The organism is Vibrio sp. V12_P9A6T4 (genome assembly GCF_963874835.1).
In the GTDB taxonomy this organism is placed as follows: Bacteria; Pseudomonadota; Gammaproteobacteria; order Enterobacterales; family Vibrionaceae; genus Vibrio; species Vibrio anguillarum.
Genome location: NZ_CAWNJO010000046.1, coordinates 1 through 48,399 on the forward strand (window position 1 = coordinate 1; position 48,399 = coordinate 48,399).

40 protein-coding genes and 1 other annotated feature are annotated in these 48,399 nt (G+C 44.1%); of the genes, 15 read left to right on the top strand and 25 right to left on the bottom strand.

Going from position 1 to position 48,399, the window contains the following annotated elements:
• The first annotated feature begins 73 nt into the window (after positions 1–73).
• Positions 74–192 (top strand) — a sequence feature (Phe leader region).
• Between the two features lie 12 nt (positions 193–204).
• From pheA to yjjX, 4 genes are all read left to right on the top strand, one after another.
• A complete protein-coding gene (gene pheA, locus AACQ42_RS06635) occupies positions 205–1,383 on the top strand; it encodes a prephenate dehydratase (RefSeq protein WP_094164846.1) in 1,179 nt (392 codons plus the stop codon).
• Between the two features lie 215 nt (positions 1,384–1,598).
• A complete protein-coding gene (locus AACQ42_RS06640; RefSeq protein ID WP_094164848.1) occupies positions 1,599–2,645 on the top strand; it encodes a polyamine ABC transporter substrate-binding protein in 1,047 nt (348 codons plus the stop codon).
• Positions 2,629–4,983 (top strand): putative bifunctional diguanylate cyclase/phosphodiesterase, encoded by a 2,355-nt coding sequence (locus AACQ42_RS06645; protein ID WP_094164850.1) that lies wholly within the window; start codon positions 2,629–2,631, stop codon positions 4,981–4,983. The genes AACQ42_RS06640 and AACQ42_RS06645 overlap by 17 nt, the downstream gene beginning before the upstream one ends.
• Entirely contained in the window at positions 4,955–5,482 is a 528-nt protein-coding gene (gene yjjX, locus AACQ42_RS06650) for an inosine/xanthosine triphosphatase (protein WP_094164852.1), read from the top strand. The genes AACQ42_RS06645 and yjjX overlap by 29 nt, the downstream gene beginning before the upstream one ends.
• Positions 5,483–5,506: 24 nt before the next feature.
• Here the strand turns inward: yjjX and trpR are convergent, their stop codons facing one another.
• Positions 5,507–5,806: a trp operon repressor gene (gene trpR, locus AACQ42_RS06655; protein WP_013857539.1), complete on the bottom strand. Its 300-nt coding sequence runs from the start codon at positions 5,804–5,806 to the stop codon at positions 5,507–5,509.
• Between the two features lie 58 nt (positions 5,807–5,864).
• Positions 5,865–7,814 (bottom strand): transglycosylase SLT domain-containing protein, encoded by a 1,950-nt coding sequence (locus tag AACQ42_RS06660; protein WP_141195642.1) that lies wholly within the window; start codon positions 7,812–7,814, stop codon positions 5,865–5,867.
• 259 nt (positions 7,815–8,073) lie between these two features.
• Here AACQ42_RS06660 and ettA point away from each other — a divergent pair, with 259 nt between their 5' ends.
• Together ettA and AACQ42_RS06670 are read left to right on the top strand one after the other, a co-directional pair.
• The gene (gene ettA / locus AACQ42_RS06665) at positions 8,074–9,741 is read left to right on the top strand and encodes an energy-dependent translational throttle protein EttA (RefSeq protein WP_010319161.1); all 1,668 of its coding nucleotides are present in this window, start codon (positions 8,074–8,076) and stop codon (positions 9,739–9,741) included.
• 190 nt (positions 9,742–9,931) lie between these two features.
• Positions 9,932–10,309, top strand: coding sequence for a PilZ domain-containing protein (locus AACQ42_RS06670; protein ID WP_013857542.1), 378 nt, complete (start codon positions 9,932–9,934; stop codon positions 10,307–10,309).
• A gap of 45 nt (positions 10,310–10,354) precedes the next feature.
• Here AACQ42_RS06670 and tyrA read toward each other — a convergent pair whose 3' ends face one another.
• Both tyrA and AACQ42_RS06680 read right to left on the bottom strand, forming a co-directional pair.
• Positions 10,355–11,482, bottom strand: coding sequence for a bifunctional chorismate mutase/prephenate dehydrogenase (tyrA, locus tag AACQ42_RS06675; RefSeq protein WP_094164856.1), 1,128 nt, complete (start codon positions 11,480–11,482; stop codon positions 10,355–10,357).
• Positions 11,483–11,493: 11 nt separating this feature from the next.
• Positions 11,494–12,573 (bottom strand): 3-deoxy-7-phosphoheptulonate synthase, encoded by a 1,080-nt coding sequence (locus tag AACQ42_RS06680; RefSeq protein WP_017047889.1) that lies wholly within the window; start codon positions 12,571–12,573, stop codon positions 11,494–11,496.
• Positions 12,574–12,948: 375 nt separating this feature from the next.
• Here AACQ42_RS06680 and AACQ42_RS06685 point away from each other — a divergent pair, with 375 nt between their 5' ends.
• Positions 12,949–14,628: a sensor histidine kinase gene (locus tag AACQ42_RS06685; RefSeq protein ID WP_094164858.1), complete on the top strand. Its 1,680-nt coding sequence runs from the start codon at positions 12,949–12,951 to the stop codon at positions 14,626–14,628.
• Positions 14,629–14,637: 9 nt separating this feature from the next.
• Complete coding sequence (btsR, locus tag AACQ42_RS06690; protein WP_088728649.1) at positions 14,638–15,354, top strand: two-component system response regulator BtsR; 717 nt, start codon at positions 14,638–14,640, stop codon at positions 15,352–15,354.
• Between the two features lie 54 nt (positions 15,355–15,408).
• Here the strand turns inward: btsR and nagZ are convergent, their stop codons facing one another.
• Positions 15,409–16,395 carry a beta-N-acetylhexosaminidase gene (gene nagZ, locus AACQ42_RS06695; protein WP_088720930.1) on the bottom strand — a complete coding sequence of 329 codons (987 nt, stop codon included), beginning with the start codon at positions 16,393–16,395 and terminating at the stop codon, positions 15,409–15,411.
• A 98-nt stretch (positions 16,396–16,493) separates the two neighbouring features.
• Here nagZ and AACQ42_RS06700 point away from each other — a divergent pair, with 98 nt between their 5' ends.
• Both AACQ42_RS06700 and murQ read left to right on the top strand, forming a co-directional pair.
• Positions 16,494–17,606 carry an anhydro-N-acetylmuramic acid kinase gene (locus AACQ42_RS06700; protein ID WP_176429632.1) on the top strand — a complete coding sequence of 371 codons (1,113 nt, stop codon included), beginning with the start codon at positions 16,494–16,496 and terminating at the stop codon, positions 17,604–17,606.
• A 15-nt stretch (positions 17,607–17,621) separates the two neighbouring features.
• Complete coding sequence (gene murQ, locus AACQ42_RS06705) at positions 17,622–18,551, top strand: N-acetylmuramic acid 6-phosphate etherase (RefSeq protein WP_013857549.1); 930 nt, start codon at positions 17,622–17,624, stop codon at positions 18,549–18,551.
• On the opposite strand, the gene AACQ42_RS06710 is transcribed toward murQ, so the two are convergent.
• Entirely contained in the window at positions 18,548–20,344 is a 1,797-nt protein-coding gene (locus AACQ42_RS06710) for a cation:proton antiporter (RefSeq protein ID WP_094149661.1), read from the bottom strand. The two genes, murQ and AACQ42_RS06710, sit on opposite strands and share 4 nt — an antisense overlap.
• 51 nt (positions 20,345–20,395) lie before the next feature.
• Positions 20,396–20,737 carry a DUF2799 domain-containing protein gene (locus AACQ42_RS06715; RefSeq protein ID WP_094164862.1) on the bottom strand — a complete coding sequence of 114 codons (342 nt, stop codon included), beginning with the start codon at positions 20,735–20,737 and terminating at the stop codon, positions 20,396–20,398.
• Between the two features lie 243 nt (positions 20,738–20,980).
• Between AACQ42_RS06715 and AACQ42_RS06720 the strand changes: the two genes are divergently transcribed.
• Positions 20,981–22,465, top strand: coding sequence for a carbon starvation CstA family protein (locus AACQ42_RS06720; RefSeq protein ID WP_094164864.1), 1,485 nt, complete (start codon positions 20,981–20,983; stop codon positions 22,463–22,465).
• A gap of 95 nt (positions 22,466–22,560) precedes the next feature.
• On the opposite strand, the gene ispH is transcribed toward AACQ42_RS06720, so the two are convergent.
• The 6 genes from ispH to murJ form a co-directional block, all read right to left on the bottom strand.
• On the bottom strand, positions 22,561–23,523 hold the full coding sequence (gene ispH, locus AACQ42_RS06725; RefSeq protein WP_013857553.1) for a 4-hydroxy-3-methylbut-2-enyl diphosphate reductase: 963 nt from the start codon (positions 23,521–23,523) through the stop codon (positions 22,561–22,563).
• 26 nt (positions 23,524–23,549) lie between these two features.
• Entirely contained in the window at positions 23,550–23,981 is a 432-nt protein-coding gene (gene fkpB, locus AACQ42_RS06730) for an FKBP-type peptidyl-prolyl cis-trans isomerase (protein WP_013857554.1), read from the bottom strand.
• 169 nt (positions 23,982–24,150) lie between these two features.
• Positions 24,151–24,660: a signal peptidase II gene (lspA, locus tag AACQ42_RS06735; protein ID WP_026028078.1), complete on the bottom strand. Its 510-nt coding sequence runs from the start codon at positions 24,658–24,660 to the stop codon at positions 24,151–24,153.
• A 17-nt stretch (positions 24,661–24,677) separates the two neighbouring features.
• The gene (ileS, locus tag AACQ42_RS06740) at positions 24,678–27,536 is read right to left on the bottom strand and encodes an isoleucine--tRNA ligase (RefSeq protein WP_094128693.1); all 2,859 of its coding nucleotides are present in this window, start codon (positions 27,534–27,536) and stop codon (positions 24,678–24,680) included.
• Between the two features lie 63 nt (positions 27,537–27,599).
• The gene (gene ribF / locus AACQ42_RS06745) at positions 27,600–28,535 is read right to left on the bottom strand and encodes a bifunctional riboflavin kinase/FAD synthetase (protein ID WP_026028079.1); all 936 of its coding nucleotides are present in this window, start codon (positions 28,533–28,535) and stop codon (positions 27,600–27,602) included.
• Positions 28,536–28,606: 71 nt separating this feature from the next.
• On the bottom strand, positions 28,607–30,169 hold the full coding sequence (murJ, locus tag AACQ42_RS06750; protein ID WP_094164866.1) for a murein biosynthesis integral membrane protein MurJ: 1,563 nt from the start codon (positions 30,167–30,169) through the stop codon (positions 28,607–28,609).
• Positions 30,170–30,426: 257 nt separating this feature from the next.
• Here murJ and rpsT point away from each other — a divergent pair, with 257 nt between their 5' ends.
• On the top strand, positions 30,427–30,687 hold the full coding sequence (gene rpsT, locus AACQ42_RS06755) for a 30S ribosomal protein S20 (RefSeq protein WP_026027444.1): 261 nt from the start codon (positions 30,427–30,429) through the stop codon (positions 30,685–30,687).
• Positions 30,688–30,839: 152 nt separating this feature from the next.
• Here the strand turns inward: rpsT and AACQ42_RS06760 are convergent, their stop codons facing one another.
• Both AACQ42_RS06760 and nhaR read right to left on the bottom strand, forming a co-directional pair.
• Positions 30,840–31,133 (bottom strand): ArsR/SmtB family transcription factor, encoded by a 294-nt coding sequence (locus tag AACQ42_RS06760; protein WP_026028082.1) that lies wholly within the window; start codon positions 31,131–31,133, stop codon positions 30,840–30,842.
• Positions 31,134–31,407: 274 nt separating this feature from the next.
• Positions 31,408–32,298, bottom strand: coding sequence for a transcriptional activator NhaR (gene nhaR, locus AACQ42_RS06765; protein ID WP_026027442.1), 891 nt, complete (start codon positions 32,296–32,298; stop codon positions 31,408–31,410).
• A gap of 371 nt (positions 32,299–32,669) precedes the next feature.
• Here nhaR and AACQ42_RS06770 point away from each other — a divergent pair, with 371 nt between their 5' ends.
• Entirely contained in the window at positions 32,670–33,815 is a 1,146-nt protein-coding gene (locus tag AACQ42_RS06770) for a Na/Pi symporter (protein WP_017047902.1), read from the top strand.
• Between the two features lie 103 nt (positions 33,816–33,918).
• Here the strand turns inward: AACQ42_RS06770 and AACQ42_RS06775 are convergent, their stop codons facing one another.
• From AACQ42_RS06775 to rppH, 5 genes are read right to left on the bottom strand one after another with little or no spacing between them, the layout of a single operon-like run.
• Positions 33,919–34,770 carry a thymidylate synthase gene (locus tag AACQ42_RS06775; protein ID WP_094164868.1) on the bottom strand — a complete coding sequence of 284 codons (852 nt, stop codon included), beginning with the start codon at positions 34,768–34,770 and terminating at the stop codon, positions 33,919–33,921.
• 15 nt (positions 34,771–34,785) lie between these two features.
• Entirely contained in the window at positions 34,786–35,589 is an 804-nt protein-coding gene (gene lgt, locus AACQ42_RS06780; protein ID WP_013857591.1) for a prolipoprotein diacylglyceryl transferase, read from the bottom strand.
• Between the two features lie 43 nt (positions 35,590–35,632).
• Positions 35,633–36,424: a sulfite exporter TauE/SafE family protein gene (locus AACQ42_RS06785; RefSeq protein ID WP_094164870.1), complete on the bottom strand. Its 792-nt coding sequence runs from the start codon at positions 36,422–36,424 to the stop codon at positions 35,633–35,635.
• Between the two features lie 8 nt (positions 36,425–36,432).
• On the bottom strand, positions 36,433–38,679 hold the full coding sequence (gene ptsP / locus AACQ42_RS06790) for a phosphoenolpyruvate--protein phosphotransferase (protein WP_088720923.1): 2,247 nt from the start codon (positions 38,677–38,679) through the stop codon (positions 36,433–36,435).
• Between the two features lie 2 nt (positions 38,680–38,681).
• On the bottom strand, positions 38,682–39,200 hold the full coding sequence (gene rppH, locus AACQ42_RS06795; RefSeq protein WP_010319133.1) for an RNA pyrophosphohydrolase: 519 nt from the start codon (positions 39,198–39,200) through the stop codon (positions 38,682–38,684).
• Between the two features lie 605 nt (positions 39,201–39,805).
• Between rppH and mutH the strand changes: the two genes are divergently transcribed.
• Positions 39,806–40,471 (top strand): DNA mismatch repair endonuclease MutH, encoded by a 666-nt coding sequence (mutH, locus tag AACQ42_RS06800; protein ID WP_026028083.1) that lies wholly within the window; start codon positions 39,806–39,808, stop codon positions 40,469–40,471.
• A gap of 134 nt (positions 40,472–40,605) precedes the next feature.
• Positions 40,606–41,640, top strand: a complete 1,035-nt coding sequence (locus AACQ42_RS06805; RefSeq protein WP_013857595.1) for an NADP(H)-dependent aldo-keto reductase — start codon at positions 40,606–40,608, stop codon at positions 41,638–41,640.
• Positions 41,641–41,677: 37 nt separating this feature from the next.
• On the opposite strand, the gene AACQ42_RS06810 is transcribed toward AACQ42_RS06805, so the two are convergent.
• The 5 genes from AACQ42_RS06810 to brnQ all read right to left on the bottom strand — a co-directional run bounded on the left by AACQ42_RS06810 (position 41,678) and on the right by brnQ (position 48,174).
• Entirely contained in the window at positions 41,678–41,929 is a 252-nt protein-coding gene (locus tag AACQ42_RS06810; RefSeq protein ID WP_010319130.1) for a hypothetical protein, read from the bottom strand.
• Positions 41,930–42,428: 499 nt separating this feature from the next.
• Positions 42,429–43,763: a cyclic-di-GMP-binding transcriptional regulator VpsR gene (gene vpsR / locus AACQ42_RS06815; RefSeq protein WP_064624479.1), complete on the bottom strand. Its 1,335-nt coding sequence runs from the start codon at positions 43,761–43,763 to the stop codon at positions 42,429–42,431.
• Between the two features lie 262 nt (positions 43,764–44,025).
• Complete coding sequence (gene lysS / locus AACQ42_RS06820) at positions 44,026–45,558, bottom strand: lysine--tRNA ligase (protein ID WP_094144774.1); 1,533 nt, start codon at positions 45,556–45,558, stop codon at positions 44,026–44,028.
• Between the two features lie 33 nt (positions 45,559–45,591).
• Positions 45,592–46,690 (bottom strand): peptide chain release factor 2 gene (gene prfB / locus AACQ42_RS06825; RefSeq protein WP_096000859.1). Its coding sequence is split into 2 segments (ribosomal slippage): positions 45,592–46,614 and positions 46,616–46,690, totalling 1,098 coding nucleotides; the frame shifts between segments, so codons are not numbered across the junction.
• Positions 46,691–46,860: 170 nt separating this feature from the next.
• Positions 46,861–48,174, bottom strand: a complete 1,314-nt coding sequence (brnQ, locus tag AACQ42_RS06830) for a branched-chain amino acid transport system II carrier protein (RefSeq protein ID WP_013857601.1) — start codon at positions 48,172–48,174, stop codon at positions 46,861–46,863.
• Positions 48,175–48,399 lie beyond the last annotated feature (225 nt).

The window sequence follows — 48,399 nt, forward strand, 5'->3', positions numbered from 1 at the left end:
ATTTTTTTGCTTGACGCTCTACGGTTGCTTGCTTATTGTGTCTTTACATTCAAAGAGAAATCACCTTCTTATGCACTTAACCTCACAGTTCTTTTTTGACTTCTTTTTTCTCCAATAACCTTGGAGACATGGTCGTTGACAGAAGATAAGTCAAAAACGAACAGGAAGCCTCCCACTGGGAGGCTTTTTTACAAGGACATTTTTATGACTGAAAAGCACTATTCACTTGAAGAGATCCGCTTGCGACTGAACGAGCTTGATGATCAACTGCTAAACCTACTGGCAGAACGTCGAAAGTTCAGCATTGAAGTCGCTAAAAGCAAAGTGGAAACCGCAAAACCAGTGAGAGATGCAATACGTGAACAGCAACTTTTAGTCAAATTGATTAATACTGGTAAAGAAAAATACAATTTAGATGCTCAGTACATTACTAAACTATTTCATACCATCATTGAAGACTCCGTCTTGCTACAGCAAGCATACTTGCAGAATCTAGCCAATCCGCAACTGAGCCGTAAACCGCTGGCAAGGGTTGCTTTTTTAGGTGCTAAAGGTTCTTACTCCCATCTTGCAACCCGTGAGTACTTCAGTCGTAAAAATACAGAGTTGATCGAACTCAATTGCGATCAGTTTAAAGAAGTCACTAAAACAGTTGAATCGGGTCATGCCGACTATGGGGTATTGCCGATTGAAAATACCAGTTCAGGTTCAATTAACGAAGTGTATGATTTGCTGCAACATACTACCTTGTACATTGTCGGTGAGCTCACTTTACCGATTGAGCACTGCTTGGTCGCCACCTCTGAATTACGTTTGGAAGAGCTTAAAATCCTTTATTCACACCCACAGCCCCACCAGCAGTGCAGCGAATTTTTAAGCCGCCTAAAAGGCGTTACACTTGAAACCTGTGCGAGCACCGCTGATGCGATGCAAAAAGTACAGCAGCTTAATCGCAACGATGTTGCCGCAATTGGCAATGCCTCCAGCGGTAAACTGTACGGCTTACAATCGATCAAATCTGATATCGCCAATCAAACAGAAAACCAGACTCGCTTTATTGTTGTTGCGCGAAAACCCGTGGAAGTCTCTACTCAAATTCCAGCGAAGACGACATTAATCATGTCGACATCGCAACAAGCTGGTTCACTTGTTGAAAGCTTGTTAGTGCTGCAACGCTACGGGATCAATATGACCAAATTGGAATCGAGACCTATTATGGGTAATCCTTGGGAAGAAATGTTCTATGTTGATCTTGAATCTCATCTTGATTCCATTGAAATGCAGCAAGCATTGAATGAGCTAACAAAAATCACTAAGCATTTAAAAGTATTAGGCTGCTACCCAAGCGAAAATGTTAAACCGACCCAAGTAAAACTTCAATAATCACATTTAAGTCAAATATTTGACATAAGTCAGCTGACAGACATCAACATAGTTCATATAATGCCCAATCATTTCACACATAATTAATCACTATGTTTTGGGCTGTCAGCTTACTTTGAATTCACGGAATATATTCCGCACGTCATAAGATATCTGTGACACTTTCATTGTGAACGATGCCCTTTTCCAATAAATAAGGTTCATCTACTTATATCATGATGAAAATCCATCCTTTGGCTTTAATGCTATTTCTGCTAGGCATTTCAGCGCACATTCGAAGCTCAGAGCTCAATATTTATTTGTGGGAAGACACTATGTCACCGCAAATCGTTGATCAATGGCGGCAAAGCAGCGGCATCGATATTAATCTATATCATTTTGATAATGACGATGAACGCAGTCTATTGATGGTCAAAAGTGTCCAACTGCCTTTTGATATTGTAGTGTTAGATAACGTATCAGCTCTTATCTACTCTCGGCTCAACACCTTTGAAGATCTGAGTACTCTACCGAATAGAAAGCATAATGATACAAAATGGAATCAAGCGTGCGGTAGCCACGCCATTCCCTACTTTTGGGGAACCGTAGGCATCGTCTACAAAAAAAGTAAATTTCCAGCCAAACCCAAAAACTGGGCTGATCTCATCGACATGCCACCAGCACTTCAAGGCCATGTGGGGATGCTTCACGATACCGTTGAAACCCTGTTGCCAGCATTATATACCCAACAACAATCGCCAATTACAAATAACGATAATGCACTGAAACAGGCTTATCAAAAGATGCTATCCGTGAATCACAACATCTTAACCTATGAATATATATTGAGTTACGTCCGAAGCCATCCTGACAGTGATAGCTTAGATATGGCACTCGCATACAGCGGTGACCAATTTTCATTGAATAAGTATTTTGGCAGCAATGATTGGGATTTTGTCACCCCGCAAGGCCGACCCTATATTTGGGTGGATTGTTTAGCCATCAACAGCAATTCAAAAAATAAAGAGCATGCAAAAGAGTTTATAAACCACTTATTGAGCCCAGAAGTTGCCGCAATAAATGCAAAAGATATTAAAGCTGCGACACCAAACTTAAGTGCCCTAAATTTAATGACAGATAATTACCGAAATGATGCATCATTATTTCCAAACCCAGCTTTGTTAGAACAAGGCATTATTGATAGCGAATTGCTCCCTGCCGATATTAGTTTGAGAGCAAAAATCATTAACAGTATTTTGGAACAACATGAAGCTCAACAATAGAATTCTGTTGCTGATAACACCGGTTATTCTTCTCAGTGCAGTGGCATCTAGTTACATTATCTACTCCAATCAAAAAGATGCTTTGCTGAAAAGAGAAGAAAGCTATCTTCAACTGAGTATGGAAAAACTCGCGGGTCACTTTCGTCAAACCCAATACCTGGTGAATAGCTACGCTTACACCCTAACGAAAAGCGATATCATTCGTCATTACGTTGCACATGAGCGCAACCCTTATCGAGAGTTAGAACTGGTTGATAACTTTCAGCAAACATTGGACATTCTCCAATCACAAGAGAATAATTTCATTGCGTTATCGATTTTGGATGGCAGCAAAAATGTTCTTTATTATGCCGAAAATAGTGGTGATCCCTTCGCCAAAATCGATACAAAAATTCTCAACCACATACAAGACACTTTCGATAGCACACAGAAAACCTCTTATGTTGACTATACGACAAATTCCAGCGGTGAAGGTATTCTAGTTCGGTATGATGTTTTAGATACTCAAACACTTACGACACCGCTTAGCTATAACCGCGATAAAATTTTCTTTGTTGTTGTTTTCGTCGTACTCGAACCCTTTAATCGACTGATGAAGAAAATAGAATTTGATAACCGAAGTACCATTTTTTTCACTGACGCAGCGGATATTAAAAAGGTAGGATTAACACAAACTGTTGAATTAAAATCAGATCTTTATGCCACGCTTGATCCTGCACAGTATCTAATTAACGACAAACTTTATGCCATTAAAAAACGGTTAGCGTTGTCGTTTGGAATATCGACTCTAGTGACTGTGTTGCTGCTTTTGTATTTATTATACCGATATGTAATCAAGCCCATATCCCAATTAGATCAACAATTGAAAGAAGTAGAGAATAAGCAGCGTGACAATATCGAAACTCTCAAGAGTAACGATGAAATTGGCCGGCTATCCTCTCGTTTTTACGATATGTATCAGGAGCTTGATACCACATATAAGAAAACAAAAGCACTTGCAGAATACGACCACTTAACAAAACTTGCCAATCGCCACCACTTTCAACAATCAGTAGAAAGAGTGCTAGCAAACGCAAGACACACCGATAACATCTGGGTTTTGTATATTGATTTAGATAATTTCAAATACGTCAATGATAAATATGGACATCAGGTCGGTGATGCATTATTAGTCAACTTTGCACAGCATATTGGCTCATTGCGCAACTTTTTCTTTGAAAAGTATCAAGTAAAAAGCCTAGCAGCGCGACTATCAGGGGATGAGTTTTCAATTTTTATTTCTACACCTGATAGTAGTTTTATACAAGCGGCAAGCGAATTTGCCACTCAGCTACTGATCCCATTACAAAACCAGCATAACTCACCACTCGGAAATTTCCCTATCACAGCAAGTATTGGTATCGCTACCTACCCAACCGATGGCTATACCTTAGAAAAATTATTATCTAATGCTGATACGGCCATGTATCAAGCAAAAAATGCTGGGAAGAACCAAATAGCTTACTACTCGCCAGAGCTCAATAAGGGTGTTCAGCGCAGAGCCAATATTGAGCAAGCATTACGCCGAGGTGATTTTGATCAGGAATTTAGCTTGGTCTATCAACCTTATTTAAATCGTGCTGGCAATACAGTCTCAGGATTTGAAGTTTTACTTCGTTGGGAATCCAACCTGCTCGGTACGATTTCACCAAAAGAATTTATTCCGATAGCCGAACAAACCGGGTTATTTGGCAACATTGATCGCTGGGTCGTCCGTTCAGCTTTCGAGGAGTTCCATGCACTGCAAGCTATGTTTGAACACCCTGTTCAGTTATCGATTAACCTTTCATCAGCAGAATTAAACTCTTTACAGTTAGCTCATTACATTCATAAACATGCGCAGGAGAATGCAGTTCCTCCCCATTTGATTGATTTTGAAATTACAGAAACTTTTTCTGCCAATTCAAAAGGTTTTCCACTGCTTCACGAACTATCGCATTTAGGCTACGGATTGGCGATTGATGATTTCGGTTCTGGTTACACCTCCATTACTCAATTGGTGCAATATCCAGTACAAAAAATTAAGTTCGATCGGCTTTTTTTAGATACACTCATCACCACTGACAATCACAAGATCATTAAGCCTTTGATCGAACTTTGCCACTCTCAATCAATGCAAGTCACCGCCGAAGGGATTGAAAGTAAAGAGATGCATAATTGGCTTGCTGATTACCAATGTGATTTCATGCAAGGCTATTATTTTGCCAAACCAATGCCATTAAATGCGTTGGTTTCATGGTATCAACAACAAAAAGAGTTAAACGCTGTTTATGAAAAATGTGATCATTGCCTCTCTTAACCCGGCCAAAATCAATGCAGTCAAAAGTGCATTTGAAAGTACCTTTCCGCTGGATACTTTCTCATTTAAAGGGGTGAGTGTGCCCAGTGGTGTCGCGGATCAACCGATGACAGATGAAGAAACCCATCAAGGCGCACTTAACCGAGTACGAAATGCGAAAGAGCAAGATCCCACGGCAGATTATTACGTCGGGTTAGAAGCGGGCATTGAGAATACAGTGACTTTTGCGTGGATGGTGATTGAATCCGCCACTCATCGAGGAGAATCGCGTTCAGCCAGCTTAATGCTACCACCTCAAGTATTGAAGCTGTTAAGCCATGAAAATGAGCTAGGCGATGTGATGGATAAACTGTTTGACTGCCAAAATATCAAACAGAAAGGTGGGGCGATCAGCCTACTCACTCATAACCAACTCACTCGCAGCTCTGTCTATCATCAAGCACTGATCCTTGCTCTGATCCCTTTTATCAACACAGAGCATTTCCCTGCTAATTTATAAAAAGTTAGCGAACTCAAGGGGTCACTAAGACACCTTGAGTAGCAGAGCGGCCAATTGCGACTTTTCTTGTTCTGATTTACTTTTGAGCTCATTTGAGCCACGCGTAATGGTCGCAATTCCCACTCCGAGCAATTGGCTAATCTGCCGCTGTGATAACTCCCCTTTGAGTAGCTCACATAAGATGTTCGCACGCGCCACGAGCGCATCTCGCTCATCTGGGGTCATCATCATGGTGAGTAGCATTGCGTGCTGCTCTTGCTCTGTGGCTGATTTAACCAATTCCATTAGCTGCTGCCAATCAGTGTACTCAGGTTGGTGTGGCATGAATGTACTCGCAAAGTGATACGTTCCGCTATTGTAAAACTTTCACTTCGTATTGGAATTAATATTTTGTATTGAGCTCATCTTGGTTGAGAAATTCACCTTCAATCCCCATCAAATCTCGATAGTAAGTCTCAAACATCAAAATATTTTGCACATACCCGCGGGTTTCCCGAAAAGGGATCGCTTCAATAAAAGCGTAAGCATCTAACTTGCCTTGTGTTTTCTCTCGCCATTGATTAACGCGATTTGGTCCAGCGTTATAGGCAGCAAATGCAAAAATTCGATTGTCGCTGTATTGCTCTAATAATCCATTTAAGTAATGGCTGCCTATTTCGATATTTTTACCCACCTCATATAACTCTTGCTCATCGTTATAGGTCAGCTGATATTTTTTAGCCGTATACTTAGCCGTGCTCGGCATAATCTGCATGATGCCGCGGGCGCCAACGGGCGATTGAGCCTCAACATCCATTCCACTTTCTTGACGAGCAAGTGACATCAGCATAATTGGGTCAATGTCGTGTTTTTGGCCATAGAAGTTAAACCACCATTGATGGGCTAATGGAAAACGCAATTGCATGTTGTCCCACATCCGCGCCGAAATAGAGGCTGTCACAGTTAAACTATACCAACGTTGGGAGTCGGCGTAGGCCGCTAGCATCTCTTTTTCTTTTGTATCTGCACGATCGAGTAACCATTTCCATTCACTTTTTGCAGCCGCGATTTTATCTCGTTCAATCAGCTCTTGGATCCGTACTAAGGCTTTTTTATACGGCGTCAATAAATTGGGATTAAGCTTAATCGATGTACTGGGATAATTTACTGACTGTTTCACCATATTAGCGGCGGCGACACTGTAGAAATTACGTTGCCCAATCATCGCATTTAAACGTTGTAATCCTTTGGCTTCATCACCCAACGCAATATCAGCGCGCCCAAGCCAATATTGCCAACGTAAGCTGGCTTTTTCATCAGCGGGGAGCTGCTCTGTCCAGAATTTAACTTCATCCCAACGACCAACGGTCAGTGCCTTGCGGATCCTCTGCTCGAGCAAAAGACTGTTTGAGCTTTGCGCTATCACACTATCTCGCCAGTTTGCGAGTACTTGCTCCTCGGTATCGAGCAATATTCTGGCTATATATTCTGCAATAGGACGCTGATAAGCATCCGCCAGTATTTTCTGATCGAGAAGAGTTTGGTACACACTTTGCGCAAGCTTTGCATCTTGGCGTGCTAGCTTTTCTAACGCAAATTGAATCGACTGCTGATTAAACGTGCCATCGGTGTATTGTTTAGTAAAAGTCAGCACATTTTCTGGCGAGCGGTAGAGATCCATCATCGCTTGCGCTGTCGCCTGTGATTTTGGCTTAACTAATTTTTTCTGTAAGTATTTCATTAGCGTTAAATTACGCCCATCAAACGCCAATAACATTCGTTTAAGCAACCAATCATCGGTTAACCCGCCTTGCTCACTCCATGCGGTGAAGAGTGGATCGCAGGCGTCAGAAATGCTACTGCCACTGAGCCATAATTTTTGTGCGCCTTTGAACGCAATATCTCGCTGGCCTGTTTGGTAATGCGCATTGTAGTAATGACAGCGATAAGGCTCATCATTCGGCTCCGCTTTTTGAAAATCAAGCAAGGTGGCCCATTTTCCTTTCGCCGCCAACGCATCTAAATACGGTGCTCGAATGCGGTTTGAAAACGGGAAATCTTGATGTGTATCGATAAAAACCTGAACCGCTAATGGCGGTTTATTACCAATATCGACCAGCAGAGATCGATAATCCAGATAAGGCGTCAATGGATAGTTTTTGATCTTATTTCTAATTTTTTTAGCTTCATCAACTTTATCTTCATCAAGCCACCTCTGAGCTTGATCATACAGCTCTCGTTGACTATCCAAATCCTCTATTGCGCCTGAAAACGCGGTGCCGCACACCAAGGAGCTCAACGCTAATATTGATGATAACAATCGCTGCGGTCTTATAAAATGCATGAGCGCCATGTGCTCTCGTCCTATCCAAAGCAAGGGAATTTCCGTTTCATTACGCTGATTCTAGATAAAAAAGTAAAGGCCATAGATGTAAATAATATTAAATTCATAAAAGTGCGACATATGAACTTAGTAACTTAATGTTTCGTTACTTTTTTATCGATGAAAAACACCATCTAAGCTCTAAAAATTAGGTACCTAGTAACAAATGCGATCGCTTTGGTATAAAATGACCACTTTCTTCTGTTACTAAGATTAGGAACAATCGGCAATGGCTGAATACGTATATACCATGTCGCGGGTGAGTAAAATTGTCCCGCCTAAGCGTCAAATTCTCAAAGACATCTCTCTGAGCTTTTTCCCTGGAGCTAAAATCGGTGTTTTAGGTCTCAATGGTTCAGGTAAATCCACCCTGTTACGTATCATGGCTGGCATCGATACTGATATTGATGGGGAAGCACGCCCGCAAGCAGGATTGAAAGTCGGCTACTTGCCTCAAGAACCAGTACTGGATGAATCAAAAACCGTGCGTGAAGTGGTGGAAGAGGCCGTTTCTGATGTGGCTGGCGCACTAACTCGCCTCGATGCTGTTTATGCGGCATATGCAGAACCCGACGCCGATTTTGATGCGTTAGCCAAAGAGCAAGGTGAGCTCGAGGCTCTGATTCAAGCCAAAGATGGCCATAATTTAGAGAACGCTTTAGAACGTGCGGCCAATGCACTTCGTCTACCAGAATGGGATGCTAAAATCGCCGTTTTGTCTGGTGGTGAGCGCCGCCGTGTGGCGATCTGCCGTTTGCTACTTGAAAAGCCAGATATGCTGCTGCTTGACGAACCAACCAACCACCTAGACGCGGAATCTGTTGCTTGGCTAGAGCACTTCCTTGTCGACTATTCAGGCACAGTCGTCGCCATCACCCACGACCGTTACTTCCTTGATAATGCTGCAGGTTGGATTTTAGAACTTGACCGCGGCGAAGGCATTCCTTGGCAAGGTAACTACACCTCGTGGCTCGAACAGAAAGATGAACGCTTAAAGCAAGAATCATCTCAAGAGAGTGCTCGCCAAAAAACGATTGAAAAAGAGCTGGAATGGGTTCGTAAAAACCCGAAAGGCCGCCAAGCAAAATCCAAAGCACGTATGGCACGCTTTGAAGAACTTAATAATACTGAACATCAAAAACGTAATGAAACCAACGAACTCTTCATCCCGCCTGGCGAACGTTTAGGCGACAAAGTATTGGAAGTTCGCAACTTAACCAAATCGTTTGGTGATCGTGTATTGATTGATAATTTGTCATTTAGCATGCCGAAAGGAGCGATTGTCGGTATCATCGGAGCTAACGGTGCGGGTAAATCAACGCTGTTTAAAATGCTAAGTGGCGTAGAGCAACCAGATTCTGGTGAAATTGAATTGGGCGCAACCGTGAAATTAGCCTCGGTTGATCAGTTCCGTGACAGCATGAACGACAAAAATACCGTCTTCCAAGAGATCTCTGAAGGGGCGGATATTATCAAGATCAACAATTTTGAAATTCCTGCGCGTGCTTACTGCTCTCGCTTTAACTTCAAAGGCGTCGATCAACAAAAAGTGCTCGGTCAGCTATCGGGCGGTGAGCGCAACCGTGTTCACTTAGCCAAATTGCTTAAAGCTGGCGGCAACGTCCTATTACTCGACGAACCAACCAACGATCTGGATGTTGAAACACTACGCGCATTGGAAGAGGCGCTGCTGGAATTCCCTGGTTGCGCCATGGTTATCTCGCACGACCGTTGGTTCCTAGACCGTATTGCGACCCACATTCTGGACTACCGTGATGAAGGTGAAGTGAAATTCTATGAAGGCAACTACAGCGAATACACTGAGTGGTTAAAACAGACATTGGGCGCTCAAGCGGCTGAACCACACCGCATTAAATACAAGCGTATGACCAAATAACTCTGTATTTGAAGTCTCTGGCCGCAATCTATTGCGGCCTTTTTATTACTTGTACATCACGCATCACACAACAAGATGCAGGATTCGCGACACTGCCTTCAATTAGGTCTAAACTTAATGGGTATAATTTTTCAATGATCGATACAGAGCCGAAGCTGGCACAGGTCAACGCTCAACAAGAGAGAGTACCATGATTGAAAGACGTCGCTTTTCACGCATCATCTATCAGATGCCTGCCACCTTATTGCAAGGTAAACATACCGTCACCACAACGATTCAGGATTTGTCGCTGCATGGGTTATTGCTCTCATGCCCTGACGCGGACAAATTAGTGCTCAATGAAATGGCACAAGTCCATTTCACACTACCAGACAGCGATGTCACTATTAATCTAGTCGCCAAGTTGATCCACATTCAAAACAACATTATTCGTGTCAGCATCAATCACATTGATATTGAAAGTATTGGCCATTTGAAACGTTTAGTTGAATTGAACATGGGTGATGAAAGTTTGCTCCATCGCGAACTGGAATACTTGTCTGATTTAGGGGATGAACCGGAAGAATAAGCGGCGGCCGTATTCACAACAACCGCACTCGCCGTTCAGACAGCCTTAAACACGATGAATGGCATCGTTCGCTTGTTTTAACAGGTTTTGACTTTCAAGCATAAATTGTTGTGAATAACTGCCAAACCAATCACTCACTTTGCTAAAGTTTTCCACAAAAGCTTGCTTCTCATGCCCGTCAAGTAAGGTTAACGCCTCACCAAAACAAGCATGAAAACGTTTTATCATCTCAACGTTCTCTTCCGATGAGAAAATGATATCGCCATACAAGTGAGGGTCTTGACCAAAAAGCCGTCCAACCATCGCCAGTTCTAAACGATAAATCGGTGAACTCAGCTGCAGTAATTTTTGGATATTCGGATTTTCTTTAGAAAGATGTAAACCGTATACAAACGAAGTGAAGTGACGCAGTGCTTGGATCAAGGTCATGCCATGATCGTGTTCTGCGGCATCAATCTGGCACAAACTCGCTCCCCATATCGAAAACTGTTTTAGCAACCACTGATAACTCTCTTCTCCTCGCCCATCGCAATAGACGATCACTTGCTTGGCCATACTAGGGACATCTGGACCAAACATTGGGTGTAATCCAACCACTGGGCCAGAGTGTGTTTTAAGCATCGCCTGTAGCGGCTTAGACTTAATCGATGTGAGGTCGCACAAAATACAATCGGCAGGCAAATGAGCAAGTTTTTCAATCACACCGACGGTTAAGTGAATAGGAACCGTCACTACAACCAAACCGGCATCATGCAGTATCTCATCGGCTTGATGCCAACCTTTACTGCCTAATACTTTCACCTGATAGCCCGACAGTTTGAACATACGGCCAAATAAACCACCAAGTTGACCATGACCGCCAATAATCACCACAGAGCGCAGCTCTGGGTTTAAGCACTTAAAGCCAGAATCCTTTTCACTGGCATAAGATTCACGCATAGTACGGCGCAAAATATCTTCAATCAGTTGTGGCGGGACGCCTTTTCTTTCCGCTTCAGCGCGGCGAGAAGCCAGCATCGCCGCTTCTCGATCGGGAGCATAAATCGGTAGACCATGTCGGCTCTTGACTTCCCCCACCTTTTCAACCAAAGCTAATCGGCGTGCAAGCAGCTCGACCATTTGTTTATCGACAGCATCAATTTGATCACGTAATTCGTTAAGTTCAACAGCCATGGCACTTCCCTTTATTCACCTTTTTTTAGGCGATTTTCTAAGAACGGAACGAGCTCTTGATGAGCATGTCGTAATAGTGCCTCAGTTGATGACCAATTAATACAGGCATCCGTAATCGATACACCGTATTCCATTTCGTTGCGAGGAAGGTCAGAAGATTGATTACCTTCATTGAGGTGACTTTCAATCATCAAGCCAATAATAGACTGATTTCCTTCACGAATTTGATGAATCACATCTTCAGCGACTAACGGCTGACGACGGTAATCTTTACGTGAATTAGCATGGCTGCAATCCACCATTAACGACGCATCCAATTTATGTTTTGCCATCTCTTGCTCACACTCGGTGACCGACACTGAATCGTAGTTGGTTTGCTTACCGCCACGTAAAATGACATGTCCATTTGGGTTGCCTTGAGTGGTAAGTAAGGCCACTTGCCCTTCACTATTAATGCCCATAAAGCGGTGGCTGGATGACGCCGCCTGCATCGCATTGATTGCCGTTGCTAAATTGCCATCGGTGCCGTTTTTAAACCCAATCGGCATCGACAAACCACTGGCCATTTCCCGGTGTGTTTGGGATTCCGTAGTGCGTGCACCAATCGCCGCCCAACTGAATGTATCAGCTAAATATTGAGGGCTGATCGGATCAAGCGCTTCGGTCGCCAGAGGGATCTCCATCTCCGCTAGCTCAACTAACAATTGACGACCAACGTGTAAACCATGTTCGATATCAAAACTGCCATCAAGATGAGGATCGTTAATCAGCCCTTTCCAGCCAACCGTTGTACGCGGCTTTTCAAAGTAAACACGCATGACAATGTACAGTTGATCACTCAACTGCTCTGAGAGTGATTTCAAGCGCTTTGCGTACTCTTTTGCCGCATCAATATCATGAATAGAGCAAGGGCCGCACACCACCAGTAAACGGTGATCTTTTTTATGGATAATATTGGCAATTGTCTGACGAGAGTGTTGGATGAACTGGCGAGCATGATGACTGAGCGGCAGCTTAGCTTTTAATTGTTCCGGAGTGATCAGCACTTGCTCATCACTGATATTAATATTACTTAGTTCACTTTTTTGCATCTCATCACCTGTAATTATTTGTTTACACAAAATCTTATTGCATACCTAAACACCAATAAAAGACAAATTAACAGGCTTTAAAAACATTTCAAGTGTAAATTTAAAAAAACATAATGCGTAAAAATAAAATTACACACGTATTTATCTTCTATTAAAGCAAAAAATATAAGCTGACGCGTATTTTATTCTCTCTATCTCACCTAAAATAGTGAGGATGAATCGTAAATCATACCCAAAGAGATTGGTGTTACAGTCTGGCCATCCGTACATAAATCCTAATGTATATAGAAAACTCTACGCTTAGGAAAATGAACAAAGCCAATACTACTGTAGCTTCAAGTGAAAAGGGGATCACCAAACCAACGGGTTTTTGACATGGATTTAATTCTTTCCTTACTGCAACAGATGTGTGTTTACCTCGTTCTCGCTTATATGTTGAGTAAAACACCCATTTTCTTGCCGCTGCTTAACATTTCCAGTCGAATTAGCCACAAAATCAGTACGTATGTTTTGTTTTCCCTCTTTTGCATCATGGGCACCTATTTTGGTTTGCAGATCAACGATGCGATTGCCAATACGCGGGCGATAGGTGCCGTCATGGGCGGGTTATTTGGTGGCCCCATTGTGGGCTTTGCGGTTGGATTTACTGGCGGTATGCATCGCTACACTTTAGGCGGTTTTACCGATGTGGCATGCGCCATTTCAACTACTGCAGAAGGTTTGATTGGTGGATTGCTGCACACCTATTTACTGAGAAAGGGCAAAGGGCGACTCCTGTTTAGCCCCAGCATTGTTTTTGCCGTAACACTGTTTGCTGAAATCGTGCAAATGTTGGTAATTTTGTTAGTCGCTAAACCGTTTGTTGATGCGTACGCCTTAGTCTCGACCATCGCCGCGCCCATGATCATCGCTAATTCAGTCGGCGCGGCGCTATTCATGAGTATTTTGCAAGACAGAAAAACCATTTTTGAAGAGTACTCCGCCACCTTTTCTCGTCGCGCACTGAATATTGCTGAGCGTTCAGTTGGCATTTTGGCCAACGGTTTTAATCCACACAATGCAGGTAAAGTCGCTCGAATTGTTTACGAAATGACCAATGTTGGCGCGGTATCCATCACCGATAGAGAAAAAATACTCGCGTTTATCGGTATCGGTGATGACCACCACAAACCCAATACGCCGATCTCATCACAAAGTACACTCGATGCGATCACCAAAAACCGCATTATTTACCTCGACGGAAAAGATTCCCCTTATCAATGCTCACTTTCTAAAAGCTGCAAACTCGGTTCAGCGTTAATCATTCCACTTAGAGCAGGTGATCGCGTAATTGGAACCATAAAGCTGTACGAGCCAAAACGTAAGCTTTTTTCAACCATTAACATGTCAATGGCGGAAGGGATTGCACAATTACTGTCAAGCCAAATTCTGTACGGTGAATACCAACAAAAACAGATGCTACTTTCCCGTGCCGAGATCAAACTGCTGCATGCTCAAGTCAACCCTCACTTTCTGTTTAATGCGCTCAATACCATTAGTGCCATCACCCGCCGTGATCCCGACAAAGCGCGAGAACTTATCCAGCATCTTTCGCACTTCTTTCGTAGTAACCTCAAACAAAATATTGAGACCGTAACTCTTAAAGAAGAGTTAGCACATGTCAAAGCTTACTTAACCATAGAGCAAGCGCGTTTTGCCGATCGCCTTGAAGTGGATATTGCCATCGATGATGCATTACTGCTTGAGCGCAATGTACCCAGTTTTACTCTACAGCCACTGGTAGAAAATGCGATAAAGCACGGCACCTCTAACTTGTTAGAAGGCGGGCGGGTACGAATCTACAGCCAAGTGCAAACGGAAGGATACAAAATTGTAGTGGAAGATAATGCGGGCAGTTACCAAGCTCCGAATGAAGATTACGATGGTTTAGGCATGCAAATTGTCAATAAACGCTTAACTAATAAATTTGGCGAACAAGCCGCACTAAAAACGGAAGTATTGGCTAATCAATACACACGAATGAGCTTTCTCATTCCTCATCAAGGATTTAACTAAGGGAATAACATGCTATCGGCACTCGTTATTGATGACGAACTGCTCGCTCGGGAAGAACTGACTGAGCTACTAGAAGAGACGGGCGATGTTGATGTAATTGGTCACGCCAGTAATGCGATCGAAGGGTTAAAAAAAATCAATCAGCTAAAGCCAGACGTGGTGTTTCTCGACATCCAAATGCCACAAGTTACTGGCATTGAGCTGCTAGGGATGCTTGACCCAGATACGATGCCCAATGTGGTGTTTGTCACCGCTTATGATCAGTATGCACTGCAAGCGTTTGAGGAAAATGCGTTTGATTATCTACTCAAGCCAGTTGACCCTGAGCGCTTAAAGAAAACGCTGCAACGTTTAGTTCGCCAAGGGCAAAAAAAGCAGGATTTTTCGATTTTATCACCAGCAGGGTTAGATCAAGTTCCCTGCATTGGATTAAATCGAATTGTGATCATTGCCACCACTGATGTCGAGTTTGCTTTGAGCGACATCAGTGGTGTTCATGTGCAAACCCATTTACAACGAGCCACCAGCCAACTAACGCTCAAAATTTTGGAAGAAAGAACGCCACTGGTTCGTTGTCACCGCCAGTATTTAATCAATACTAGGGCCATTAAAGAGATCAAATTATTGGACAATGGGCTAGCGGAAATCATCACCCTTAGTGATCACAAAGTGCCCGTCAGTCGACGTTATCTAAAAAATTTAAAAGAAGTTCTGGGTTTTCACTAACCGCAACGAATAGAAAATAACGGCGCTGAAGCTTTCACGCACAGCGCCATTTTTTTACTCACCAAGCAGTCGTTTCATCGCTTCTGAAGCTTGCTTCCACTGTTCAGTACTTTGCAGTTGAGGAAGATTAAAAGCACGACGTTTGAGTAGAGACTCAGCCGCTGGCACATCCAAAATCGGCAAATTATCCAACACTTCAATTTGAGCTGCGCGTTGATTGCACACTAAAATCATGTCACATCCAGCGGCTAGCGATTGATGCGCGCGCTCGGCAGGACCGCCCATGACAGATGCCCCTTCCATTGTTAAATCATCAGAAAAGACTAATCCTTTGAACCCTAACTGCTGGCGAAGTACTTGCTTCAACCAAAACCCAGAACCGCTGGCAGGTTGATCATCATAGTGAGGATAAATCACATGTGCAGGCATCATGGCATCGAGCACTCCAGCTTCAATCTGCGCTTTGAATATTGCCATGTCCTCTTCCATCACCGTGCTGCGCTCATCATAGGGCGTCTCAAGATGCGAGTCAGCGATTACCCCGCCGTGACCGGGAAAGTGTTTACCTGTTGTTGCCATGCCAGCCTCTTTCATGCCTTGCATATAGGCTGAACTGTGGCGAATGATGCTCTGTACATCATCACCAAAAGCACGATTACCAATCGCTTTACATGCATGACCTTTATCCAATACAGGAGCAAAGCTGAGATCAATATCATGAGCAATCAACTCCGCCGCCATCAGCCAGCCACCTTGGCGAGCTAATGCTTCACCATTATTCTGCTTGGCATACTGCTGCGCGGCAGGGATCAGCGAAAACCCATCACGAAAACGTTGTACTCGCCCACCTTCTTGATCGACACCAATCAAAATCGGACGTTTTGCTGCGTGGCGAATCGCTTTATTAAGCGCAAGCAACTGCGCGTTATCGTGATAATTACGCGCAAAAAGAATGACCCCGCCGACAGTGGGATGCTCAAGAATCTCTTTGTCTTCAGCGCTCAATTCACAGCCTGCCACATCTAGCCACAACGGTCCCATGCTCACTCCAAAAATTTACTTAAACAGTTAATTTAACGAGGTTATTCGCTTTGAATTTCTATTACAATGATTTTGTTTTCGAGTTGAAGGAGAAGCGAATGAAGAGCATTGAACGCTACATTGGTGTGATGTCTGGCACCAGCATGGATGGTGTCGATACAGCGCTGGTCGAAATGGATGGCAACCAAATTCGTTTATTGGCTCACGCTGATTTCCCAATGCCAGAAGATCTCAAACAGCGTTTGCTGAATGTCTGTATTGGGCAATCAACCAATGTGCAAGAGATTGGCGAGTTAGACCACTTGCTCGGCCATCTGTTTGCTGATGCAGTCATCGCTTTACTGGCTCAATCAGGCTATCAAGCGTGCGATATTCGCGCGATTGGCTGCCATGGCCAAACGGTTTTTCATCAACCCAACGGTAATACGCCTTTTACGATGCAACTCGGTGATGCCAATATCATCAGCAGCAAAACTGGCATCGACACGGTGGCTGATTTTCGGCGCAAAGATATGGCGCTCGGCGGCCAAGGAGCTCCATTAGTCCCTGCATTTCACGACACCATTTTCAAATCAACCGATTCGAGCGTTGTAGTACTCAATATTGGCGGCATCGCTAATATTTCGGTACTGCGGCCGCAGCAAAAAGTATTAGGCTACGATACGGGCCCGGGCAATATGTTGATGGATGCGTGGTGCTTTGAACAGACAGGCCATAAGTTTGATGATAATGGCATGTGGGCGAGATCGGGAAAGGTACACCAACTACTACTCGAACGTCTCAATCAAGAGCCGTACCTTGCGTTGAATGCACCGAAAAGTACAGGTCGCGAGCTGTTTAATCTCCCTTGGCTTCAGCAGATATTGGCTGAGTTTTCGTTAGCAGCAGAAGATGTGCAACGTACACTCTGTGAATACACAGCACTCACCATCGCCACGCAAGTCGCACACTACCAATGTGGGCCAGCGCCGGAATTGCTGCTGTGTGGGGGCGGTGCCCGTAACCCGCTATTAGTTGAACGTTTGCAGGCCCATTTAGCACACTGGCGCATCATGCCCACCAGCGATAAAGGGGTGGATAATGACTACATGGAAGCAATGGCTTTTGCTTGGCTTGCTCAACGTCGTCTGCATAATTTACCCAGCAATCTACCAGAAGTAACCGGAGCAAGCGCTCTCGCTTCGTTGGGTGTGGTCTATTTTACTCATTAATAAGTAAGGAATGGTATGACTAATGACGCGCTGCTCTCTGCGCTTTCTCACCTTATTTCCGAAGGTCGCAACCCTGACACAATGGATATTGACCTACTATCAGCACAAGAAATTGTAGAACGGCTCAATCAACAAGATAAACACGTTCCGCTGGCCGTCGAAAAAGTCATTCCGGAGATCGCCTTAGCCGTGGATCGAATTACCTATGCATTCAAACATGGTGGTCGATTAATCTACATTGGCGCAGGAACCAGTGGTCGATTAGGCGTTCTTGATGCATCAGAGTGCCCTCCAACATTTGGGGTTAGCGATCAGATGGTGATTGGTTTGATTGCCGGTGGGAAAGAGGCCATGTTCAGTGCTAAAGAAGGGGCGGAAGATTGCGCAGAACTCGGCATTCAAGATCTCAAAAGTATTCATTTTACGGATCAAGATGTGGTTGTTGGCATTGCCGCTAGTGGGCGAACACCTTATGTCATCGGTGCCTTGGAGTATGCTAATGATTTGGGCGCGACAACCATTGCCCTATCATGTAACCCGGATTCCCCGATTGCAGAATTGGCGCAAATAGCCATTAGCCCTGTCGTTGGGCCAGAAGCTCTGACCGGTTCAACGCGCTTAAAATCCGGTACAGCGCAGAAGCTGGTACTCAACATGCTCACCACCGCTAGCATGATCCGTCTTGGTAAGAGTTACCAAAATTTAATGGTCGATGTTAAGGCCACTAACCGAAAACTCATCGCCAGAGCGGTGCGAATTGTGATGCAAGCAACCGACTGTGAACGCGCTGAGGCTGAATACTTATTAGCCCAAAGCAACAACAATGTAAAAGTAGCGATATTGATGCACTTGACGGGGTTAAGTTATGCAGAAGCTATGGATAAATTGACTGAGTCTGATGGTTTTCTTCGCCGGGCAATGGAAAGTGAACACGAGAGCCACTAGTGGCTCTGGCTCTGTTTGATCAACGAGACGACTATTTCACCTTCCGTAGGTAAAAACTCCTGAATAGAATGATGCATCTGGATACGGCCTTTGACGTTCACCATAAACAGTGGCAAAACAAAATGTTCTTTGTTCTGCTGGAGATAATCTTGGTAGGTGAAACTTTCGCTCAGTTTTGTGTGCTTAATTTCTGCACCTTGGTTGATCAAACTGGCTAATTTTTTATAACTCACTTCACCATTAAAAAGTGATAAACCGTGATATTCCTGAGCCACTTTGTGTTTATCGCTGCTATTGTCATTGGCATGATCGTTCAAACAAAATACGCGTTTTTCACCGAAATCACTGAGAAAATGCATGCAAGCCATAATATTGAAATGCTTATCAGGGCTAAGTGCAACCACATGACCAATACCAATCAAATCTAAATATTCATCGGCGTGGCTTGATATCGGATTACCATAATAATTGGCTAGCCCCGCCATTCGCGCCTGACTAATGTAGTCCCAGTTAGAATCGGTGAGCACAACGCGACAATCATATTTCGCAAACGCCTTTCCAAGCGCTCGAGCGACGTCATTCGCACCAATAATCAAAAAACCACGCGGAGCAGGTTCTGCCACCTTCAATGCCATTGCAATAGGACGCGCCGTCGCACTTTGTAAAATCACCGTTCCAATAATGACCATAAACGTTAAAGGCACTAATAGTGTCGCTCCCTCTACACCTGCCGCTGTCAGTTTGATAGCAAATAGAGAAGAAATAGAAGCAGCCACAATACCGCGAGGCGCCACCCAAGCCAAAAAAGCTTTCTCTTTGAAAGATAATGAGCTGCGCACGGTTGCAATAAAAATAGACATCGGACGGGAAACTAACTGCATTACCACCAACAACAGCAATGCACTCCACCCTAATGCTTGGAAATCAGCCAGCTCGATGCGTGCAGCCAAAAGGATAAAGAGGCCAGTGATTAGCAAAATAGTCAGGTTTTCTTTGAAATGAAGAATATGCTGAATATTGACGTTTTTAGCATTTGCCAGCCACATCCCCATCACCGTCACCGTCAGTAAGCCAGACTCTGACTCGATGGCGTTAGAAGCGGAAAAGACTCCAAGTACCACAGCCAATACAGCAAAAGGCTGTAAATATTCAGGCAACATGCCTCGCCTCAATATGACAGCGACGGCTTGGCCAGCGGCCGCTCCTATACTTAAACCAACACCAATAATTAAAGAGAAAACGTATAAGCTATGCGCTTCACTGCTAGAGATAATAAACTCATACACCATCACCACAAACAGTGCACCCAACGGGTCGATGAGTATTCCTTCCCAGCGCAATATATTGGAAAGTCGAGCATTTGGCCGCACGGTACGTAGCAGCGGTACTATGACGGTCGGCCCGGTAACTACGGTCAAACTGCCAAACAGCAGCGCAAGTGACCAATCAAAGTCCAATAAATAATACGACGCAACGCTGGTTATTCCCCATGAAACTAGGGCTCCAAGCGACACAATGCTCCACACAGTGTGGTTGACGCCGCGAATATCTTTGAAGTTGAGTGTGAGGCTACCCTCAAACAAAATCACCGCAACCGCAAGAGAAATCAAAGGGAATAATAATTCTCCCAATAGCTGCTGAGGTTCTAACCACCCAGTCAACGGACCAACGACAATGCCCGCAATTAATAAAAATAAAATAGCAGGAAGACGCAACTTCCATGCTAACCACTGGCACGTCAAACCAAGAACGCCAATGGCTGCAATAGCTAAAGCAATAAACTCTTCATGCATATATTTTCTCTAACAGCGATATCTTAAATGGATAACCCATCAATAGGTGGGTTAATTAGAAAACTCATTCCAACCCCGTTGCCATTCCATGCGAAAGCGCTGTGCTTGCTCGGTTCCTTCGCACGCACCTTCATAATAGAGTCCTGACAATCCAATTTGATAGGCGAAATTGGGGTTACAATACTCGCTTAGCCCTTTAACGTATCCCGCTTCGTAATCCGCTTGTTGCACCGAACCGAGCTCAGAAAGCTTTTTATAGCTGCGCTGAGTATGGCCTGTGACTCCATCTTGATAACCAATTTGTTGCCAATCTCCGTTTTGTGCTAATTCAGCATCAGAGGCCGCACACCCAACCATCAACACAGCAGCGCACAATACACTTAATTTTTTCATTGTTGTCCTTAAGTTCTTATTTTCATTCAATTAGCCTAGCAGATTGCTTGTAAGATGCCACTCATTGCCTCCCACCAGCAAAGCATTATTGATCCAGATGATGAGACGAGCCTTAAACCACTTATTGTGTGAAATAGCCACTTAACTGGCTATAGTGCCGCTCACTGGAAAAGCAGATGTTTCTCGTCACAGAGCCCTTTATTATCCACAGTGAGCTTAATTCATTCATAAAGGACAATTGCTATGATGTGGTTTCTTACCTGTGTCGCAGCCCTACTGGCCGGATACTTTATCTACGGCGCTTTTGTAGAAAAAGTATTTGGTATTAACGAGAACCGTAAAACACCGGCCCACACCATGAGTGATGGCGTGGACTATGTTCCTATGTCGACCAAAAAAGTCTACTTGGTACAATTGCTTAATATTGCTGGCGTAGGCCCAATTTTCGGCCCAATCATGGGCGCACTCTATGGTCCTGCAGCAATGTTGTGGATTGTCGTCGGCTGTATTTTTGCAGGTGCGGTACATGACTACTTTTCAGGCATGTTGTCGGTACGCAATGGCGGCGCTTCAGTGCCAACCATTACCGGCCGTTACCTAGGCAATGGCGCCAAACATTTTATGAACATTTTTGCCATTGTACTGTTACTGCTTGTGGGGGTTGTTTTCGTTTCTGCGCCTGCGGGGATGATCACCAATCTGATTAACGAGCAAACGAGTCTAACGGTGAGCATGACCTCAATGGTGGTGATCATTTTCGCTTACTACATTCTCGCCACCATCGTTCCTGTCGATAAAATCATCGGCCGCTTCTACCCACTGTTCGGCGCATTGTTAATCTTTATGTCGGTTGGCTTAATGACCGCGATTGCACTTTCCAGTGAACACACTGTGATGGGCGGTTTTGAAATGAGCGACATGTTCAGCAACATGAACCCGAACGACCTACCACTTTGGCCTGCGCTCTTTATCACGATTGCTTGCGGTGCTATCTCTGGTTTCCATGCAACTCAGTCGCCATTGATGGCTCGCTGTATGGAAAATGAAAAAAATGGCCGCTTCGTGTTTTACGGTGCCATGATTGGTGAAGGCATTATCGCACTTATCTGGTGTGCGATTGCACTCTCTTTCTTTGGCTCATTGGAAGGATTATCAGAAGCAGTGAAAAACGGCGGCCCAGGTAACGTTGTGTACAGCGCATCCTTTGGCTTATTAGGTGTGTTTGGCGGCATCATCGCCTTCTTGGGTGTGGTTATCCTACCCATCACCTCTGGCGACACTGCATTTCGCTCTAGCCGTTTAATCTTGGCTGAATATTTCAATATGGAACAAAAAACACTGCGTAATCGCTTGTTCATGGCACTGCCGCTGTTTGTTTTGGGTGCCATTCTCACTCAAGTGGATTTCGGTATTATTTGGCGCTACTTCGGTTTTGCCAACCAAACCACAGCAGTAATGATGCTTTGGACCGCTTCCGCCTATTTACTACGCCATAACAAACTGCATTGGATTGCGACTATCCCCGCGATGTTTATGACCACGGTTTGTGCTACCTTCATTCTTAATAACAGTGCATTAGGCTTTGGCTTACCGATGCAAGCATCGACCATTGCCGGTATTTTGTTCTCACTGTCCGTAACCGTATATGTAATTAGAATCTCCAAAGGTAAAGGCGACATCGAACTTACCGATGAAGAAAAACCGAAAGCAGTCACAGAAACTGCATAGTGTGAATGACGCTTCGCTTGCGTTATAGAAAAGGGCTTCCATCTGGAAGCCCTTCTTCTTTTATTGGTACGTCTAATTCAAATACTTTTTATTGACTAGTCGATTTGCTTGATTTGCAGCTCTTTGGGCACTTCAAAAAACATGTTCTCTTCTCGTCCAAGCACTTCTTCAACCGATTGAGCACCAAGCTCTTTAATACGATCTAGGATCTGATTCACTAATGCTTCGGGTGCCGATGCACCGGCCGTGACGCCAACGGTTTTCTTACCATCAAACCACGTTGGATCAATATCTTCAGGGCAATCAATCAAGTAACCCGGCGTTCCGAGCTTTTCCGCCAATTCTTTTAAACGCGTAGAGTTTGATGAGTTTTTCGAGCCCACCACCACCACCAAATCAACATCCAATGCAAGTTGACGCACCGCATCTTGGCGGTTTTGTGTCGCGTAACAGATATCATCTTTACGTGGTCCCTGAATATCCGGAAACACTTCACGCAATTTATCAATCACATCGGCTGTTTCATCCACCGACAAGGTGGTTTGGCTAACATAATGTAAATTAGTCGGATCTTTAACGATAGCTTTTAGTGATTCAACATCTTCCGGTTTTTCAACCAAATACATGCCGCCTTTTTTACTGGCGTATTGGCCCATGGTTCCTTCCACTTCAGGATGACCTGCATGGCCAATCAGCACTACTTCCATACTGCGGCGACTGGCTCGAGCCACTTCCATATGCACTTTAGTCACCAAAGGGCAAGTGGCATCAAACACGGTTAATGCACGCGCTTTCGCTTCAAGTCTCACCGCTTGCGAAACGCCATGAGCAGAAAAGATCACAATATTGTCATCAGGTACTTCGTGTAAGTCCTCAACAAAAATGGCCCCGCGCTGCTTCAGCCCTTCCACCACAAAGCGGTTATGCACCACTTCATGTCGTACATAAATCGGAGGCTGATACAGCTCAAGTGCGCGTTCAACAATGCTGATCGCACGATCAACACCGGCGCAAAAACCACGAGGGTTGGCTAACAATATTTTCATTTCATTGCTCATTGAATAGGGTTATCGCAAGTTGCCAATTATTCTACAGACAAAATTTCAACATCAAAAATGACATCTTGTCCTGCAAGTGGGTGGTTAAAATCAACCGTTACCGAATCGCCCGCAATAGCGGTGATAATACCAGGAATTTCTAAGCCATCGCGGCCACTAAACGCCATAATCGTGCCAACTTCCACCTCAGTATTACCGGCAAATTTGGCGCGATCCATATGGTGGATGTTATCTGGGTTAGACAAACCAAACGCGTCTTCGGCTTTTAACTCAATGGTTTTGGATTCTCCGGCACTCAGACCGATTAAGCACAACTCAAAATTGTCGCTTAGACTGCCATCACCAATAACCAATTTCGCTGGTTTGCCCATATTATGAGTGCTATCCGCAATAGAGCCATCTTTTAATTTAATGGTGAAGTGTAGGGTTACCGCACTGTTTGCTTTTATTGTCGTCACGTGATTTCTCTTTATTTATTTTTAGTGTGGAGACAAGGCATCCATAACGACATAAAAATGCCCGTTTTTAGTACGCCTATCGCCACCGTATTTTTAGAGATGAAGAGTAAACAAAAAGCGCCACCTGAATCAACAGACAGCGCTTAGGGTTATTCAACTATTTTAGCCATTATGAGTGCGCATCGTCTTTTTTACGAAAGCCATCAAGGATAATCATTGCTGCACCAAGGCAAATAGCACTGTCAGCCAAGTTAAACGCTGGCCAGTGATAATTGCCCCAGTAGAAATCAAGATAATCAACCACAAAACCGTGCACGATACGATCAAACACGTTGCCGATTGCGCCACCAATAATCATGGCATAAGCGATATTATGCCACTTCTCTTGCGCAGGCAGCTTACTCATCCAGTAAGTGAGTAGCCCTGTCACCGCAAAGGCGATAGCAGTAAACAACCAACGTTGCCAACCCGCTTGATCGCCTAAAAAGCTAAATGCCGCACCATAGTTATGTACATAAAGTAGGTTAAAAAAAGGCATTACTTCGATGCGATTTGCCCAACCATACCCCATATTATCCATGACCATCAGCTTTATACCGACATCAAGGGTAAAGACCAGAAGCGCTAGCCATAGCCAGCGAACTCCTGATTGTTTCCAAGTAAGCGTCTGCTCTGCCATATTGAATCCCAATATTATTAAGCGAACTTACGAACTTCGCCTTCACCATCCACGTTCGACACACAACGGCCACAAATAGTTTCATGACCAGTGATAGTGCCAACGTCAGGAGTATGATGCCAACAGCGATCGCACTTCTCTGCTTCCGTTGCGCTCACCAACACAAACAAACCTGTTGTTTCCGTTGCTTGTGCCGCATCGCTTTTCTCAGCCAGAGGCTTCACTATCGCTTTTGATGTCAGCAGTACAAAACGCAGTTCATCTTCAAGCTTGTTCAACTGAGCCACTAAAGCATCATCAGCAAACAGCACCACTTCAGCTTGTAATGAGCCACCAATGATTTTTTCACTACGAGCGGTTTCAAGCAACTTGTTCACCGAGCTACGAACTTTTTGCATCTCTGCCCAAAATTCATTGTTCAACTCTTCGCCTTCAGTTAACCCAAACAGACCTTCAAACCACTCACCCGTGAAGACAAATTTTTCACGCGGCTCGCCATTAGCTTGCATCGCTGGCATTTCGTTCCAAATTTCATCAGCCGTAAATGACATGATCGGTGCCATCCAACGAACCAAAGCCTCAACGATGTAATACAGCGCCGTTTGACAGCTACGCTGTGCATGTGCACCTTGTTTAGCGGTGTATTGGCGATCTTTAATCACATCAAGGTAGAACGAACCCATTTCAATTGAGCAGAAGTGCATCAAACGTTGGATCACGCCATGCGTATTATACTCTTCATATGCTTTGACAATTTCTTGTTGCGCCGCAAAGGCACGGCCTACGGCCCAGCGATCCAGCGACACCATCTCGTCAGCTGCAACCATATCCGTTGCTGGGTTAAACCCATTGAGGTTGGCTAAGAAGAAACGTGCTGTATTACGGATACGGCGATAAGCATCCGCCGAACGTTTTAGAATTTCGTCAGAAACCGCCACTTCACCAGTGTAATCAGTCGATGCAACCCATAGACGCAGGATGTCTGCACCCAGTTTATTGGTGACATCTTTTGGCGCAACCACGTTGCCGATTGATTTTGACATCTTGCGGCCATGACCATCGACCACAAAGCCATGCGTCAATACTTGTTTGTAAGGCGCAGCACCTTTCATTGCTACCGATGAAATCAATGAAGATTGGAACCAACCACGATGCTGATCTGAACCTTCAAGGTACAGATCTGCACCGTGACCATTGAACTCTTCGCGCTTATCAACAACGGCGTAGTGAGTCACACCAGAGTCGAACCACACATCCAGCGTATCGAGTACTTTTTCGTAATGCTTGGCATCTTCTTCGCCCAAGATCTCAGCAGTGTCAACATCCCACCACGCTTGAATCCCTTTTTGTTCTACCAATTGCGCCACTGTTTCAATCAGCGCAGGGCTATTAGGATGAAGTTCTGCCGTCTCTTTATGCACAAATAGCGCAATCGGTACACCCCAAGTACGCTGACGAGAAATACACCATTCAGGACGACCTTCAATCATTGCTTCGATGCGGCTTTGACCCCATTCAGGCATCCACTGTACACCTTTGATCGATTCTAGAGCTTGGGCGCGCAGACCGGCTTGCTCCATAGAAACAAACCATTGTGGTGTTGCACGGAAAATGATTGGGGTTTTATGACGCCAGCAATGAGGATAACTATGCTCGTAGGCATGGTGGTGCAACAAAGCACCTTTTTCTTTCAGTACTTCAAGTACAGAGTCATTCGCTTTAAACACATGTTGACCAGCAAATAGCTCGGTGTCTGCTAGATATACGCCGTTTGAACCGACAGGGTTGGCTACTTCAAGGCCGTATTGCTGACCGACCACGAAGTCTTCTTGACCATGACCAGGTGCAGTATGAACGACACCAGTACCCGATTCAGTAGTTACGTGCTCACCCAAAATCGCAGGCACAGTAAATGCGTAAAATGGATGATTAAAAGACATTAGTTCAAGGTCTGCGCCTCGGCAAAAACCAAGATTGTGGTAATGACTGATACCAGCACGATCCATGACACTTTTTGCAAGTTCTGACGCAACGATAATGCGTTCAGCAGAGCGTTCACCGTCTGCTTCAATTTGCAGCAAAACATATTCAAGATCATCACGTAAGCAGACTGCGCGGTTAGCTGGCAAGGTCCAAGGTGTGGTTGTCCAAATGACAATCGACACTTCACCGTGGCCGGCGTGATCAGCCGCGAGCGTGAACTTTTCAAGCAGCGCCGCTTCATCGGCTGCTTTGAATCGTACGTCAATCGAAGGTGACACTTTATCTTTGTATTCAACTTCCGCTTCAGCCAGTGCTGAACCACAATCAGTACACCAGTGAACAGGTTTGAAACCTTTCAGCAGGTGGCCTTTATCGGCAATTTTACCCAATGCGCGAATAATGTTCGCTTCGGTGGCGAAATCCATGGTGCGATAAGGTTTATCCCACTCACCCATGATGCCCAAACGCTTAAAGCTCTCTTTCTGGCCTTCCACTTGACCTGCTGCATATTCACGGCATTTTTCACGAAACTCAGCCGCGGTCACTTTCTGGCCCGGTTTGCCGACTTTTTTCTCTACCATCAATTCGATAGGTAGGCCGTGACAGTCCCAACCTGGGATGTAAGGCGCGTCAAAACCAGATAAGGTTTTCGATTTGATAATAATGTCTTTAAGAATCTTATTCAGTGCGTGACCAATATGAATATCACCGTTGGCATAAGGAGGGCCATCGTGCAATACGAAAGATTTTTTGCCTTTTTTGGCTTTACGGATTTCGCCGTAAAGATCTTCTTGATACCAACGCTTTAACATTTCTGGCTCACGTTTAGCCAGATCGCCACGCATTGGAAACCCTGTTTCAGGTAGGTTCAGGGTATCTTTATAATCACTCATCGATTCTTAATTCCGTTATATTGGGCGACGTTAGACATGATATTAATCGGTGGAATAATCCGACTAATTCTTTAGCTGATGCAACCACACCCTTGCCGCATCAGCATCCAATTCAATTTGTTGCTTTAACGCTCCAAAAGATTCAAATTTCTTTTCATCTCGAAGCTTATGTAAAAGTGCCACTTCTAGCTGTTTGCCATATAAATTGGCATGAAAGTCAAACAAGTGTACTTCAAGTTGTTGGCGAACCCCGTTGACTGTTGGCCTATTACCAATATTGGCAATTCCTCCGATAGGCGAGTTATCAAGGCCATAGACATTGACGACGTAAACACCAGAGACCGGTGAAACACAGCGCTTAAGCGGAATGTTCGCTGTAGGAAAACCAATGGTTCGCCCTAACTTTTGACCATGCGACACTCGACCACTGATACCGTAATCACGACCGAGCATCTGCTTAGCTAACACTAAGTCATCGCTTGCTAAAGCGTTACGAATAGCAGTACTACTCACTCTTTGTTGTTGCAAGCAAAAACTGTGGGTACTTACCACCTCAAAACCAAACTGTTGTCCAGCTTGCTGCAGCATACTGAAATTACCTTGGCGATTTTTACCAAAACAAAAATCATCACCAATCACCAGAAACTTAACACCCAACTGAGCGACCAACAAGTCACGAATAAAAGCTTCTGCCGTTAAATTAGCAAAGTGCTGGTTAAAATTCACACATAACAATCTGTCAACCGACTGCTTGTTCAGTTGCACAAATTTATCACGTAATCGAGTTAATCGAGCTGGTGCATTGTGCTTGGCAAATAATTCTAATGGCTGCGGTTCAAACGTCATGACCACCGAAGGTAAACCCAATAATTGCGCTTTCTTGGATACTTGCTTCAAAACTTGCTGATGTCCTAAATGAACACCATCAAAGTTTCCGATGGTTAATACACAGCCATGATGCTGTGGCTTGATATTGTGAATGCCGCGAATCAATTCCATTAGAAAATGCTTAAAACCTATAGTTCTCAATTAGCAAGGTGCGAAACCGACGGATTATATACTAATCACCATTAATCTGTCGCCGCTTTTAAGTCTTTTAAACGCACGCCAAGCACGGCTAGGCAAAGCAAATAACTGACCGCACCGATACTGATCAGCATCACCAATGATGTAGCCCTCTGTGTCAGACTCCACTCTAGCCACGTTGACATTTCTTCCAATTGCCAAACAATGACCACAACCATCGCACTGCTGGCTACCATTAACCGAACAATAAAACCAATAGTTTTACGGGTGATCTGATACACCCCTTGCACATGTAACCCTCGGTAAAGCAGTGCCATGTTGATAAAAGCAGATAATGACGTAGCTAACGCCAAACCAACATAACTTAAATGCCACGCTAAAAGTGCATTGAAGACCATATTAGAGATCATGGCGATAATGCCATAACGAACTGGCGTTTTGGTGTCTTGCCGAGAGTAGTACCCTGGTGCAAGCACTTTGATCAGCATAAAACTGATCAAGCCCAAACCAAATGCATAGAGTGACAACGCCGTTTGATTGACATCATTCGGGGTAAACTCACCTCGCATAAATAGCACCATAAGCATCGGTTTTGCCAACACAATCAGGCCTAACATCGCAGGAAAACCGAGCAGACAAACCATACGAATACCCCAATCCATGGTTTGCGAAAATCCTTCGCTGTGGGCATCAACATGTTTACGGGATAATGCAGGCAAAATAACGGTAGCGATCGCAATACCAAATAAGCCTAACGGAAATTCTAGCAAACGGTCTGAATAGTAAAGCCAGCTGATGGAGCCCGTTTGTAAGAAGCTGGCAATGAAGGTGTCCAGCAATAAGTTAATTTGACTGACCGATACCCCAAAAAGAGCGGGCAACATCAAAGTGCGAATTTTCACAACCCCCGGTTCATTCCAGCCCCATTGAGGCCAAACCAATAAACCTGCTTTGAGCAAAAATGGAATTTGGAATAGAAACTGGACCAATCCCCCAAGAAGGACGCCAATCGCCAAGCCAATTTCCGGTTGCTGCAAGTGCGGCGACAAAAACCAAGCGCAACCGATGATCATCACATTCAAAAATACAGGGGTAAAAGAAGAGACGGCAAATTTGCCCAGGGTATTGAGAATCGCTCCTGATAAAGCAACAAAAGTGATGAACCATAAGTAAGGAAAAGTGATTTTTAATAATAAACTCGCAAGCTCAAACTTATGCGCATCAGGACCATCATTAAGCCAATCTAAAAACCAACCAGCCCCAAACAGTGCCGTGACCGCACCAGAGCATAAGATCCCCACAACAGTCACCAAAGTGACAATAACCCCCAATGTGCCAGATGCTTTAGCGATCAGCTCGCGTGTTTTATTGATATCTCCGGATGAATGGTATTCGGTCAGTACTGGAACAAACGCTTGAGAAAACGCCCCTTCGGCAAATAGCCGACGTAAAAAGTTAGGAATTTTATTAGCAAAGAAAAAAACATCGGCACTCGCACCTGCCCCCATCAAATTCGCAACAACTACGTCACGAACTAGGCCCAACACACGAGAAATCAACGTCATAGCACTGACAATCAAGCCAGATTTGAGTAGGCGTTTGCTCACTATTACCTCGAAAAACAAGCCAAAACGTCATTATCCACAGCAACACGTAAGGAATGTCAGTGCGAGATCAGATAAGTATTAGCATTGGAAAAAAAATACTGTTAGAATCCCCGCATCTTAACCGCGATGACCTTCCTATACCAAAATTTGTTTGGCCTAGAACGGTTTTTGCACAAATCATTTGACAATTGAGAGCAAATAAGGGATATTCCCCGCCCTTAAATTGTCACCGAACTAAGTTTTTGGGAGTTAGACCCTTGGCAAATAGTAAATCTGCTAAGAAGCGCGCTATCCAAGCTGAGAAACGTCGTCAGCATAATGCTAGCCGTCGTTCTATGATGCGCACTTACATGAAGAAAACCATCGCAGCTATCGCAGCTGGCGATAAAGAAGCTGCAACTGCTGCATTTGCTGCAGTTACACCAATCCTTGACCGTATGTCGACTAAAGGTCTTGTTCACAAGAACAAAGCTGCTCGCCATAAGTCTCGTTTCGCTGCAGCAATCAAGGCTCTATAATTTAGACTTGGTTCCAAGCGAAAATAAAAACCGGCTAAGGCCGGTTTTTTTATATCCGCAGCGTAAAGTAAAGTATTTACTCTAATTTTAATATAAAAAAATCCGAACTATGTTACTGAAACATAATTTCGGATTGTGTATTTTTCAAAACACTAGCGGCAGTATAGACCGTGTAACAACTCAATCATCGCCTTGATCTCATGACTGCTGAGTGTGTAGTAAACCGTCTGAGCTTCTTTTCTTGTATCCACTAACCCATCTCTTCTTAACCAAGCAAGATGCTGCGAAAGTGCCGATTGACTCAATTCTAATTTCCCACATAGCTCACCAACCGACAGTTCTTGATTGTGTAATAAACACAATATTTGTAGGCGTCTTTCGTTAGCCATAGCCTTTAACAACACCACTGCTTTAGCGGAATTTTTTTCCATTTCTTGTAGGTTCATGAATAAGCTCCCTTGGAACAACTTCTTACATCAAACGCATCACAAGTTTGCATCTTCCTTAACCCAACAGGTTATGAGTTTATAAGTAAGGTTAGTACCTTTTTCTACGTAGTTTAATTGTTATACCGTTTATGACGGCAACCATTCAATAGAGCGTCAATAACGGCATCAGAAGGCGTATAACCAGTTTAGATTAGTATTACTTGGCAAGCGATAATTAATAATATTGCTAGATAATGAGATAGTAATCTATTTATCGTTAGTAGTGAAAGCATCAGACAAACAAATTATTAAAATCTGCATCGCAAACATTTTTCACTGCCGGATGTTGGATCATCCTCTCAGCAAAAATGACGTAGTACTCTTCTTTTAAATCATCAATCTGACCGATCAGTTGCAAAGGAAGATCATCACCAACTTCAGTCACATAGATTGAGGGCGCTAAAAAAATTGCATCATGATGATAACGCGCAAAAGCTTTCATCAGTGCCGCATCATCAAACTCCCCCAGAATATTCGGCTTCAGGCCTTGACGGTCAAACCATTGCAATAGATTCCGCCCCATCGCGGTTCGGCTTCCCGGTATCAACAACTTTCTCTGCTCTAAAATGGCGGGAAAAGAGACATTTTCAACCTTGCCTGAACAAAAAAAACTCATGTGACTCTCACCCAGTTTTTTGCTGAACAGGCCAGGGCTTTGGCTGGAATCGACGGGATAATCAGAGAGAATCATATCCAATTTGTGTTGTGAAAGTTGCTCTAACAACATTTCATGGGTCGATTCAAAACAACGCAAGTGGATACTGCTATCGGCCGGGACCGTCGTCATCAGTATTTTACTGACAAGCCGTTTAGAGAGGGCATCCGCCACTCCTACATCAAACAGCAGATTAGAGCGCTGACTATAATTGACAATATCGAGCATCTCATAACTTAAGCCGAACATCCGGTCAGCATATTTAAAAACCAGTTGCCCAAGTTCTGTCGGTTCAATGCTACGACCATTACGCTTAGTAAGCTTACCATCCATGCGCTCTTCAAAAGCCTTAATTTGCCCAGTGACGGTTTGCGGAGTCAAGAAGAGTGCTTCTGCAGCTTTAGTGACCGATCCCTGCTTGCATACCATCCAGAAGTAGTAAAGATGATTGTAGTTGAGGTGAAACATGATAAGGACACTCAATTTTATCTGGTCGTTGTTTATAACAAACCCAAGCCAAATGAGCAATTAACTCGGAAAAACCGAACTTAAGAACGTTAGCTAATCTTAATACCGAGCAGTTAGAGTTCAAAAATGACAACTTCGTCATAAAATATCTAAAACTAGCGTCCCTCGCCCTCCTCCTCCACATTGTTAAAATCACATAACATCATGAAAATTCAATAAATAAAGAATTAAAAGTCACCGTGAAACTTGTTTTTATCAGAGTTATCAATGAGAAACACACTGTCATATAAATGAAATAATTATTCTCTACTATCTCGCTCAGATTCAACAACAGACCGAACAACACTCAAAAGGTCAATGGAGAAAAGAAAATGAACCAAGCGACAACTACTGCTGCACCCATTGCGAGTACCACTCGCTGGCTGCGTTGGGCGAACTTGGCATTCATGCTCTACCTACTGCTACTTGCAGTGGCGATGGTAGGTAGTGGATTTAAATGGGCGACAGGTGATCAAGCTAAGGTACTGTTTGAGTTTGCCTCACACCCAATAGCGGGGTTGATGATAGGGTTAGTCGCCACAGCATTGATTCAATCTTCAAGCACCGTAACCTCTATCATTGTCGGTCTTGTGGCTGGCGGATTACCTGTTGAAATGGCGATCCCAATGGTTATGGGTGCCAATATTGGCACCACAGTAACCAACACGCTTGTTAGCCTTGGACACGTTCGTTGCCAAGTCGAATTTAAACGCGCTTTTGCAAGTGCAACAATTCACGACTTCTTTAATCTTTTGGCGGTACTGATTTTCCTACCGTTAGAGATGATGTTTGGTATTTTAGAGAAAATTTCTCATTGGCTTGTGTCACCTTTGCTCTCTACTGGTGATATGAGCATGAAAGGACTCGATTTTATCAAACCTATCACGAGCCCAATTATCACGGCACTAAAAGGCCAGCTGATCACTTTTGGTGAAGTTGTAGGTGGCGTGATGTTGATTGTTCTTGGTATTGCGACCATTTTTGTGGCTATCACTGTCATGGGTAAGCTCATGAAGAGTTTGATGGTGGGTCGTGCGAAAGAGATACTCAAAGATGCCATTGGGCGCGGACCGCTGCACGGTATCCTTTCAGGTTCAATCGTCACTGTATTGGTTCAATCTTCTTCAACTACCACCAGTTTAATGGTTCCGCTGGTCGGCACTGGTGTATTGAAAGTACGCGATGTTTACCCATTCACTTTAGGGGCTAATATTGGCACTTGCATTACCGCCCTACTCGCGGCAACGGCCGTTTCTGGTGAGTTTGCGGTATTTGCCTTGCAAATTGCTTTAGTCCACTTAACCTTTAATGTATTAGCCACTGTGTTGATCTATGGTGTTCCGTTTTTACGTGAACTGCCAATTAAAGGCGCAGAAATGATTGCTGAGATGGCAACAAAGAATAAAGCGGTCGTTGCGGGTTATTTACTATCGGTCTTTATCATTATGCCTGGCGGTATACTGGCACTAACGGCTTAAGTAACGAACAAACCACACGACAGATCAAAAAAAATCCCCGAGCAACGCTTCGGGGATTTTTTACAACTAGAAAACAGTACTTTTTAATAATGCGAGAGAGCAACTAAACCGAAAACGGGTACTGGATGGCATCATGACATTGGTAGCCTTCAATCCAGAAATCATCCAAGGTAACCCAAGTTTCAAGATCTTCTAGCGTTTTAATTTCCGGGTTGATATGAAACTTCGCCATAGGTAGTGGATCACGCTTAAGTTGTACATCTTTCATCAACGCCAGTTGGTCTTCATAGATATGCGCATTGACGATCTTATGGTAGGCCACGCCCGCTTTTTTGCTAGTAATTTGCGCCATAATTGCGAGGAACACGTAGACCTGAACCATATTAAAATTCAAGCCAAGCGGGACATCACACGAGCGTTGCGTACTATTGAGATACAAAGTATCACCCAACAACGAAAAGTGATGACTGTACATGCAGGGGCGCAAGCAACCCATATGAAACTCACCTGGGTTGTAAAAGTTTAGGATTTCGCCTCTATCATCAACGCCACGTGAAAGATCATCAACAATCTTACGCAGTTGATCAATCTGCCCACCATCCGCCTTGGCCCACGCACGTCCTTGAACGCCGTACACGCGGCCCATATCATCTTCACCTTTACGGTATGGATTGTTAAGCCAAGCTGCATTTAAATTCGCATTCGCATCCCACGTTTTGGTTCCTAAAGCGCGAAAATCGGCTGCATTATCGTAGCCACGAATATAACCAAGTAGCTCAGCAACTGCGGCTTTCCAGAAGCTTTTACGCGTTGTCACTAACGGGAATTGATTCTGACCTACATCATAGGTGAGATCAGCGTTAACCACCGTTAGGCAGCGTTTGGCTGTACGTTCATTTTCGATCCAAACGCCCTCATCAACAATTCGCTGACAAAGTTCAAGATACTGTTTCACAAACTATCCTTAACACTATTGAGTCACTTTATGGTTAACCTTGTACGCCCATACCATCATCAGTGCACCGACAATGATCATCGGTAGCGACAGGATTTGCCCCATGGAGATAAATCCAGCGAACAATCCTAATTGTGCATCAGGTTCACGAACATATTCAACAAGGAAACGGAATGTCCCGTAGCCTATCAAAAATAGCCCTGAGACTGAACCAATTGGCCGATTTTTGCGGATAAACAGGTTCAATATAATAAACAGCACAATCCCTTCTAAGAAAAACTCATAAAGCTGTGATGGATGGCGAGGCAAAGGCCCGCCGTTTGGAAAAATGATCGCCCATGGAACATCGGTTACTCGCCCCCACAATTCACTGTTCATGAAGTTGCCTAATCGTCCCATGCCTAAACCAAATGGAACCAAAGGAGCCACAAAATCGGCGACACCAAAAAACGTTCGGTTATTTTTCCGTGCATACCAAAACATTGCGCTGATCACGCCAAGTAGACCACCATGGAAAGACATCCCGCCTGTCCACACTTTAAAGAGATAGAGCGGGTCTTGGAGAAACAGATCAAAATTGTAAAACAATACATAACCGACACGACCACCAATGACCACCCCTAAAAATCCAGCAAACAGCAAATCCGAGACTTGCTCACGAGTCCAGCCACTATTTGGTTTGTCCGCTCTGCGATTGGCAAGCCACATCGCAAAAACAAAACCAACTAAATACATTAAGCCGTACCAGCGAATGGATATAGGGCCAATCGCAATCAGCACGGGATCAATATTTGGGAACTGTATAAAACCCTGAGACATAAACGTGTTCTCTTACTAAAAATGAGGTGAAGATAATAAGTGATTAAAACAGCATAGTTGCCGCTATAACCATCAGAAAAACGGAGAATATTTTTTTCAATACCGCCGTCGGTAACTGAGTCGCGTACCGCGCTCCTAATCGAGTAGTGAGAATTGAGGTCGAAGCAATGGCGACTAACGCAGGTAAATAGACATAGCCAATGCTGTAAGGTGGTAAATTCTCCACTTGATAACCGTGCAAAATAAAACCAATCATGCCAGAGATTGCGATCACACACCCACAGACAGAAGAAGAACCGACGGCTTTACGCATTTCAACGCCATGACGATTCAAAAAAGGAACTGAGAGCGAACCGCCACCAATTCCCGCTAAACTAGAGACAATACCAATACCACTGCCACATAGCATGGTCACCCACGCACCGGGCATCGTTCTTTGTATTTGCGCTTTTATCGATAAAAACATTTGAATCGCCAAGCAAAAAACAATCACGCCAAATACTTTCGGTAGATATTGAGTCGGGATCACGTCTGCGATCATTGAGCCAACAAACCCACCGACGATAACGCCGGGCATGAGCCACTTGACGACAAACATATCCACATTGCCCAATTTAAGGTGATTTAATGCCGAAGAAGCCGAAGTAACAATGATGGTCGCTAGCGATGTCGCTAACGCTAAATGCATACTAAGTTCGGGGGAAATACCCGCCTTGGGAAGCAAAAGAAGCAACGCCGGAACGACAATTAAACCACCACCAATGCCCAGTAAACCAGCCATAAAACCAACGACTGAGCCCAATAACACCAGCAACACCATCAACTCAAAATTCACATTGGTTCCTATTTTTTTCCTGCGCGGATAAAGCCAGCAAAGCCTTTATCTTCAAAGTATGAGTGCATCATATTATAAATGTCGTTGCCGTAAGGTTGCATCAACGCTTTGTCAGCAAGTTGCCGTAATTGTCCTAATTGAGAGTGCCTCACTAAATATTTGACCTTGGCTACGTTGGAGGTATTCATACTTAGCATGCGATAACCCAAACCAATTAATAACAGTGAACCGATAGGGTCTCCGGCCAACTCACCACACACACAAACAGGTATACGATGAGACTGGCAAGTCTCTAAAATCTGTTTAAGCGCCATCACCACCGCTGGATGCATGGAGTCATAGACATCAGCAACATGTGCATTGTTCCGATCAACGGCCAACAAATATTGGGTTAAATCGTTGGTTCCAACCGAAACAAAGTCCACTTTGCTCGCAATCAATGGTAGAAGATAAATCATCGATGGTACTTCAATCATAATGCCAATCTTGGGCATTATGATCCGATCATCAACGCTAGAAACTTCTCGATACGCTTGCTCAATCAACCGCATTGCGTCGTCCAACTCTTTCGTTCCTGAAATCATGGGCAATAAAATGCTGAGATTTTGGTTATCGCCGCTGGCACGCATCATCGCCCGCAGTTGAATCAAAAAAATATCGGGATGATCGAGCGTAAAACGAATGCCTCGCCAACCAAGAAAAGGATTGTCTTCTTCAATGGGTAGATAAGGCAGTGCTTTATCGCCACCAATGTCTAACGTTCTCATCACCACCCGTTTATCAGGATAAGCATTCAAAACGCTGCGATACTGCTGCACTTGTTCTTCTTCTGATGGAAAGCGATGTTGCAGCAAAAAGGAAATTTCGGTTCGATACAGCCCGACACCATCAACCCCTTGGTTAATTGCGATGTTGGTATCCGCACTTAATCCAGCATTGAGCATCACTTCAATACGTGTGCCATCTTGCGTAAAAGGAGCTTCTGCAATGGTTTCATTAACCATTTGAGAAAGTTCGCTTTCTTCATAAGCTAAAGCGCGATATTCCGCCAGAATTTGTCTATTTGGTGAGATAAAAACCTTGCCGCTATAACCATCGACAATGCCCTTTTTACCGTTGATCTCCTTGAGATTAAGTGAAATTCCCATCACTGCGGGAATGCCCAGCGCCCGTGACAATATTGCGGCGTGGGAATTGGCAGCCCCTTCTAAAGAGACCACCGCCAGTAATTTATCTTTAGGAATAGCGGCGAGAATTGAAGCAGTAAGTTCGCGTACCACCAAAATGATCGGTTTATCAAGTTGCTGCTGATCATGCTCAGTGTTGTGCAAAAAAAATAGCAGTCGCTGACCTAGCTCACGAATATCCTGTGCACGCTCACGTAAGTAAACATCTGACATCTTCGCAAAACGGTTGGAATAACTCTCCACAACCTGCCGTAATGCCCAATCTGCACGATCGCCTTTTTGGATCTGGCTTTTCAGATCGTTGCGTAGCATCGGATCATTGAGTAGATGAGTAAAGAGATCGAAGATGGCTAACGCATCTTTATTAATATCACTATCGAGTTTTTTTCTTAAACGACGAAAATCGTTCAAGGCACTTTCTACCGCCAGCACTAGCCACTCTTGTTCTCGTTCAATATCGAGCGTTGAGGCGGGGTAAACATCAGACAGTTGAGGTTGGGTGTCATCCCACCAAAACTCACCAATCGCGATGCCAGATGACGCAGCAATGCCACTGGTGGATAACTGCTTTTTCGAAAGCAGCCACTGCCCTTGTGTTTGAGCATGAGCAATAATCACGGCCACTTGCGCCGCCAGAGTGACAATAAAAGACTCTTCCATCTCACTAAATAAGCGAGGTGTTTTTTGCTGCACGACCAAGACACCCAATACTCGCTTGCGATGAATAATCGGCGTACCAAGAAAGCTTTGATACACCTCTTCGCCAAGCTGTTTGAAGTATTTAAAATTAGGATGTTTCGACGCTTCAGCAATGTTGATTGGCTCAGCTGAACGTTTCACTAAGCCCACTAAACCTTCGTCAAAACCGATGTGGATTTTGTCGCCTTTGAACTTTAAGCCTTGCGTTGCCATCAGTTCTAGACGATGTTTTTCTTCGTTAGCAAGATAGACAGTGCAACACTCGGTACTCATCGCATTGCACGTTTGCTTAACCAAAATATCCAAGGCTTGGTGTACATCTTCTACCTTGGATACTTGTTCAACTATTTCCCTTAGCTGAGAGAGCATGTCTATCCTCTTTTATTTTTGCGCTTACCTTTGTTATTACGTTCTTTAAATGGCATCGCGAATGATGCAAACTCTTTCATGGCGCGACGATAAACATCTCGCTTGAAAGAGACTACTTGCCTCACTGGATACCAATAACTGACCCAACGCCAACCATCAAATTCAGGGGTACTGCCGCGCTGCATGTTGATTCTTGATTCATCACACTCTAAGCGCAGAAGAAACCATTTCTGTTTTTGCCCAATACAGACAGGTTGAGAATCCCAACGAACGAGCCGTTTTGGTAATTTATATCTTAACCAATGACGGCTTGTTGCTATGATTTTCACATCTTTCTTTGTAAGCCCAACCTCTTCGTAAAGCTCTCTAAACATCGCTTGTTCAGGAGTTTCATCGTCGTCAATTCCACCTTGTGGAAACTGCCAAGAGTGTTGTCCGTATCGTTTCGCCCAGAATACCTGACCATGGTTGTTACAAATCACAATACCAACATTGAGTCGGTAACCATCGCCATCGATCACTGGCCAACCTCTAGTAAAATCTTAATTGCTTTGATTTTTCCACATATCCCCAATAGGAGCAAACTTACTAGTGTGATTAACACGAGATTTATGTATTCCTAATCATTAACTGGATAACTTTTCATCAAATTTAAAGTTATCAACAAAATAATGCGACACCAGCCACATTTATTCACCTTTTCTGTGAGTAACTATGTGAAGAATCTCTAGATAGCGACTTACTTCCCCAAAAAGCAAAAGAATACGGACCAATATAAAAAAGATAATAATAAATTAAATACATTAAAAACAATGAATTAATTGGATTTTCCATTATTCACATTACGTTGCGATTAACAAAAAATTGATCCTTTCACAACATGCTCAAAGATCCACCAATTAGCTCGTTATCCACACCCCCACTCTAGTAGAAATAAGATTTACTGATTAAGAGGCCCACTCTCTCAAGCAAAACCCTGTAAATGCATACAGACAAACAAAAAATGGAATATTTTCCCGATCAACCTGTGGATAACTTGAATTGCGATGATCTTTTAAGCAAAAGAAACGACAGCACATTGTGTATAAGAATTTGCTACAATCGCGTTTTTATCATTCAAAGTATCATGAAACCTGCACCTAAAACTGAACATGAATTAATGCTTAGAGCCCAAGACATTGCAGGCTTAAGCTTTAGTCAACTGGCCGAAGAAGCCAAGATGACCGTGCCCCCTGACTTAAAAAAAGATAAAGGATGGGTCGGTCAGCTATTAGAGTGGCATTTGGGTGCAACAGCAGGCAGCAAACCTCAGCAAGATTTCGAGCAATTAGGTATCGAGCTCAAAAGTATTCCAATCAGTTACACTGGAAAACCGCTCGAAACAACGTTTGTGTGTGTGGCCCCACTCACCGGTGTTCATGGTTTAACATGGGAGCAAAGCCACGTGCGAAATAAACTCTCTCGAGTACTGTGGATCCCAATAGAGGGTGAGCGAGAGATCCCCCTAGCCCAGCGCCATGTCGGATCGCCATTGCTATGGAGCCCTTCTCCTGCACAAGAACAGCAGCTAAAAAATGATTGGGAAGAACTGATGGAGTTCATCGTTCTTGGCAAAGTTGAGCAGATCACCGCTAAGCACGGTGAAGTATTACAGCTCAGGCCAAAAGCGGCAAACGGGCGAGCATTAACCGAAGCCTACGGTGCTAATGGCAAACCTATCAAAACCCTGCCACGAGGCTTTTATCTTCGAACTCAATTTACCGCGAGCATTCTTGAGCAACACTTTATTTAAAAGTGCTCGTTATTGCTCATGAAAAAACGTAACCGTTTGATCTTTCACTGCACAATTCGTTTCCGTTTCACTGCCATCTTCGCTTATAGTAAAAACGTCACACACTCCACCAGCGAGAGCATCAAGGAAGGAATATGCAATACACCAAACTGCCTCATTCCACACTGGAAGTGAGCAAGATCTGCTTAGGTACCATGACTTTTGGTGAACAAAATAGCCAACAACAAGCCTTTGAGCAGCTCGATTACGCCTTAGACCAAGGTGTGAATTTCATCGATACTGCGGAAATGTACCCAGTTCCCCCCAACGGTAAAACCCAAGGTCTGACCGAAAGCTATATTGGCAACTGGTTAGAAAAATCAGGTAAACGTGAAAAAGTGGTGTTAGCGACTAAAGTGGCAGGCCCGCGTAACGTGCCTCACATCCGCGAAAAGATGTCACTTGATAGACGCAACATTCATTTAGCGATTGATGATAGTTTAAGACGCTTAAAAACAGACTATGTCGATTTGTATCAATTACATTGGCCTCAACGCCAAACGAACATGTTCGGCCAACTTAACTACCCTTATCCTGATCAGCAAGAAGAAGTCACTTTAATCGAAACGCTCGAAGCGCTTAATGATCTCGTCAAGGCTGGAAAAGTGCGTTACATCGGTGTGTCAAATGATACCCCGTGGGGTGTGATGACGTTGCTAAAATTGGCAGAAAAACACGATCTAGCAAGAATTGTCTCTATCCAAAACCCTTATAATTTACTGAATCGCAGCTTTGAAATTGGCTTATCTGAGATTAGCCACTTCGAAGGTGTTCAACTGCTGGCTTACTCGCCACTGGCGTTTGGTTGCCTGAGTGGTAAATATTTAAATGGCGCAAGACCTGACGGTGCTCGGTGCAGCCTATTTGAACGCTTTTCTCGCTATTTTACGGCGCAAGGTGTACAAGCCACTCACGCTTATGTTGAGCTTGCTAACCAGTATGGCCTTGATCCAGCACAGATGGCGTTGGCGTTTGTCAATCAACGTCCGTTTGTCGCATCCAATATCATTGGCGCGACAAACCTAGAGCAGTTGAAAACAAATATCGATAGTTTAGATGTCGTACTCAGTAATGAATTGCTTCTTAAAATTCAAGAGATTGGGACGACTTACTCCAACCCTTGTCCGTAGATATCTTCGGGGCTAGCGAAGCCACTAGCCCCTCGTTTTACGTTGTTATTCGCATACTTAACACACGGCGAAGATGACGAATATGACGTTCAGCTTTAATTGAGTCAGGGACAGAAACGCCAATAGCGCGTCCATCACTTTCTAAGCCAATATCTTTAAGCAAGTGTTGGCTATTAAAAGGCAGCTCAAAAGCATGACGGCGAACATTTCGTTGCCATTGACGCTCTTCACGGCGTAAATCAGCACGGACCAGTAAAGTAGCAAGTTGTAAATAAATTGAATGACGCATGAGTATTCTCCAGTAGTAAACTAAACGTTGACGGCTGGAAAAATGGGGGCAAACAAGGTGGATCAACACTTTGATAAGCTGCCATTTTCCGCAGCCTATCTCAAGGTTACGGATTAACTAAAAATCGGTGCCTTTTTTATCATCAAACATACGACAGGCGTCTGTAGTAAGAGACGATTTAGGCGCAGTAAGATCGATAGAAACGCGAACAGTATGAACAAAAACGAAATGATTCATGTTGCGCCTCCAAGCAAATAGTTAATCCAAAGTGAAATGAGTGTGTGAGCACGGCTCACGGTTAAATTCTATGCAACTGAGGTGATTATTCAACTCTTAATTTTCAAACAATTAAAAAACAATGCATTAACCTAAAATGAAAGCCGATGACAGCAAATAAGTGACACATTCAGCTAGAGAATAACTTATTCGCAAAAGATATGATTATAAAAAATGGCCACATGGATTAAATGTGACCATTTTTACTTGAAGAATCATCAAGTTAATAGGTATTTTCAGTGATTAAGTTATGTTTATTAAGCAAGCGATACATAGTAGCTCTAGATACACCTAGCTCTTTGGCGGCCATTGAGACTTGCCCTGAGTTCGATTCTAAAACCAGTAATAGCGCATCTCGCTCTGAACGCTCACGAATGCTTTTTAGGCTGCGCTTACCATCACTGCGTTTTGGTAAGTCGAGTTGCAATTCATCCAACATGACTGAATCGGACATCAGCACCACACGTTTGATCTGATTCATCAGCTCACGAACGTTACCCGGCCAGTGATAACGAGCCAATGAACGCGCCGCTTCTTCAGTAAAACTGCGCGCCTGCGCGTTAAACTCTTTTGAATACTCCTGCAAGAAGTGGCGTGCCAGTAAAGCAATATCACCCGCCCGCTCTTTTAAGCTCGGGACATTAATACGCAATACGTTGATATAGTGGTACAGCTCTTCGTTAAAATTGCCATCAATCAGCGCTTTTTCAATATCGGAAGAGTTGGCGGCCAAAATACGCACATCCACCTCTTTGACACCCGTTGAAGTTTCTATCGTTCCTTCTTGCAGGAAGCGCAAGAGGTTAGCTTGTTGGCTTTTAGGTAGCGTGAGAATATCTTTGAGTAGGATCGTCCCGCCATCTGCCCGCTCCAATAATGAAGTTTGAGATGAGTCTTCACAACCAATACCGAACAGCTCACATTCAAAGCGGCTCTCCGATAAAGCTCGGCAATTCACTGAAATAAAAGGTTTTTGTGCGCGAGACGAGGTTTTGTGTACCGCTCTCGCGACCGTCTCTTTGCCCGTTCCATTTTCCCCATAAATGAGGATACTGACATCTGTAGGGCCGATGCGTTTGATCTGATCACGCAAGCGCTTCATGGGAGTGGACTCACCAATTAAACCAATATCCCCTGTTGATCCATAATGTGGCCATACTTTTTTCTCTAACTTAAGCATTCCAAGTTGGTGTCCAATGGTGCTCAGTAGCTGCGCATCGGGAATCGGCGCCGTAAAAAAGTCGATACAAAAGTTAACAATGAATTGGCAAATCGTATCCGAGCTCAACTGTGATTCGCGAATGAACGCCAACCAACGTACTTGTTTATGGTTGCTGACCAAATTGGCAATGCCATTGAGGCTGAATTCATCATGGCTCAAATCAACAATACCAATGCATGGGCCTGTTTCTGCAAACAAGGCATCCGCTTTACGTAAATCTGCGCATTGTGTACAACGCCAACCAACCTGTTCAAGTACAGATAACCAAGGCTCGTATGTCCCACCAACGACGACAAGCGAACCAGGGACAGAATCCATTCGGAATTGAGTGCCCATCTATTATTCCTTATCTTTAAATTTATATGCAGTGCTACTTTTGGCACATTAAACGGCTGTTACATTAACGAGACTTGGCGCTGTAGTCTGTCTCAATCATAAGACTAGACAACAAATAAGCACTTTGCCATTTAATATAGGGAACTATTTCATAATCCTTTCGAAATTGTTGTCTGTTAGTCCACGCTAGTGAACAAAATTTTTCAAACTAATGCAAAAAAAAACCGCCTATTTAGGCGGTTTATCGGAACGAAAGTAGCAATTACTGCTGTGGGCGCATCGCAGGGAATAGGATAACGTCACGAATCGTATGGGTGTTGGTGAGCAACATCACCAAACGATCAATACCAATGCCTTGACCCGCCGTTGGTGGGAGACCGTGCTCTAACGCAACAACATAATCAGCATCGTAGAACATGGCTTCATCGTCGCCAGCATCTTTGGCATTCACTTGCGCTAAGAAGCGCTCGTCTTGATCTTGAGCATCATTAAGCTCAGAGAAGCCATTGGCGACTTCACGACCACCGATGAAGAACTCAAAACGGTCGGTGAAGAATGGGTTGTTATCGCTACGACGCGCCAATGGTGAAATATCTGCAGGGTATCCAGTGATGAAGGTCGGTTGCATCAACTTAGGTTCAGCCGTTTCACCGAAGATCTCTTCAAGCAGTTGGCCACAAGTCCAGAAAGGTTCAACGTCTACATGAACCGATTTCGCGATAGATACCATGAGCTCACGGTTTTGCAGATCCTGTTCCGTTAACGCTTGGATTTGAGCGTGCTCTGGGTTGTAGTGTTTGATGGCTTCAAACATACTCATGCGAGCATATTGACCACCAAATTCTACCGTTTCATCACCATAAGGCATTGACGTTGACCCCAAAACTTCAAGTGCAACTGAACTCAATAGCTCCTCAGTAAAGTCCATCAGATCATTGTAATCTGCGTATGCCATATAGAATTCCATCATGGTAAATTCAGGGTTATGGCGAGGAGAAAGACCTTCGTTACGGAAGTTACGGTTGATTTCAAACACGCGATCAAAGCCACCCACAACTAAACGCTTAAGGTAAAGCTCAGGTGCGATACGCAAGTACATTGGCATGTCGAGCGCATTGTGGTGAGTGATGAATGGACGCGCACTAGCACCGCCAGGGATCACATGCATCATTGGCGTTTCTACCTCCATGAACTGTTTTGAGATCATGAAGTTACGAATTGCAGTCATTACTTTAGAGCGAACAATGAACGCATTACGTGAACTTTCATTAACAATCAAATCCACATAACGTTGGCGGTAGCGCATCTCTTGGTCAGTCAAACCGTGGAACTTCTCCGGTAACGGACGAAGTGCCTTTGTCAGCAATTCGTACTCTTCCATATTAACGTAAAGATCGCCTTTGCCAGATTTGTGCAACGCACCTTTCACGCCGATGATGTCACCAATGTCTAGACCTTGGTATTTTTCCTTCAGCTCAGTTTGAACCTCTTTTGAAGCATAAGCTTGAATACGACCAGAGGTTTCTTGAATAACAAGGAAAGGGCCACGTTTCGCCATGATACGACCCGCAATCGCCACAACATGGTTTAAGGCTTCTAACTCTTCTTTGCTCTTTTCACCGAATTGCTGTTGAAGATCGCTCGCAAGGCTGTCACGACGAAAGTCATTTGGGTGGCCATTCGCTTTACAGCTCTTACGGATGTGATCCAGCTTGCTGCGACGCTCTGCGATGAGTTTGTTCTCTTCTTGCGCTATTTGCTCTTGATTCATTTCGTTTTGAACAGCATCAGTCATTTTACATGTACCTTATATGTCGGTAAAAAAGCATTAAAGGCCTGATTTCAGGCTTGCTTCAATAAATTTGTCTAAATCACCATCTAATACCGCTTGGGTATTACGGTTTTCAACGCCAGTGCGTAAGTCTTTGATTCGGGAGTCATCCAATACATAAGATCGGATTTGGCTTCCCCAGCCAATGTCAGATTTCGCATCTTCATTGGCTTGCTTTTCTGCGTTCTGCTTTTGTAACTCAAGTTCAAACAGTTTTGCACGCAATTGTTTCATCGCTTGGTCTTTGTTTTTATGCTGCGAACGATCGTTTTGGCATTGAACAACGGTATTGGTTGGAATGTGCGTAATACGCACCGCCGATTCGGTGGTGTTAACATGCTGACCCCCCGCTCCCGAAGCGCGATAAACATCGATACGAAGATCGGCTGGGTTGATGTCGATAGCAATATTTTCATCAATCTCAGGATAGATAAACGCAGAGGCAAAAGAGGTATGGCGGCGGCCACTCGAATCAAATGGCGATTTACGAACCAAGCGGTGTACGCCAGTTTCGGTGCGTAACCAACCATAAGCGTAATCACCGATAATGCGCACTGTTGCGCCTTTTAGACCAGCAACATCACCTTCAGACACTTCAATCACTTCAGTCTTAAAGCCTTTCGCTTCTGCCCAACGTAAATACATGCGTAGCAGGATTGATGTCCAGTCTTGAGCCTCGGTGCCGCCCGAACCAGACTGCAGATCAATATAGCAATCTGAAGAATCGTGATCGCCAGAGAACATACGGCGAAACTCAAGCTGTTCAAGCTTAGTTTCCAGCTCATCCAGTTCAGGGCCAATTTCATCGAAGGTTTCTTGGTCTTCTGCTTCAATAGCCAGTTCCAGTAGTCCTTCCACATCATCCACACCTTGATCTAACTGATCAATGGTATCGACAATGGCTTCGAGCGAAGCGCGTTCTTTACCTAGCGCTTGTGCACGCTCAGGTTCGTTCCAGACGTTGGGTTGCTCGAGTTCTGCATTCACTTCTTCTAAACGCTCTTTCTTAGCGTCGTAGTCAAAGATACCCCCTCAGGATATTTGTGCGCTCTGACACATCCTGAAGACGGTTTTTAATAGGATTGATTTCAAACATGTTTGCTCAACATTTATGAGTAGAATTTAACCGAAGAATTCTACTTAAAAATGTGACGAAGATACAGGAAAAATTCGTTTGATCTCTTGGAATAAAAGCTGGCGCACGCCTAAAAAAAGAGGCTGAACAATCGTGTTCAGCCTCTTTAATGCTTACGAGTAAAAACGCGATTATGCCGCTTCTTTAACCACACTTTGTTGAACGGTAGTTGCAATAAAGAACATGCAAATCATCGCAGCGAGTGTAGGAAGTAACCACCCCATGCCGACCTCAAACAGTGGCAGCATATTGAACGCAGACACATCAACGCCAGCGACTTTTGCCGCGTCGATCAACGCAAAAAGAAAAGAGACAAGTAGCACAACACGGTATGCCACTGCTGGGTTTGGTAGTTTCCCTCTCAAGAAGGTCAACATAATCAAGGCAATCGCAACTGGATAAAGCGCATACAGTGCGGGGATAGAAAGCGTGATCAATTGCGATAAACCAACGTTTGCCACGATAGCGCAAGCAACACCAATAATGATCACCCAAGATTTATACGCAATTGGAGTCAATGTGCAAAAGTAATCTGAACATGCTGAAATCAAACCAATTGCCGTGGTTAGGCAGGCTAGTAGCACGATGACAGAAAGCACGATCTGCCCATAAGGGCCAAACAGCGCTTGCACATATTGGCTAAGCACCGCACCGCCATTTTCTGCACCAAAAGCGACCACAGAGCTTGTCGCGCCAAGATAAAACAGTGAAATATAGACAAAAGCTAAACCAACCGCCGCAATACACGCCGCGCTGATTAAATACTTTGTGGTTGCCGCGCGCTCAGTAATGCCTTTGCTACGCAGTGCATCGACAATTAACATCCCAAACATCAGTGCGCCAAACGTATCCATGGTGTTGTAGCCTTCAAGGAAACCTTTCGTCAACGGCTGAGTCAGGTATTCGCCTTGTGCAGTCACCATCTCACCTTGCGGGTCAACAAAAACCGCAACGGCTAAAATAATTAATCCAACAAATAGAGCAGGAGTTAGCACTTTACCAATGATGTCAATGAGCCGACCTTGAGACCAGGCAAAAAACATCGCAATCACAAAAAAGAGAATCGAAAATAGTGTCAAATGCGATTGTTGCGCATCAATGAAAAATGGTTTCACTGCCATTTCATACGCCACAAGGCCGGTACGCGGTGCTGCAAAGGCAGGACCAATGATGATAAAGATCATCACTGCCATGATAGTTGCAGCTTGTTTAGGCAAATCTTTGGTTAAATGCTCCCAAGAACCACCCGCGACAGCAATCGCAATAATCGTCATCAATGGTAAACCGACAGCGGTAATAAGGAAGCCAGTCATGGCTGGTAGTAAATGCTCTCCAGCAAGTTGGCCAGCGATTGGCGGAAAGATGATGTTACCAGCACCCAAGAAAAACGCGAAAAGCATAAAGCCGACCGCGATAATATCTGTTAGTTTTAACGTCTGCTTCACAGATAACCCTTAATTATTATTTGATAAATGTTGTGTATGCATTGTTGATGAGGTTGAAACCGCATCTAAATCTAAAAATTAAGGGCGAATAATGACGAAACACTCAAGACTTCGCAAGGGCAAAGCAAAAAACGCTACATTAATTTATAATATCGGTGAAAAACCAGTTTAAAACTCTAAATGTTAAAAAATAGAAAGAATGATGTGTTGATCATTTTCTCATAC

Excerpts from the sequence above, each read along its gene's own strand:
- pheA (WP_094164846.1), top strand. The coding sequence starts at position 205 with ATGACTGAAAAGCACTATTCACTTGAAGAGATCCGCTTGCGACTGAAC.
- AACQ42_RS06640 (WP_094164848.1), top strand. The coding sequence starts at position 1,599 with ATGATGAAAATCCATCCTTTGGCTTTAATGCTATTTCTGCTAGGCATT.
- AACQ42_RS06645 (WP_094164850.1), top strand. The coding sequence starts at position 2,629 with ATGAAGCTCAACAATAGAATTCTGTTGCTGATAACACCGGTTATTCTT.
- yjjX (WP_094164852.1), top strand. The coding sequence starts at position 4,955 with ATGAAAAATGTGATCATTGCCTCTCTTAACCCGGCCAAAATCAATGCA.
- trpR (WP_013857539.1), bottom strand. The coding sequence starts at position 5,806 with ATGCCACACCAACCTGAGTACACTGATTGGCAGCAGCTAATGGAATTG.
- AACQ42_RS06660 (WP_141195642.1), bottom strand. The coding sequence starts at position 7,814 with ATGGCGCTCATGCATTTTATAAGACCGCAGCGATTGTTATCATCAATA.
- ettA (WP_010319161.1), top strand. The coding sequence starts at position 8,074 with ATGGCTGAATACGTATATACCATGTCGCGGGTGAGTAAAATTGTCCCG.
- AACQ42_RS06670 (WP_013857542.1), top strand. The coding sequence starts at position 9,932 with ATGATTGAAAGACGTCGCTTTTCACGCATCATCTATCAGATGCCTGCC.
- tyrA (WP_094164856.1), bottom strand. The coding sequence starts at position 11,482 with ATGGCTGTTGAACTTAACGAATTACGTGATCAAATTGATGCTGTCGAT.
- AACQ42_RS06680 (WP_017047889.1), bottom strand. The coding sequence starts at position 12,573 with ATGCAAAAAAGTGAACTAAGTAATATTAATATCAGTGATGAGCAAGTG.
- AACQ42_RS06685 (WP_094164858.1), top strand. The coding sequence starts at position 12,949 with ATGGATTTAATTCTTTCCTTACTGCAACAGATGTGTGTTTACCTCGTT.
- btsR (WP_088728649.1), top strand. The coding sequence starts at position 14,638 with ATGCTATCGGCACTCGTTATTGATGACGAACTGCTCGCTCGGGAAGAA.
- nagZ (WP_088720930.1), bottom strand. The coding sequence starts at position 16,395 with ATGGGACCGTTGTGGCTAGATGTGGCAGGCTGTGAATTGAGCGCTGAA.
- AACQ42_RS06700 (WP_176429632.1), top strand. The coding sequence starts at position 16,494 with ATGAAGAGCATTGAACGCTACATTGGTGTGATGTCTGGCACCAGCATG.
- murQ (WP_013857549.1), top strand. The coding sequence starts at position 17,622 with ATGACTAATGACGCGCTGCTCTCTGCGCTTTCTCACCTTATTTCCGAA.
- AACQ42_RS06710 (WP_094149661.1), bottom strand. The coding sequence starts at position 20,344 with ATGCATGAAGAGTTTATTGCTTTAGCTATTGCAGCCATTGGCGTTCTT.
- AACQ42_RS06715 (WP_094164862.1), bottom strand. The coding sequence starts at position 20,737 with ATGAAAAAATTAAGTGTATTGTGCGCTGCTGTGTTGATGGTTGGGTGT.
- AACQ42_RS06720 (WP_094164864.1), top strand. The coding sequence starts at position 20,981 with ATGATGTGGTTTCTTACCTGTGTCGCAGCCCTACTGGCCGGATACTTT.
- ispH (WP_013857553.1), bottom strand. The coding sequence starts at position 23,523 with ATGAGCAATGAAATGAAAATATTGTTAGCCAACCCTCGTGGTTTTTGC.
- lspA (WP_026028078.1), bottom strand. The coding sequence starts at position 24,660 with ATGGCAGAGCAGACGCTTACTTGGAAACAATCAGGAGTTCGCTGGCTA.
- ileS (WP_094128693.1), bottom strand. The coding sequence starts at position 27,536 with ATGAGTGATTATAAAGATACCCTGAACCTACCTGAAACAGGGTTTCCA.
- ribF (WP_026028079.1), bottom strand. The coding sequence starts at position 28,535 with ATGGAATTGATTCGCGGCATTCACAATATCAAGCCACAGCATCATGGC.
- AACQ42_RS06760 (WP_026028082.1), bottom strand. The coding sequence starts at position 31,133 with ATGAACCTACAAGAAATGGAAAAAAATTCCGCTAAAGCAGTGGTGTTG.
- nhaR (WP_026027442.1), bottom strand. The coding sequence starts at position 32,298 with ATGTTTCACCTCAACTACAATCATCTTTACTACTTCTGGATGGTATGC.
- AACQ42_RS06770 (WP_017047902.1), top strand. The coding sequence starts at position 32,670 with ATGAACCAAGCGACAACTACTGCTGCACCCATTGCGAGTACCACTCGC.
- lgt (WP_013857591.1), bottom strand. The coding sequence starts at position 35,589 with ATGTCTCAGGGTTTTATACAGTTCCCAAATATTGATCCCGTGCTGATT.
- ptsP (WP_088720923.1), bottom strand. The coding sequence starts at position 38,679 with ATGCTCTCTCAGCTAAGGGAAATAGTTGAACAAGTATCCAAGGTAGAA.
- mutH (WP_026028083.1), top strand. The coding sequence starts at position 39,806 with ATGAAACCTGCACCTAAAACTGAACATGAATTAATGCTTAGAGCCCAA.
- AACQ42_RS06805 (WP_013857595.1), top strand. The coding sequence starts at position 40,606 with ATGCAATACACCAAACTGCCTCATTCCACACTGGAAGTGAGCAAGATC.
- AACQ42_RS06810 (WP_010319130.1), bottom strand. The coding sequence starts at position 41,929 with ATGCGTCATTCAATTTATTTACAACTTGCTACTTTACTGGTCCGTGCT.
- vpsR (WP_064624479.1), bottom strand. The coding sequence starts at position 43,763 with ATGGGCACTCAATTCCGAATGGATTCTGTCCCTGGTTCGCTTGTCGTC.
- lysS (WP_094144774.1), bottom strand. The coding sequence starts at position 45,558 with ATGACTGATGCTGTTCAAAACGAAATGAATCAAGAGCAAATAGCGCAA.